This is a genomic window from Phenylobacterium ferrooxidans (assembly GCF_042714595.1).
GTDB classification, from domain to species: Bacteria; Pseudomonadota; Alphaproteobacteria; order Caulobacterales; family Caulobacteraceae; genus Phenylobacterium; species Phenylobacterium ferrooxidans.
The window spans coordinates 1-55,389 of sequence record NZ_JAOTJD010000017.1 but is presented as its reverse complement, the minus strand read 5'-3'; the positions used below and the strand labels follow the sequence as shown (position 1 = coordinate 55,389).

Here is a 55,389-nt window from a genome sequence, read left to right as displayed (position 1 = left end):
ATGGTTCCGGCCGGCCAGTTCACGCCTTCGATCGGCTCGTAGGCGATTGTCACCCGACCGCCCTGCAGATCGATCGACTGCACGACGCCGATCCCGTAGATTTCGCTCATCTTGATCCGGGCTGGGGTCGGCGGCGGCGCGGCGGGCCGCGACCGGGGGGCCGGTCCGCTCGGCGAGCGTGAGGCCGGGGGACGTCCTTGGCCAGGCCGACCTGATTGTCCCTGACCATATTGGGCTGTCGCCGGTGTGGCGACCACGAGGCCGACCAGGAGCGGCAGCATGAGTTTTGCGAGGGCGGGCTTGCCGGTGACACGTTGGATGAACATGGTCAGTGCCGACCGCCGCCGTGTTGGCCGCCTCCACCGTGGCCGCCGCCGCGATGACCGCCGCCGCCGTGCGAACCGCCATAGTAGCCGACGCCGAAGGAGCTGAAGACCGGCCGGGCATAGTAGGATCGCCCGTAATAGCCGGACGGATAGTAACGCGACGACGCATAGGCGGGCGGTCGTGACGCGGCGACAATACAGACGGGCGCGCTCGCGGCATCGGACCCCGGGGCCGTTGCCGGCCCATTGGTGGATGCCGGCGGCGCCGTTGCTGGCGCTGGCAAGTCAGTCGCGACGGCAGGCGAGGCGCCCGTCCGGATCGCGCCGGGCGTGTCACAAGGGACTACGTAGTAGGTAAATTGCTGTTGTGGCGGGGGATAGCTAGCGCAGGCGCTTAACAGCCCTGCGACGGTGACCAAGATTGCGCCGGACCGGATAACCAAAGCTGGCATTGCCCTTACTCCTGAGTACAGGCCAGACCATGCGCGCGTTAGATGAATTCTGCTAGAATTTTAGGCGAAGACACGGCGCAAGCTGGCCACGCCGCTCAATCCATTTGCCAAACGGCGCCGTGGTGAACGCCGTGAGCATCGGAGGCGGTTAAGCCGGCCCTATTGGGTAGCCCCCGACCCGGTGAAGCGAAGAAGTTCGCCGCCTGGCTGCTGGAGGAGAATTTCGACAGGTCGCCCAGTCGCACCGGCGGCCGTTGCGAACCGCAGCGCCGCCTCCTCGGCGTCAACGCGATAGGCATAGTCGCGGACCGAGCCACCGTCAGAGATCACTCGCCAGCCCCCCGGGCTGCGCAGGATGGCGATCGAGACAATGGGCTGATCCATGAGGCCTCCCAAGATCGCGAGCCGCGTGCGCCACGGTATCCCACGCAGGCGTCAACGGCCATACGGGCCGATGGAGCCGGAAATGAGGCCCGATCCATGCCCGCCGTCTCGCTAGCGCTTTGCCTCAGCGCCCTTCCTGGCGGACCGACGGCGAACCAGCGCGTAGGGCAACGCACCCGCCAGAATGGCGACCAAGAAAGTCAGATAGACCTTCCACTCATACTGCGCGGCGAGCAGTAGGGAGGACGCAACCCCGAGGCCAGCCGTTACCGGAAAACGACCGACCGAGGGGACCTTGAACGGGCGTTGCAGGTCCGGCTTGGTGTAGCGCAGGATGATCACGGCGGCATTTACGCTGGCGAACACCAAGGTGACGCCCAGCGACGAGAGGCTGGCGACGAACTTCACCTCGCCGAGAGCGGCGAAAACGCAGGCCACCGCCAGCATGACGAAGGCCCCGATCCACGGGCTCTTGTTCTTGCCGAGGGTGCGTTGCAGAGCCTTGGGCAGGTCCCCGGCGCGGGCCATGCCGAACAGCAGCCGGCTGCCGGAGATCGATGCATTGAGCACGGCGTTGGCCGTGGCCAGAAGGGCCGCCCCGGTGATGATCACCGCGGCCCAGCGCCCGAGCTGGCCCGCGGCCGCGACGAGGGGAAAGTCCGACGAGGCGACGCTCCGCGCATCGCCCAAGGCGAGAACGCCGAAGATCACCGCCATGTAGACGGCGGTCGTCAGGCAAAGCGCGACCATGAAGGCGCGCCAGATATCCCGGCCTGGGTCCTTCGCCTCTTCCGAGAGCGTCGCCATGTGCTCGTAGCCGGGATAGATAAAGAAGACGATCGCCGCACCCTGCAGGACCCCGCCCCAATCCTGGGGCGCCGCGATCTTCGACGGCAGGGCCGCTCCCTTCAGGCTGAAAGCGAACATCGCGAACGCGATCAGGCAGAGGACCTGCACTGTCGTCAGCACGGCGCTCACTGAGGACGCCTTGGTCACCCCGGCGATATTGATGAGCGTGGCGATGGCCATCAGGCCAAGCGCCGCCAGGACAGGGGGCATCGCCACAAAGGTCTGGAGGTAGTTGCCGAAAGTCAGGCCGACAGTCGCGAAGGTGGCCGCGCCGTGGACTGCGATGAACAGTCCCACCGCGAAGGCGGCGGCGGGAACCTTCGGCAGCGCTTGGCGCAGGAAGTGGTGTTCGGCCCCTGCGCTCGGCATGGCCGAGGCCAGTTCAGCGTAGGACAGACCCGAAAAGGCCGAGATCACCGCCGCGAGCAGAAAGCTCACCCAAATGGCCTCTCCGGCCGCGCCGGCGGCTGGGCCGATCACCGAATAGATACCCGCGCCGATAATCGTGCCGACGCCGTATAGGGACAGACGACCAAACCCGAGGGTCTTTGCCAGTCCGCCGCTCCGGTTTTTGGCTGTTGTCATGATCCGGCCCACGGCAAAGATTACGGTTCAAACGTCGCTTACACCTACTCGATCCCGAGAGGAGCGGGTTGACGGGGCGTGCCCCGACCCGGAGGTTGGACCTCACTCCCTTTGACCGGCTAACCCATGACCTACTGTCTAGGCATTCTCCTGCGCGGCGGCCTGGTGCTCGCGTCAGATTCCCGTTCGAACGCGGGGGTCGATCAGGTGACGCACGTGCGTAAGCTGGCCTTCCTGCCGACCGCGGCCGGCTGCACGGCCGCGATCCTCTCGTCGGGCAACCTGGCCACCACCCAGGCCGTCCTGAGCACGCTGCAGGAAAGGTCCGGTTCCGGGCTGCCCGGACTCGATGTCACTGCCGCCAAGTCCCTGTTCGAGGTGGCGGGCATCGTCGGCAGCATCCTGCGGACGATCGTCGAGCGGGATGGGCGCTACGTAGCGCCTTATGGCGACGCCGCGGCGGGCTTCTTGGTCGGCGGCCAGATGGCAGGCGAGGCGCCGCGGCTCTTCCAGGTCTACGCGGCCGGCAATTTCATCGAGGCGACCGACCGGACGCCCTTCCTGCAGACCGGAGAGACGAAGTACGGCAAGCCGATCCTGGTGCGCGCCCTGACGATCGAGACCAGCCTGGAGGAAGCGGCCAAGCTCGCCCTGCTGTCCTTCGACGCCACCCTGCGCAGCAACGTCTCGGTGGGCATGCCGATAGATTTGCTGACCTATGTCGCCGACAGTTTCAGTACCGAGAGTGTCAGGACTATTGAAGTCCACGACCCCTATTGGATGGCTTTGCGAGAGGCCTACGGGGCTGGCCTATCTGAACTGATAGACCGCCTTCCAACGCCTTGAGCCTTATCTTCTGAGGCGTCATCCTCAGTGAGCGAAATACCAAGACATCTGGTCATCGGAGTGAAGGTCTCGAGTCACCCCGCCAAGGATGCGTTCGCTATGGCGGTTGCGGCTGTAGGCGCCGCTAACGATCAAGCCACAGCCTTCGGTTTTGGCCTGGCGCAGGATCTGTGCACAGACCCCATCCTCAGATCGGGCGAGGTGAAGGGGCTGGGCCGCCACCTTGTGGCGAGCCAGGTGCTGGCTCAAGGCCCCAAGTCGATCGGTTGTGACCTCGTCTCCAACCCCGACAACCCAGACGCTCTTCGCAGCCTGCAGAATTGGCAGCGCGTCATGAACCGCCCGCCTTGCCTCCCGGCAGTCCTTCCAGGCGATGAGCACATGCTCAAATTGCGTGTCGCTCGGCTCTCGGCCGAGCCTCAGCACCGGGGCGCCAGATCTCAGCGCGAGGTTCGTTGGATCAGCGCTGCAAAATGGACCCCGGTCTCCGGGGCCGGTGATGGCTAGATCAGCGGTGAAGAGGTGGTCGCAAAGCACCCGGACGGGCTCGGCGACGCTGGAGCACCACGTGGACTGTAGTTGGCTGCCCTGCATGACCTGCTCGCCGAGATGGCGCGTCGTCTGAAGGGCTTCCTCCATGACCTGAGTTTGCCATTGCGCCGATGCGACGTTTCCGCTGCCAAGGGCCTGCGCCAGCAGGGACGTGTCCGGCCATGCGCAGGACACCACGTCGAGGGTGGCGCCAAAGGCTTCGGCGAACGCCTTGGCCGCCTCAAGTGTCTGACGGACGGACGGGGCGGGGCTCGCATCGACGACGATGGTGGTGTAGGTCATTCAACGCGTCCTCATTACCTAAACCGCCCCGGTGCAACTCTTAACTCGTGGAGCATCGTTCGTGCAGACAATCGTGCATTGATGTGGATCACGGCCCACTGGAGCGGAAACGGCGTTCGGCTTTATCGGTCGCCCAACATATGTGATAAGGACATTATCATATATATGAGAGGCGGGCGTGGGTCATGATGACGGCCGAGGATCTGAAAGCCCACGAGCGGGTGCTCGGCGCGGCGGCGGACATGGCGCTCGCCGACTTGGTCGAAGGCTACCGACAGGCGCGGCGACTCTATGAGACGCGCCACTGGGCCGGCGAAGACGCCGACGAACCCCAGGCCCGCAGCCGTCTCCTCGCCAACCTCCTGGCCGATCGGCTCGCCTCGGTCCCGAACCCATCGCTGGCGCCGCCGCTGACTACCAAATGAATAGGCCATGACCGCACTCGTTCCGAGATCCGGCCAGACCCTGGCCGGCGGAGCGCGCGCCGCCCCGCCGGCGCTGGTGGTGGCGGCCGGTCCGCAAGCGGAGACCCGCTTCCTCGAATTCTTCGCCGCCTCGATCCGCAACGCTCACACCCGCCGCGCCTATGCCGGCGCCGTGGCGGAATTCTTGGCCTGGTGCGAGGGCAGGGGAGTGGTGTCGATCGCCGCCGTCCAGCCGCTGCACGTCGCCGCCTACGTCGAGGGCCTGACCCGCTCGCGCGCGGCGCCCACGGCGAAACTGCGCCTGGCCGCGGTCCGGCGGCTGTTCGATTGGCTGGTGATCGGCCAGGTGATCCCGACCAATCCGGCCGCCTCGGTGCGCGGCCCCGCCCACAGCGTCAAGCGCGGCAAGACGCCTGTGCTGGCGCCGGAGGAGGCGAGGGCGCTGCTCGATAGTATCGACGTCTCAACGCCGATCGGGCTTCGCGATCGGGCGCTCTGATCGGGCTGATGGCGTTCAGCTTCGCGCGGATCGGCGCGGCACTCGGCATGAGGGTGGAGGACGCCTACGTTCAGCAGCGGCGGCTATGGGTGCGGCTGCACGAGAAGGGCGGCAAGGTCCATGAAATGCCCTGCCATCATTTTCTCGAGGACTATCTCCACGCTTACATCGATGGTTGTGGCCTCGCCGACGACCCGAAGGGGGCTTTGTTCCGGACGATCGGCCGCAGCCGTGCCGCGCGGGGCCGGGGAGGGCTAACCTCGAATCCGCTCCCCCAAGCCAACGCCTACGCCATGGTCCGCCGCCGCGCCGTCGGCGCTGGCATCGAGACCAAGATCGGCAATCACACCTTCCGCGCCACCGGCATTACCGCCTACCTCAAGAACGGCGGCCAACTCGAAACGGCCGCGGCGATGGCCAACCACAGCTCGACGCGCACAACCCAACTCTACGACCGGCGGGCCGACCAGGTCAGCCTGGATGAGATCGAACGGGTGCGGATTTAACAACCACCTCAGCGCGGCCGTTACGTGATCGACGAGCCCTAGGCCTTCGGAACCAAAATGTCCAAACGCTCAGCGTGCCCAATAAGCAAAGTGCCAGCCCCGAAGCGGTCATGACGATCCGGTAGGGCAGTCTCCCCACCTTCGCAGCGTGTAGCGGGTAGACAGCATTGAATATCCGGGCGCCCCTTGGCATCGATAGGGCGTCCCGGGCCTCCACCAGTCGCCCGTCGCTCGCGTCGTACCAGAGGATGGACCGGCCATTGGGCAGCCATTCCGGCGCTTGCCTCATGCGAATGGAGATCAGGCCACCAGGCTTCTCAGGCAGGCTGAGCACGCGGAATTCCGCATCTGGGAAGCGTCGGCGGGTCTCTCCGAAAATCCGCGTCCAGTTTAGCTGCTGAGTCGACGCGCCGCCTTTGGTTGGCGGTGCTGCGAGCGAGTTGCGAAGCTCCGCAGAGGATCCCCAAGGGGTAAGCAGCACGTCCGCCACCGGCCGCAGCGTCATCATGGCGCCGGTGAGCAGCGACAGCGTCAGCAGCGGTGCGACCACTACGCCAAAATCGCGGTGCTGACGAACAATCCCCGGGCGGTCCATCCGCGCCGGCCACAGCCGAAACTCGAAGGTTCTGCGCCTGGTCCACCAGAGGATTAGGCCGGTAGCGATGAAACCCAGCCCGATAAGGGCCACCCACCCCGCGACGAGCGCACCCGTCTTTCCTGCCAGCAAGTAGTGGTGAAGATCGAAGAGCCAGAGTTCCGGCCGCTCCCACTTGTCGCCCCACCGCGCCACGATCGCGCCGGACTGATCCGCGTATGCGCCAGCCTCGCCGGGGAATCGCACGCGATGCAGGCCGAAATCCCGTGAGGCGAAGGTGATCGCGTTCGGCGACGGCGACCCCGCCATTAGTCGCTCGACCGACCCCACCATGACCGCTAGGTCCTGCAGCTGAGCGTCACGCGCGTGCGGCAGGATGACCCAGGCGTCCCTGTGGACCAAAATAGCGCCCGAAAGCCCCAGCACTGCCAGGAGGAGTCCAAGCAGGCCACCCGTCCACCGGTGCAGCAGATCCACAAACTTCATCGCGCGCCCCTTTTGCCGGAGCCGGCTAGAACGTGCGTTGCCACCGGAGGGAAATCCCGCGACCGCGGCCCGCCACGTAGTCGGTGTCGCTCACGAACGTAGAGGTTTGGGAGAAATAGGTGAGATAGTCCTCATCGAAAAGATTCGAAACTGCCAAGGTAAACCTGCCTAGATTGTCGCGTTCGTAGCTGATCAGCGCGTCCACCAGCGTGTAGCCATTGAAGTTGTGCTGGGGCAGACCGCCATCGAATTTGCGGTCGAACAAATGGGAGAGCTGCACGCGCCCGGTGACCCCGCGGCCGAACGGTGTCTGGGCGTAGAGGTTCACCCGATCCGGCGAGATGTTTCGGCCATCGAGATCCTTATCGAGCCGGCCGTCCGCGTTGCTGTCGTAGCGCCCCTCAAGGGCGGCGTAAGCCCCCCCCACCTTTGCGCCACCCGGGAAGCGGTAGCTTGTGGACACTTCGAATCCTTTGATGCGGCTCTTTTCCCGCTGGACCACCCCGGCTCCCCCGATCACCTGAATCCGCGATCCGAGCTCGGACGCCGACCAGAAATAGCTCGCAGACAGTTCCAGGCCGTTCGCACGATAGCTGGCGCCGACTTCGATGTTGTCGGCGATCACCGGCTGTAGATCGACGAGACTATTCACCGTCTGCCCGGGAGTGCGCACCGCCCGTAGGATCAAGCCTGCATCGGGCATGGTGAAGCCCTGTGCATAAGAGGTGAATAGCGAAAGCCCCTCTACCGGCTCGACAACTAAGCCAGCATTGGTCAGCAGCTTCTTGAAGCTCGGCGATCCGCCGCGGACGGAGGTGCGGTTCGCACTGGCTATGGTCGTGAAATCCGGAACCTCAAGCTTGGCGTTTTCGTACCGCAGCCCGCCAGACACGCGCACGCGATCACCGAGCAATTTTTGCTCAAGCTGAGCGAAAGGAGCCCAACCCCGATAGATCATTTCAGGGACCCAAAGGCGCCCCGTCTGCGCCAGCTCTTGGAAGGTCTGGTCATTCAACAGGTCGGCGCCGGCGACCACCTGCAGACCTCGCCAGAGGGTGTCCTGGCGGGCGTAGGTGAGCTTGGCGCCGTACTTCTCTGAGCTTAGGGCCGATTGGTCGAATAGCGTGCCGACCGGCGCGATGGTAGAATCCTGGAACACGGCGTTCCGGTTTCCGCCGTAGAGCGCATAAAAGTCATAGTAGAAGCCCTGCAGCGTCAGTTCACCTCCGCCCAGATCTCTGTGGCGGTAGGTGAGGGCTAGATTCATGGCTTCGTTGCGCGTGGGATCGCCGTCTGGGACACCCTTCCTGGACGTGGCGGGAATGCCACCTCTCACGCTGCCCGGGATGCCGACGTAGTCGCCGTCGCCGCCCTGCTCGAAAAGGTTGGCGGTGAGCTCAAGGCGTTGGTCTTCATCGACATCGAAGCCGAGCTTAGAAAACATGTTCCAGGCCCGGGTGTCCATGATGTCGCCTTGGACCGTGTCGACGCCGACCGGTCGACCACGACCATCATAGTAGAGGTCGTTGATCTCATAGGCTCCACCCACCACGAAGTCGAAGCGGTTCACCTTTCGGGCTGTCAGCACCGACGCTTTCTGATGGAAGCCATTCGCCTCGAAATCGTCTGTCGTCAGATCAACGGCAGCACGGGTCAGCCATTCACCAGACTTGGGTGGGGCGACGGTGACGTAGTTGATCACCCCGCCGGTGGCGCCTACGCCCTGGATGGCGTTCGCACCATAGATCACCTCGACCCGATCAACGAAGGCCGGATCGACCGTGAAGCCGCTCCGCTTTCCGTCACGCAGGGGCGTCGATTGAGGAATGCCATCGACCATGTACAGCGGCGTTCGGCCTCGGAGGGATTCCCCCGTGCTGGTCATCTTCTGCCGGCCCGGCGCGAAGCTCGGGATTGAGAAGCTCAGGCTGTCCACCAGGCTGGTACTAACAGCGAGCTGAGTGTCGAGCGCCTCTCGGTCGAGAACCCGCACAGTATTTGGAATGGCCGTGATGGGAGTCGGCACCCGCGTGGCGGTGACGATCAGTTCCTCAACGTCGGCCTTCCGAGCGGCGGGGCCTGCCAGCGGCCTGTCGGGCAGTTCCGCGGCCTGGGCTGGAACGGCCGCCGTGGCAAAAAGCAACGCCAGCTGAAGCTTAGTTTTCGTGCGCACAACGCCCCCCGATTTGACGCAACCGCTATAGCAGGCCTGATTGCTATTGCAAGGCATTCGCACTTTATACCCGGGACTTGATCCTGGCGGTTGGAGGACAGCGACGTATCCCTCCGGTGGCGCTTTCAATTACGCGGCATCGCGCTCGGCCGGAAGTCGTGGCTGTTCTGCGGATCCGACCGAGGCGGTCAGCGCGCGGCGATCATGTACAGCCTGATCGTCACCGCCAAGATGAACGACGTCGATCCTCAGGCCTGGCTCGCTGATGTCCTCGCCCGCATCGCCGAGCATCCCGCACAGCAGCTCGACGAGCTCCTGCCCTGGAATTGGCGGCCGCTAGGAGCTCCTGCTCAGGCCGCCTGACGGAGGTCAGATCCCGCCGCCGTCGCGGTGCTCACCGGCTTTCAATTACCCACATTCTGAACCCCGGCGATCTCGGCGCCGAGTTTGATGTCGGTCAGGCGGGTGAGGCCGCGCCAGACGACCGTATTGCCCGGTGGAGGGTCCGCAGCGCTTGCAAGGTATCCGCCAAGGCGGGCGAGCTTTGTCAGATAGAAGATCAGCGTGCCGGGCGGGGTCTTGCGGTTGCCAGCGTCGCTGACGAGGCGGTCGAGAAGTACGATCTCCGTGTCGGTCAGCGCCACGGTGGGCGGGGCTTCAGGCGAAGTTCGGGCGAGCATCGTCAGCCACAACACCCGCCAGCTGATGATGCAGAAGACCGAGACCAGGTTTGCCAGGCGATCGGCGGTGCGCAGTTTTGCATCTTCCGCTCGGCAGCCGGATTTCAAGATCTTATGGAAGACCTCGATCTTCCAGCGCATCGCGTACCATCGGATCTTCTCGACGGCCTCAGCACAGCTTTCGACCGGAAGGTCGGTGAGCAACTTCCATTCGATGCGCTTTCGACCCTTGGGGGCGTTCGCCTCGACAGCGTGGATGACCGTGAGGTCCAACGACGGATAGCGCTTCTGCTTCCCGATCGGCGGCAAAACTCTGATCTGCTTGAACCGGACGTCCAAGGCGACTTTGACGACCTCGCCGGCGTCGTCGCGCACTTCGATGATGTGCTGGCCCGCGGCGTCGACGTCACTCATTTCGGCCGAAATCGTATGGCTCCCGTCGCCAGCCAGGCGGTCGACGCAGGTGCGGACCACGAAGTGCGTGCCCAATTCCTTGGCTAGACAGTAGAGCTCGAAGATATCGCTCTCGCGGTCGCCCACGTGAATACACCGGTCAGGCCGGCCCAGGCGGTCGATCGATTGGCGGAGATTTTCCAACCATCGAACGCTCTCCTTCTGCTCGATGGGAACACGCGTCGGGTTGATCTTGCGCTTGAGCGCGGCGGTTCCTCTGAACTTGTCGCGACCGCTGTTGACGCTCTTGGTGAACCCGATGTCGCGGGGATGGCGCCGTTGATAGGTGAACTCCGTCGTGTCCTGCAGCAGCAGAATGGGCCCCTCACAGGCATCGTACCGCGTGCGAGTCGCGGCGAAGTGACCACTCAGGATATCGCCTTCCTCCACTTTCGCGTTCGAGAAGAACCTGTAGGCCGCCTTCGTGTTCGCCCAATCCTGGCACGCGAAGGGGATGGTCCCTCCCATTCCGTCGCCGAGCTGCTTCAAGATATCCGCGAACCGGCGGCCAAGCCGGGCGTCCTTGAACGCCCCCTGGTCGACCTCTCGGTCGCTCCAATGCGCCGATCGATCGACCGCATCTCCGTCTCGAACCGCCATCTTGCACCGCTTCAAACGGATCAGGTGCCCGATACAGAATCACAACCGATTCAATCGATTCAAGAATTTCCAGCGCCATTATCCAAAAGAGTCAGCGACTTATGGGTAATTGAAAGGCTCACCGGATGGGTACGGCAACATGGTCGTCTGGCGAGGCCTTACCCGCCTGACCGACATCAAACTCGGCGCCGAGATCGCGGGGGATCAGAATGTGGGTAATTGAAAGCTACGCCGGATGGCTACACAGCGACACCCGTTACGATATTCCGCTTCGGAAGCCGGGCAACCCAGGGGCGACGGCGTTCCGTCCATTTTCCGCCGGCAACCGACGAGCGCACTTGCCACCGCTGCGGCGACAGTCGTCATTGACCGCCTAATGCAGCGGTCGAAGCGGAAAGGTAGACCTTGTGTCTATCAGCGTCCTAAGATGGTCCTAATCGTCCGCGTACCGTGCGATGTAAACTTGGATGAGCTTGAGCGAGGGCGGTTTTTGGAGGCCAAAACCACACCGAAAGTCATTTTCGCCTTGCGTCACTCAAATTGCTATCGCTTGCGTTGGATCGCGCCCGCCGGTGCTCCAACCCGATCCAAGGTTTGGGCTACAGCATCGACAGGCACCCACAAACCTTGTCGTCTTACGCCCTCGAAGGACCGCTCAGGGCTATAGAGGGCAACTTCGGGCGCCAAGCGCCTTGCTTCTAGCCGCCCAATGGCGTTGAGCAACGCCACACCGGCCACATAGGCGTCCCGACGAGACGTGACCAGGGCCAGTTCGGCGTTCCGCAACTCCAGTTCGGCGTTCAAAATATCAAGCGTCGTCCGAAGTCCAACATCGAACTCCAAGCGGGTACCCTCAACTGCGATTTTGGCGGCCTGGACAACACCCTCGTTCGCGTCGGCGGCGACGTTGGCCGTCCTCAGTTGGCTCCACGCTTGCGCAATTACTTGGCGGACCTGGCGCTCCACGCCCTCCAACCGGATGCGATCGGTGTTGTTGCGCTCAACAGCCTGGCGCACTTGCGAAGCGATTACTCCGCCCGAATAAATTGGCACTGTGGTCACAACCGACGCTGAGAGGTTTCGAGCAAAGCGGTCGGTGATGAAGGGATCGACCTGGCCGGAGTAGCCATAACCGCCCCGCAAAGAAATGCTCGGGCGCCTCTGCGCTCGCGCCACCGCCACCCTAGCGCGGCTGGCCCGTTCAGCGAGCTCGGCGGCTTGGATTCTCGGACTTTCGGCACGAGCAACGTCCAGCGCTTCAAGCACGTCTTTTGGTAGGAGTTCGTCCAGCAGAGGCTGGGGCGCAAGATCGCCCGGTGGCCTTCCCACCACGGCTTCGTAATTGGCGCGGCTGATCTCCAGTTGACCTTCTGCGGCGGCGAGTTGGGCCCGCGAGGAGCCGAGGCGGGCCTTGGCTTGCGCCACGTCCGTACCCGTGAGCTCTCCGACGTCGAAACGTGCCTGCGTCTCCTCCAGTCGCTTATCCAGGGTATCCACATCTTGACGCCGGATCGCCACGATCCGCTGATCACGTAGAACGTCAGAATATGCCTGGGTCACATTGAGAAGCACGCTTGCCTCGACATCGCGAAGGGTTGCGCGGCCTGCGAATATGTCGGCCTCCGCCGCCGACATCGCAGCGATGGTTCGGCCGCCAGTATAGAGCGGCTGATTGAGCGAAAGGGACGCATTGCCAAAATTGCGCTCAGTCACGCCGCCGGTCGTAATTGCCGTATCGGGTATGCCGTCGCCATTGGTGTCGACGAGCCCGCCACGCCCGGCGTTGACCGAAGTGTTGCTGTAGGATGCCGTCGACGAGATACTGAGCTGCGGGCGCAGACCCGCACGCGCCTGGACGTATCCCTCGTCAAGAACCCGGACCTGAGACCTTTGCGCTTCCAGCGTCGGATTGGACTCATAAGCGAGCGCGATCGCTTCGGCTAACGTCTCGGCATGGGCGGAGACCGCGACTGCGCTGAAAGACGCGGCCATCGCGGCGATAACTCGCGACAATATGCGTTCCATGAAGCACCCCGAAATTTGCGAGCAACCTAGAGGCCGCCAGTCTGAGAAGGAAAGGTGTAACTACATAGAGGATGGGCCACATGGCAACGGAGGCGTCTAAGCTGCACCCAAGTCCTAGGAATACATCCGCCTCAGTGGCGTGCGAAGATGCGCCGGCGCCCCTCGCCAAGGAGTAGCAGGGTGAAATAGCCCTCAACCTCACCATTCGCTGGTTCCATACCAGGAGATCCTAGGGGCATACCCGGGACCGAAAGCCCCAACGCCTTTGGTCTTTGCCGCAGGAGCGTGGTCACGTCAGCCGCAGGCACATGTCCCTCGATGACATAGCCGCCGATGGTCGCCGTATGGCAGGCGGCGAGGTCCGCCGGAATCTTGTAGCGCCGCCTCACGTCCGTGAGATCGTCCATGAGCACCGTCTGGGCATGATAACCGGCCTTTGTCATATGGGAAATCCAGGCTTCGCAGCACTGGCAAGATGATGACCGATAGACGGTGAATGTTCTCGTCTCGTTCGCCCAACCCGTGCGCGGAATTCCCGTGAGCAAAGCGACTGCGCCTACTGCGGATCGGCGAGATAAGGTTTTCATCGATGCATCCTAAAACGGCCGCTTGGGGCGTCGGGCTAGCCGCCAACCGTAAGACCATGTGCCCGACACTTTCGCGCCACGCGGGGCACAATAGGGCTCTTTCTTGCAACCTAGCACAAGTTGGCGAAGACCGCCTTCTTCTACCCTGAAGGCCGGGAGTTAGGGTTTCCCGCAGCGGTGACGATTGCCCGCGCCAGGTCCGAGAGGCCTTTCTTCACGCTCGGCCGCCGGATCATCACAAACGCTTCGGCCAGCGCTTGGCCATTCGCCGGCAGTCCTTCCATGCGACGAGCACGTGTTCAAACCGCCAGTCGCTAGCCCCCTCGCTGAGTCTCAGCACCGCTGCGCCTGACCGCATGGCTAGATCCGTTGGGTCGGCGATACAGAACGGTCCCGCAGAACCGGCATTGGTGATCGCCGTGTCGGCGGTGAAGAGGTGGTCACGCAGCACCTGAACGGGCTCAGCGACACCAGAGCATGACGTGATGGTGTGGACGACCTCCACCCAACAGGGTTCTCTGATGTGTCGTCGATAGGGACGTCATGTGTGGACGACCTCCAAGACGCAAGGGTGAAGTTGACGTTCGGCGCTCGGTCGAGTGCAGTCATGTGTTCGGCCTGTTGCTGCAGCGGTCGAGGCTGCTGGCCTTGATGAAGTCCGCGGACAGGCTCCCTAATCACGTCAACGCGCTCGAAGCGCTCTGACCCCCTGGGTTTCACCCGTCCCCGGCTGCAGCCGGTTCGTCATCACGTCTCACCACTCTGGCGTCTACGGCTCCGATCCTGTGCGGGACCCTTGCCGATCTCTATGCAGCGGCTGGCGTGTAGGTCTCCTCGCGCGCCATCGGCGGCCAGGCTACCCGCGCCGATGATCGTACCGACGCCTTACAAGGACAGACGACCAAACCCGAGGGTCTTCGCCAGTTCGCCGCCCGGGCCTTTGACTGTTGTCATGATCCGTCTCGTCCGCTTCGTCATGGTCTCTCCTGAGCCGCGGCATTCTCGCCGCCGTCAGGCAGAAACTCCACTTATCACTCTGTCCAGATTCTCCAGGCCGGCTCTGAATACGCAGACTTTCGAGCCAGTTCAGGTGGTACCGACCCGCCCAAAAGTTGGTGATCAAGACCTCGGCAGCGTCAGACGCTCCAATAGTTCGCAAGCAAATTTTAGGTTTATGGATCCAAAATAGCCCTGGTCCGACATGGACACTGGCGGGCATGCATTCGCTAGGCAGCTACACAGGGTCGGAATTTATGATGCGGGCAGACACGCTGCATCCTTGCGATCTGACCATGGAGGATCGTGAGGCTTGGCGAACACTTTGCGCCTCGAGCCCGGCGTTCTCGAGTCCGCTCCTGGGACCCGACTTTGCCATCTATGTCGGTCGTTTTCGCGCCGACGCGCTGGTGACGATTTGGAGAACACCCACCTCGAATGGCGCCGAACGGCCAGTCGCCTTCCTGCCCCACCATAGGCGTTTGGGCGGGGCCGCCTATCCGCTTGGCGCTCCGCTCGGCGACTATCACGGACCAGTCGCCATAGAAGGGTTCGATTTAGGAAGTGCGTTGCAAGTCGCCGGCCTGGCTGCCTACCGCTTCACGAGCACTATCGGACTCCCGCCTGCCGCAGACCTGCGGGAGGGGTTCCTGATAGAAGTCGACGGCCCAGCCGAAGTCTTCCTCGAAACGCTGCGTCAACTGCGCCCGAAAAGTTTCAAAAATTACCGCCGGCTCGGTCATGGTCTCGAGCGGACTTTCGGCCCACTCCGAGTCGCTCCCGTGACCGACAAGGTGGTGTTCGACACCTTGCTGGACTGGAAACGCCAACAACTCGCGCGCACCGGAGCCTTCGACTTTTTGCGTCCAGCATGGGTCAACGGGCTGCTGCAAGGACTGTTCGATGACGGCGATCCGGCGTTTGGAGGCCTGCTGATAGGACTCTACGCTGGCGAGCGTCTGGTCGCTGGACATTTCGGGTTGCGCGCCGGGGACATCTACCATCCCTGGATTGCTTCCACCGACCCCGACCTAGCGGACTGGGCACCGGGCCACGTTTTCCTTATGCATGCCATTGAAGCCATGCCGCGGTTGGGGTTGCGGACCTACGATCTCGGCCCTGGGCACGAGCATTACAAGCGACTCTATTCACTCTCCTCACGATCCGTCACCTCCGGTGTGCACTTCGCCGCCGGCGAAGCTGGGACCGTTATGCGCACCGCCGAGCAGGCTTGGGTGATGGCCGGGGCGAAAGGCCGCGGGATGGTGGGGCGCCTTCATCGTAGGCTTGAGGTAATTTCAGCGAGCGAGCCGACCGTCCTGGGCCGGCTTCAAGGCTATGCTGACACTGTGGCCATTGCCGCAATGCGCACGCACTCCGCCCTCGGCAAAACAAGGTCCGAGCCAACCAGCGATCTCACCAGCATTGCGCGCCCAGACACACGAGCTGGATGAGTGGAGGCTGTGGACGGTTGAACTGGTCGGTCATGCTCAGTCTGCACGGTCCATTCCGCAGGCTTTGTGAGCCCAAACTGCAGAATGTCGCCCGACATCCCCGCCCAGGCGCTCGGTGAGACCTGGCGGATCATCCCCGAGGCCGTGAGCGTCATCCGCGAGCAATGCGCTCAGCGCCGGGCGACAAGCATGAGCCTCGTCGCCAACAGGTAGGCGAATAACCGCTACCCGGCCGCCGTGGGGTGCTCGCGCCGGTTACGCTTAACGTAGGCTGGCGGCATCAGCCGCACCTCGTGGCCGATCGCCATCAGCTGCCGGCCCCAGTGATGGGCCGAAGCACAAGCCTCGATCCCGACCAGACAGGGCGACAAGCCCTCGAAGAAGGGAAGAACCGGGCTGCGTCGCAGCTGCTTGCGCACCACCACGACACCTGCAGCGTCGATCCCATGCACCTGAAAGACGTTCATCGCCAGATCCAGCCCGACGACGGAGACCTCTTGCATGATCCGCTCCCTAGACGTGACGTCCCTATCGACGACACATCAGAGAACCCGGGTGGGTGGAGGTCGTCCACACCATCACGTCAGCGCGGTTCGGCCCTCGACACATCGACGAGATTAACTCGGCACGATGCGGTTTCGGCGAGTTGCAACATGATTGTATCGACCTGCCACAGCGCCTACGATCATTGAATGAACCTGACTACATTCCGCAACACGATTGTCGGCGCCGCCACATGGGGGCTTCTGGCTACCGCCGCATGCGCTCCGATCACTACGTACTCCGGCTACCAGGCGATTGACGCCGCTCCGAGCGATGTTAAAGCGGGCGTCGATACCAAGTCGATCGTGAGAGGAAGACTAGGGTCCCCTTCGGCAACTTCGACGTTCGATCCAAACGTGTGGTTTTACATCAACCAAGTCAAAGAAGTTACAGCCTTCCGAAAGGCGAAGGTTGCTAGCCGAAACGTGGTCGCGGTGACCTTCGACAAAGACAGCGAGCAGGTCACGCGCGTTGATAGATTCACGTTGAGGGACGGCAAGGTCATCGCCTTCAACGGGCGGGAAACCCCCACTCGAGGTCGCGAGCTCACGATTTTCGAACAGTTAATAGGAACGGTTGGCCGAGGAACAATGTTGCCGCAGCAGGATCAAGGAGTGCCCGGCAATCGACCAGGGGATCGACGGTGACAATAGGCCTTGCGTCGCTGGGCGAACCCTTGATTTCGACGGTGGCAATCGAAAATCTCTTCCTGGGGGACCTAGATCGCGCTGGACTACCGATTCTGATCGCCATCTGGCCGGTGTGATGTTCTCTAGAGCCATGCTTGGACGCGTTGTGCCTCTCCGAAACACCGGCTCGTCCCTCATCCCCCTTCGTTCCATCCGGGATTGCCTCCACGCCGTGTAGAGTGGCCCCGATGGGTCAGTGACATCTTTGGTGGTCACCTTCCCGCGGCGCGGTGATGGGAGTTGTGGAACCACTCGATGCAAAACAGCATGGGCGGCCATCACCTTGAGCGGTGGCACCCCAACTCGCGGCGCCCTGCGTGAAGGATCATTCGCCGCCCAGGGCCTAACCAAGGTCCCGGTGCAATTTCTGGGCTTTCAAGTATTCCGCCTACGCCGTCGGCGGCTGCGCCGATTTCCTGGGCCGGTTGGAGCGGGCCGCGACTTCCCCGCGAGCGCGTCACCGAGAGCCCGGCAGTAGGGCGCGAGCCGCTCAATCCTCAGCTGGTCGCGAAACGCCCAGCGGGCGACAAATCCTGCGAAGGCAATGCCGTGCCTAACTCTTACGCCTCTGACGGTCGGCTCAAGCACGAACCATCGCCGGGCGCTGAATCCTGCCCAACCAGATCGATACTCAAAGTTTACCTCGGGTTCGAGGCGGGTGATCCTCGCCGACGAAGTCACGGTTTTTCCGTCTATGCGCCACCGCGTATTGACGCGAATCTTTGCGCCCGTCCAGGCGGCGCCGGTGATCGTCTGATAAGGATTCCAGTCTGGATAGGATCCAAACGCAATCAGCCGGCACCACACGACTCCTACTGGCTCACCGATTTCGATCTCGGTAGAGTACTCGATCACTTTAGCATTAGACCCGTCATCTGTTCGGTGCCCGGATCGATCGGGACGATTGTCAAAGTTTTAGTCCATGTTGCCCTTCGATGCACCCCCAGCTACCACGCATACTCAGCGCACCGGCAGAGCGCATCCTCGTTTAGCGCGGGCATCCTGCGGCCTGCTTGCCCGACCCCGGCGTCCGAGGGACGGAAAGAGCCAGCCTGGAGAATCTGGACAGAGTGATAAGTGGAGTTTCTGCCTGGAGGCGGTCCAGGAAGCCATGGCCCGGCACGGCAAGCCCCAGATCTTCAACACTGACCAGGGCTCACAGTTCACCAGCGCGGCCTTCACCGGCCTGCTTGGCCGACAACGGCATTCGGATCAGCATGGATGGCAAGGACGCCTGGCGCGACAACGTCTTCGTCGAGCGGCTCTGGCGATCGGTCAAGTATGAGGAGGTCTATCTGAAGGCCTATGACAGCGTCGCCGAGGCCCGCGCCTCGATCGGCTGCTATCTGGATTTCTTCAATCGCAAGCGCCCGCATTCGAGCCTGGGCGCCCGCACCCCGGACCAGGCCTCTTTCGACCGTCAGCCCCAGGCCCTGGCGGCATGAAACTTTCGCCGCCGGGGTTGGTGTGTTACTATAGTCGGGCTACGCCCTCCCTGCGTGACGCGCTAACCCGGCGAAACACAATCGGCTGAGATTCCACCTAGCCAGCGGCGATCCCTGTCCAGACAATCCCGGCCACCTCACATCGAGCCGTGAGGCCGACCATCAATACTCGTAACGCACACATAGAGCTGAGGGGCACCGCATGAAAATCTTACGCATGCTGGCGGTCCTCATGCCGCTTGGCACGGCGGGTTGCGCTGCCTACGGCGGAGCGACCCTGCTAGCGGTCCCGATGGAGGTCAGTTCTCCAACCGGCTTTGCCCTCCGGATGCCGGACGCCATACAGACCCCAACCGGGACCCGGTTCCACGGCTCGGTGTGTCGAAGGTCCCCGATACTCTCCCCGACCCGCATCCGCGTGGAACGGCTTGGCGCGAGGGGGGATGTTCTGGCTGCAGCATCCCGGCCCCTAGGGAGCCTGGCGGGCCGCGGACGCCATTGCACCTACTATGACGTGCCCACCAATTGGACGATCGGAGGCGGTGAGAGCGTTCGGGTCTGCGCGCTGAGATCGGACTCCTCTTGTCTGCCGAACCCCTCATCGGGGCGGCCTGCCGCCTGATCTGACCAGAAAGACACCGTCATGATCATTCAGACCGAGATTGAAATCGCCGCGCCTCCCATGAAGGTCTGGCGCGCCCTCTGCGACTTCGGATCCTATCGCAAGTGGAACCCCTGTAGGGATGTGGTCGGCGCGGCCGGCCTTGGGGAAAAGGTCACGCTGATGATCGGTTTGAACCCGAAAAAGCGCCGGAAGATTGCGGCGATCATAACCGTTTTTGAACCTGGTCGATCATTATCGTTCAGGACGGGCAGGTTCTTCTCAACGGACACGGAGTCGTTCGTCATAGAACCGGGAAGACGAGGGACGGTGCTCCGCCACAGCGCCGAATTAAAGGGTCTAAGCGTCATATTCATGCGGGGAAAATGGTTCGAGTCGAACCTACTTTCAGTCTATCAGCGTGTGAATAGGGCGCTGAATAAGTATGTTACGGTCGGCAGTCAGTTGACGATGTCCGCACGCAACAGACGACGAACCAGTCGCTAGGGTTCAGGCCGTTTCCCGCTCGGCTTTGCCTTCGCTCTTGAAGGTCGACGCCACTGGTCTGTCGCATGCTGAGCGATTTTCGGCCTCACCTCTGATGGGGCCGTGAGCCTGGCCGTGGTTGGATCACCATCTCGCTTAGGCTGCGACAGCAGTCCGCTCAAGCGAGCCCTCAATTGGTGCTTGATCCTCTAGTGGCTAGAGGTGCTAGACCAAGAGCGATGACCGACGATACCGACAGCTGCACTTGCCACGGGGATACCGAACGCGCGCAGCATGACCCCGCTTACCGCCGCGCGCTCTGGATCGTGGTCGTGCTCAATGTGGCCTTCGGCCTCTTCGAAATCGTCGGCGGCTTCCTGGCCGGAAGCCAGGCGCTGAAAGCTGACGCCCTCGACTTCCTGGGCGACGGCTCGATCACCTTCGTGGGCTTGTTGGCGCTCGCCTGGACGGAGCGCGCCCGGGCCCGGGTGGCCCTGGTGCAGGGCCTCTTCCTGGCCTGCCTCGGGGTGTTCGTGATCGGCATGGCGGCCTGGCGTGCCCTGAATGCCGTCGCGCCGGAGGCCGAACTTATGGGCGGCATCGGAATCGCTGCGTTGGCGGTCAACGTCGTGGCCGCGTGGATACTGTCGCGCTTCAAGGAAGGCGATTCCAATGTTCGCGCTGTCTGGCTGTTCTCTCGCAACGATGCTCTCGCCAATGTCGCCGTGATCGTGGCGGCCGGTCTGGTCTATTGGACCGGCAGCGCCTGGCCTGACCTGGTCGTGGCCGCGGCCATTGCCCTGCTGTTCCTACACTCGGCCACCGAAATCATCCGAAACGCGCGCCGAGAGCTGAGTGAACCCGCAAATGCCACGTAATCGCGCCATCGCGTCGCCGCTTGAGTCCTTGTTCCGCAAGCTGCTCCTACTCGGCATGACTATCGTCAGCTCGGCGCTGCTGGCGAACGGCGCGCGCGCCGAGGCGACGCCCGCCGAGACGATCTGGAGGCTGCTCGACTATGTGGCCGTGGACTATGGCGGAGCTGTCGAGAACGGCCGCGTGTCCAACCCGGCGGAATACGCCGAGATGGTGGAGTTTTCGGCCTCGGTTCGGACCCGCCTGAAAAGTCTGCCGGGCATCGAATCAAAGCCCACTCTTGGGCAGGGGGCCGCCAAGCTCGAGAGAGCGATCGCGGGCAAAGCAGCGCCCGAGCTCGTCGCGACCCAGGCGCGGAGCCTAGCGACCGATCTTCTCGCGGCCTACCCCGTCGCGCTCGCCCCCCAGAGCGCCCCGGACCTCGCGCGCGGCGCGGCGCTCTTCGGCGAGCAATGCGCCTCTTGTCACGGCACGGGCGGAGATGGGAAGGGGCCCGACGCCAAGGGCATGGATCCGCCGCCGATCGCCTTCTCGGATCGCACGCGCGCCGATCACCGCAGCATCTTCGCCCTCTACCAGGTAATCGACCAGGGCCTGGACGGCACGGCGATGGCGAGCTTCGCGCACCTTCCGCCCGAGGACCGCTGGGCGCTGGCCTTCTATGTCGGCCGGTTCGCGTACGACGCGGAGGCCGCGCGACGTGGCGAGCGGCTGTGGCGCGGCGATCCGAGTATCCGCGCGGCGTTCCCGGACCTGGCCGCGGTCACCCGCATCACCCCGGCTAGCCTCGCCGCGACCCTGGGCGCGAAGAACGCGGCAGACTTGACCGCCTTCCTGCGTCGAAACCCCGCGATCGTGACCGCCCCACCGGACGGTCCCATGCTGCAGGTGGCGCGGGAAAAGCTCGCGGCGACCGTGAAAGCCTATGCGGCCGGAGACCGTCAGTCAGCGACGGATTTGGCGCTCTCGACCTATCTCGACGGCGTCGAGCCGGTGGAGCCGGCGATCGCCGCCCGCGACCGCGCCCTGCTAGCGCGCATCGAAACCGCCATGGGCGAGTTCCGGCAGCGCATCGGGCGCGGCGCCCCGATCGAGGCGGTTCGCGAACAGGCCCTCCTCATCGAAGACCTGTTTGGCGAGACCGAGGCGATCCTCGCCCCGGCCAAGGCCGATATGGCTTCCGCGTTCCTGGGCGCCTTCACCGTGCTCCTGCGCGAAGGCCTGGAAGCCCTGCTCATCGTGGTGGCCATGATCGCCTTCTTGCGGAAGGCCGAGCGGCAGGATGTCCTGCCGTTCGTACACGGCGGTTGGGCGAGCGCGCTCGCTGCCGGCGCCGCCACCTGGGTGGCCGCCACCTATCTGATCACCATCAGCGGGGCTAGCCGCGAATTGACGGAAGGTTTCGGCGCCCTGTTCGCCGCGGCGGTCCTGCTTAGCGTCGGAATCTGGATGCACGGCAAGAGCCAGGCCGACGCTTGGCAGCGCTACATTCGCGACAAGCTCTCCCGAGCGCTCTCGCGCCGCTCGGCTTGGTTCCTGTTTCTGCTGACCTTCGTCGTGGTCTACCGCGAGGTGTTCGAGACCATCCTCTTCTATGCCGCGCTATGGAATCCGGCGACGGCGACGGCGGTGCTCGCCGGCGCGGCAACGGCCGTCGCAGCGCTCGGGGCCATCGCCTGGGCGATGCTGCGTTACAGCCGCAAGCTTCCGATCGGGAAGTTCTTCGCGTTCAGCGCCGCCTTGGTCGCGGTTCTGGCCGTGGTGCTCGCGGGCAAGGGTGTCGCCGCGCTTCAAGAGGCCGGGATGATCAGCGTCTCCGCGGTGCGAGGTTGGCCGCGCATCGAGGTGCTGGGCATCTACGCCACCCTGCAGACCCTGGCCGCGCAGCTCGCCGTCTTGGGCGTGCTGATAGCCGGCTTCCTCTACAACCGTCGCACCGCCGCGGTCCACGCGGCGAACGCGCCCTAGGCCGCGCCGCGTTGAATCGGGTTCCCATAGCGCCGGACCTGCGCGTGCAGCCGGGCGAGGAGATCCTCCCCTGTGACGCCGTCTGGGAAGCCGGGATAGTTGTGGCTGCGCGGTATCAACGCCGCGCGGCCAGACCCTTTGTCCGCGATCAATACAGTCCGGCGAAACCGCACGAGGTACAGCGCCGCGACCAACCCAGCGGGACCTCCGCCGATGATGGCGCAGTCGACCGTCTCACCCATGGGACCCTCTTCGCTTTTCGTGGTTGGCGTGTCTCTGCCTATACGCGCCGGCCCCTGGTCTCCCCTTGGCGCGCCGGCCATCCACCAGCCTAGCTGGCGTTCAGGCCGGCTCCGAAGGTTCGGGCGCTAGGAGGATGGCTGACGGGCGGTCGTTGCGTTGGGTCCAGCCACATCAATCACCACCATCAGGCCGCCGCCGCCCATGGTCTCTGCGTTGTTGTTCTGGGTGTGATGGGGGATGTGACAGTGGATCATCCACTTGCCGGGCCGGCGCGCGCGCCAGACGACGTCATAGCGCTGACCTGGCCCGACATTGACCGTGTCGGCCAGGAAACGGGCGGATGGGGTACGGTCTCGCCATCGCGGGCGACGATTTCGAAGCGCCCGCCGTGGATGTGCATGGGGTGGATGAAGCCGGCATTGGTTCCGATGAACCTCACCTTGTACGTCGCCAGAACTTTTGAGACAGGTGGGGTCCGGATTTAGCGGAGAGCTGGCCTCATCTGGGGTTGATATTTAGGCGGCGATTTTGCGGTACTGCAAGCGCCGATGTTCGATGGTCTGGCGTTTGATGTGGGCCCGCTGGCGCATGATGTCGGTGGCTCGGCCGAAGTAGGCGTCCGCCGGCGTCACGTTGCCCAGGCTCTCGTGGTAACGGGCGTGGTTGTAGTGGTCGATGAAGGCGCCGATCTGGGCCTCCAGGTCGCCGGGCAGGAAGTAGTTTTCCAGTAGGATCCGGTTCTTGAGGGTCTGATGCCAGCGCTCGATCTTGCCCTGGGTCTGGGGGTGATAGGGTGCGCCGCGGACGTGTTTCATGTCCTGCTTGCCAACCATTCGGCCAGGTCGCTGGAGATGTAACTCGAGCCGTTGTCCGACAGGAGCCGCGGCTTGTGGCGGACATGGGCCTGGTCGCAGCCTGACGCCGTGAGCGCCAGTTCCAGGGTGTCTGTCACATCCCCGGCCTTCATCGTGGTGCAGAGCTTCCAGGCGATCACGTAGCGCGAGAAGTCGTCCAGGATGGTCGACAGATAGACCCAGCCCCACCCGATGATCTTGAAGTAGGTGAAGTCGGTCTGCCACACCTCGTTCGGCGCCGTGGTCTTGTCGGTGAACGCCTTGGCCGCCTTCATGACGATGAAGGCCGGGCTGGTGATCAGGTCATGGGCCTTCAAGAGCCTGGAAACACTGGCCTCCGAGACGAAGTAGCCGCGCTCATCGCTAAACCGCACGGCCAGCTCACGCGGGCTCAGTTCCGACTGTTCCAGGGCCAGCTCGATGATCGCGGCGCGGACATCGTCAGGTATGCGGTTCCACACCCGGCTGGGTCGCCCCGGGCGGTCTTCCAGCGCCTCGGGACCGCCGGTCTGATACTGGTCATACCAGCGATAGAAGGTGGCGCGGGAAACGCCGATCTGGTCCAGCGTCCTGCGGACAGGAAGGCTCGATTGCTCGACCAAGCGGATGATCTCGACCTTCTCAGGTGCGGGATATCTCATTCCCCGCCTCCCCCATCCGCGATCATGCTTTTTTTGAGCAGGCGCAACTCCAGCGCCTGCTCGGCGACGACCTCCTTCAGAGCGGTGGCTTCCCGGCGCAGATCCTTCACCTCGTCGGTCGTCGCAGCCCGGGCGGTATCGCCCGCCAGGCGGCGCTTGCCCGCCTCCAGAAACTCCTTCGACCACACGTAGTAGAGGCTCTGGGCGATCCCTTCCTTGCGGCAAAGCTCGGCAATGCTGTCCTCGCCGCGCAGGCCGTCCAGCACGATCCTGATCTTGTCTTCTGCGGAAAAATGGCGCCGCGTCGCACGCCGGATATCCTTCACCACCCGCTCACCGGGGGTCGTCTTCGAGGGCAAGGGTTTGGGTCTCATCTTCGTTCCTACGTCACTGCGATGAGACCAAAACCCTCCGCTAGCAGGAACCCTGAAACTGTCTCATCGGTGCTGACGGCGGACAGCGACGACTGGGCCTGCTTTGAGGGGCTCTGCGGCGACGCGCAAGCGCATCGCCACCTCTCCGCGCAGGTCGTGGTTGGCCTCTCAGGACCTGCCAGAGTGCGGGGCGCGGGCGGTGACGTGGTCGGTGAAGCCGTCCTGGTCGCGCCAGGGGTCCTGCACGCAATCGTTCCGTCAGGCCAGGTTGGCCGTATCGTCTACATCCAGAGCTTCGGCCGGCTCGCGCAACATTGGGGTGTCGCGGCATGGCCCTTGACGCCGCAGGCGGCGCAGACCCCATGGGCCTGCCGTCTGCGCGGCCCGAACCCGGGACTGACTTTAACAGCGGAGTCTTCCGCCTCCGAGACGAGAAGTCTGGATCCCCGGCTGGCTACGGCGCTGCAGACGATGAGGCAGGCCACCGCCTACCTGGATCTGGGCAGCGTCGCCCGCAGCGTAGGACTCTCGCGGGCCAGACTGCGCGCTCTGGCGCAGGCGGAGCTCGGTGCGCCACTTGCCCATTGGCGCGCGTGGCTCCAGCTCGAACGGGCGCTCGGGGCGCTACGTCGCGGCGAAAATCTCGCCGCGGCGGCAGCCCTCGGCGGCTTTAGCGATCAATCCCATTTCAGCCGGACGATGCGGCGATTCTTCGGCATCACGCCGCAGGCGGCGTCCCGCCTCCTGCGCGCGCCGCGAGCTGCTTAGGTCCGGAATGGAGTGTGTTTTCGAGATTTCCACAAGGTCGATGGCTAGCCTAGCCGCTACTCCATGAAATGCATGGCATCGCCGTCGTGCGCCGCCGATTGGAATCTCGCATCGTATAGAGACTTCGATCATCGCCAGCTTCTACTTGTCGGCTGTGTGGACGACTTTAGATTGGCCACTCAACTTTGAGCCGCGTGTCGCCCGGGCCTGGCTCCCGAACTATTTGGCTTAGACAAAGGCGGAGCGCCAGATCAGTTCAGTCGATGTGTCGGACGCTAAGGCTTAGCTCCTCGGCGCTAGACCGGTCGCCGCGTGCCTCGCGCGGCGGCGAGCCGGTTCCTGTGTGCGGCCTCTCTTCTTGGGCAACGCCTATGATCTGGTCGCCGCGCCGTGCAATCGGCTAGCGGGCCAGACGCATTTGCTCCCGCTCCTTTCACGATCTAGCCAGGTTGCTATTTGAACAGGGTCAGGATGATCTGCGGGGCCTGGTTGGCGATGGAGAGAGCTTGGGCCCCGAGCTGCTGCCGGACCTGCAACGCCTCGAGGCGCGCGCTTTCCTTGGCGACGTCGGCGTCCACCAGGTTGCCGATTCCGGCCTGCAGCACGTCGGTCAGTCGGGATACGAACTTGTTGTGGTTCTCGATTTGCTTGGCCTGAGCTCCAAGGCCGCCGAGCGCCTGGTTTACGTTGGCGATCGAGGCGTCGAGGTCGGCGAGCGCCGTCTGGGCGAGGGTCATCGTGGTGATCGAGGAGGTCGCCTGCAGGGTGATGATCAGCCCACCCAGGCTCATGTCCTGTCCCGACAGGGTGATATAGGCGTTGGCGTCAGCGTTTGCGAGGAAGCGGATCGAGGTGGTGGTGCCGTCCAGGATATCGGCGCCGTCAAAGGAGGCATTCTGGCCGACCTGGGCGATCTGGCGCAGGATCGACTTGTAGTCGGCGTCCAGGGCTCCGCGGGAGTTGGTGTCCAGCGAGGGATCCTGGGAAGCGACCACCTTCTCTTTGAGCTGCACCAACAGGTCGGAGATCGACTCGCCGCCGGCCATCGAGACCTCGGCGATCGACTGCGCGCGGTCGAGGCTCATCTTCACCGCCGAGAGGGCGCCGATGTCAGCGCGCTGTCCCTGGGCGATGGACCAGACCGAGGCGTTGTCCTTGGCGTTGGCGATCGACAGGCCGGTATTGATCCGGTTCTGGACGCCGCTCAACTCGTCGTTGGTCTTGTTCAGGTTCTGCAGCGCGACGAGCGCGGACTTGTTCGTGAGGACGCTAATCGTCATCGGACTTTCTCTCTCCTACAAGCCGCTCGTCGAGCTAAAGCATTGAGTTAAATATGGTTAATTATTCACTAATTGCTAAGAAATCATAAAACGTGACAGGAGATAGACGAGATCGAAAAGAATGGTGGCGCGAAACTTGAACATTCTAAGAGTGTTATGCTTTTCACTTGTTCCACGATCTCATGAGACGTGGATGCGACCTGTTCGGCGCGCTACCTTTTCGATGGGCCCGAGATTGGCGCGGCGCACGGCCGGCACTGTTGGTGATGTCGCAGCGGCACGTGGTCAAGGCGCCCACTCCACGGACATAAGCGTCTTGGCGGTAGAGCCGGCGCTGATGGGCGATCACTCCGTGGGTCAGCACGAGGGCGGCACCATCGGATGCCACCGCCGCGCCCCCGGGGCCAGCAAACCAAGCGGGGCGCCGGCGAGCGCTGTGAAAGACCTCAAACTCGTCGGTCAGCCCGCCGCGCCCCGCCCCACAACTGGCACTTTGCAGGTCCGCGCGCCGCGACCGAGGCCGCGATAACCCCTCACACTAATACGCCCCTCGCCGCCATTGAAGGCACTATGGCCGCGCCTGGGCCTGCGTTGCTGACAGTGTTGGTCACTTGCTGGGTTAAGCCGAGCGGTGAGAACGCCCGCAGATCAAAGCTTGACCACGTGTGCGGTTGCACGGCGACGTGGTGGCCTGGGCGACGGTGGCTCGCTTACCGCCCTCGGCAAGAGCCCGCTGAGACCGCCGCATTGGTCCAGGTGTTTCTGCTCTAAGGGGGTGTGTAACCTTACAGGTCGAGCCGGGCGACTGCTGGTCAAGGGGCGACGACAGCTCCTGCGGTCACCGTTCTTCCTCCAAGGAACATCACACCGTGGCGGCGCATGGCCTCCCGCGCGGGGCGCTCGACAAGATGATGAACGAGCATGGCTACCGGAACCACGCCAACGAAAAGGATGGCCCAGACGCCCAGTGGCAGGGTGTCGCTAGACAGGTTGAGGAGCTTCTTTGCCCCTCGGCCAAAAACCAGCAGCCAGGGAATGCACACCATGTAGATGGCGAAGCTGACCTCGCCGAGGTAAACCCACAGGGGGACTGATAGCAGCTTCGATCCTGTGCTTGAGAGGCTGGCAAGGCAAAGGATCAGTGCGCCGAACACGCAGATTGTAAGCCAGTCGGGCGCGCCCAAGGCAGCGCAGCCAACCACGGCCACCACAGAAGCCACGGCGCCAAGCACAGAGGCGCGCTGGGTGGAGACGACTTCCGTCCGCCAGAGCAACCAAGTCGCGCAGCCCAAGGCGAAGCTGGGGACGATCCGTAGAGCGCCCCATGCGATGGTCGCGCGAGTGAGCGAGGAGCCCGAGAGCTTTTCGAAAGTCAGGTTCAGTCCAATCACCAGGACTATGGCGATCAACACCGCCAACCACGGCTGCCGACGTAGGGGCCAAATCAGGCCGGCGAACAACGGGAACGACAAATAGGCGAACCATTCGGCAGAGATGGACCACGACGGATGGTTCCAGCCGCCGGCCATTCCCAGTCCCCAGGCTTGGGTGAGCGTCAGCTGGGCCGGCAGAGAAGCCCAGGCGACCACATGTCCGCCGTCGCCTTCGCCACCCCCAAGGCCAACAGCGGCAGCCGCCGCCGCCAGCAAGCCCAAGCCTGCGAGGGTAGCTAGATGGACAGGGTATACGCGCGCGAGCCGCGCCCATAGGAAGTCTAGGTATCGGAAACGTCGCTCACCAAACGCCTGCATATAGACGTGGCTGAGGATGAAGCCTGACAAGACGAAGAACAGCTCGACGCCGAGGTATCCCTTGGCGATGACAGCAGGCGTAGCAACACCAAGGCTCGGCGTAATCGAGCGCGACGACCCACATGGCCGCAAAGAAGCGCATGGCCGTCAGCGGTTTGAGATTGGTCGGCATGTCGGGCTCCCGAACTTCGCCGAACTTTAGGTCTGTTTTCCTAACATAGAGGAAATTGCAGCCAGAAACCGATCCAACCAAGGGCGAAATATTTAGATATAGACTTTCCGATCATTGGAAAGTCCGATGCTGTCCAAAATTATCTAAGCAGATACTCCATGCCACAGAGACGACGGGAAAGCGTATCAGCTTAGAGATGACTAAATATGATGATTCATTCTCAACAAGAGTTTATAGAGCCGAATCTTTACTCAATCATTCGCGCAATTCTGGCCTTAAGGTTGACCAGAATTACTAGAGAGTAAACAGGGGTGAGTCAGTTTCCTCCGCCGGAAGGCAGCCGGCCGGGTGTGGCCACCAAATTGATGCCGGCTTTAGTAGCAGCCTCTTAACTTATTCTCCGCACTATTTGAGGCAAGACCCCCCAGCCGGCACGCTGACGCTAGGAGCGATGACTTGAGAACGCTCGCAGAACTGCTCTTTACAGCCTCGTTTTTCTTGTGGGGCGGCTTGCTTTATGGCGCCGCGGGGGCGCTGCACGGCGTCTCATAGGCTGAGAGGGCGCCTCGTATACGCAATCCGATAGCTTCGGTGGGTCGGTTCTCCCTGGCCGGAGTTTAAGGATCGGCCACCTCGCTAGATTCATCATTGGCAGTCCCGGGCACGGTCCAATCCTAGCCAGGCGCCGCCGTATGTCACCTTGTCCGACCATGGCGTTTGATCTGTACGCCGGGCGCCACCCCCGATCGATTGTCAGCGGACTTCAGCCCGCCGGCTGGTGAACCAGAACCCTGCGGCGATCACCAAGAGGGTTAGCAGCTGGGCCAGGACGCCTTCGACGGTGGGGAACACGCCCAGAATTTCAATCCGCGGTACAGCGGCGAGCGGATGGAGGTCGAAGAGAGCTGCTTCCTGCAAGGCCGCCACACCCTTGCCTGTCAGGATCACAGCCAGCCCAGAGATGAGGATCGAGCTGTAGGAGAAGAACTGTGAAATTGGCAGGCGCCTGCTGTAGCTGAGCAAGGCCCAGGCGATCAGCGCCAGCGTCGCCACAGCGGCCCCGGCGCCGGCCAAGATCGCCGATTGCGCGCCTTGGCTCCACATGGCGGCATAGAAGAGGATTGTCTCGAATACCTCGCGGTAGACGACGACGAACGCCAGCAGGAACAGGAACCAGGCCGAGCGCTTGGAGAGCGCGGCCGCGAGTTTCTCCTTGATGTAGCTCTGCCAGGCATCGGCCTGGCCCTTGCCATGCATCCAGACGCCAACCGAAATCAGCACGACCGCTGAAAGCAGGGACCCGAAGCCTTCCGTAAGCTCGCGGCTCGCCCCGCTGATCGAGATCAGATAAGTCGCCGCAGCCCAGGTCAGGCCGCCAGCGGCAAGAGCCGATACCCAGCCGCCATGAACGTAGGGCAGCACATCTCGCCGGTCGGCTTTGCGCAAGAACGCGATCATGGCCACCACGATCAGCAGGGCCTCCAAGCCCTCGCGGAGCAGGATGGTGAAAGCCCAAGCTCAGCGCTCCAAAAAGTTTTCGACCCGTTGTCCCTAGTCCGCCGCGGCCGCGCCAAGTCGGCGTCTAAGCGGCATCGATGAAGTACCCGGCCGCGCGTTTGGCGGCGATTTCCACGTCAGCGTGGGCGGGGATCTTATCGTCTGGGATGGCGATCTGGCGGATGAGCTCGATCCCGGAGTCCAAAACCGCATCGGCCTTTATGTTGCTCATGGAGATCCAACGATCGATCCGCCTTAGGCCCAGCCAGTGCAGGACATCCGTAGACAGGGTCTGGAAGCGCATGTCGCAGACGCCAGCCACCCGTTCCGTACGGTCGAAATAGGCGTCGGCGCGGTCCCCACTGACGCTGCGGGCCCGCGCGTTGTAGACCAATAGCTTGACCACCTCGCCCAGGGCGCGGCCTTCCTTGCGATTGTAAACGACGACACCCAGGCCGCCGGTCTGGGCGGCGCGGACCGCCTCCTCGACCCCAAATGCCAGATAGGGGCGGCAGGTGCAGATGTCTGAGCCGAACACGTCTGAGCCACTACACTCATCATGGACACGGCAGGTGATCTTGGTCGTCGGTTCGCCCAGGCGCGAGACTGCGCCAAACAGATAGACACTTGTCCCGCCGATTGGTGGGAGAAAAACCTTGCGCGCCGGATCGTCGATCAGGGCCGGATACATCCCGTCGGTGCAGCGGAATAGGGCTTCGCGCAGATCACCCTCGGACAAGCCTAGGCGATCGGCGACCCCTGGGAGCCACCAGACGGGCTCGATCGCGATCTTGGTCACACGGATGTCGCCCGTCGTCGTGAGGAAGCGGCCGTCGGCGCGCAGACGGCCGCGCCGCATCGCCTCGTCGATCTCGCCCATGCGAAGTTGCCCGTCGGTGACGGCAATGCTGGGCCGGATGTCCACGCCCTGCTCGCGCTGCTTTGCGAAGTCGTCGGCGACCCGGTGGCCCCATGGGTCGAAGGTGACGATCTTGCCAGGATCGAACCAAGAGTCGAACGGACCGATCGTTGCGCTTGGCTGGGTGTTGGTCAGGTCGGGCCGATGGCTCTCGGCCAGGACGCCGGTGGCCACTGCCAGCGCGGAATAGATGCCGTAGGGTCCGCCATGCATACCGATCGCGTTGCGCGCTGAGCCGGCATCCAGGCCGGCCACGACCGGGCCGCGGGCCAGGGCGGTGGCTGCCCCCCAACGAATTTCGGGCGGGGCGGTGATCATGGCTGCAACTCCAGCGCACGGGGGATTGGGGCCAATCCATGCGGCGCGTTCAAGTCCAGGCCGCCGCGCAGGATGAAGACGATCTGTTCCAGACGGCTCAGGCCCACCAAGGCGGCTGCGGCGGGAAGCCAGGCCTCCGACCCCGTGATAGCCATCAGCGGCCACAGACAGAACAGCAGGACGGCGCCCGCCTTGGCGGACCAGAAGTGAAACATCAAGAAGCGCCGCTTCAACAGCCACGAGGCCGCCAGATAGGCGACCGGTCCAACGAACAGTACGATCAGGGCGATGGCATGCCGCTGCGCCACCCCGGGATAGGCCAGCAGCAGGAAGCCCAGGATGGCGACCGAGAACAGGTTGTCGACCGCCGCATCGAGCTGCGCCCCAAACGCCGACGAACGCCCGCTGCGCCGTGCAAGCCAGCCATCGAGCAGGTCCGTGGAAGCTGCGACGCCGTAAACGATCAGCGCGGCCATGGGGTGGCCGGCGATCAGCAAAGCGAAGGTCGGGACAATCAATACGCCGCGGGAGAGCGTGACGAGGTTGGCTAACTTCAGGCCTTCGCCCTCGGCCACGACGGCGCGCCATAGGGATCGGTTGACAGCGCTCATCTGAGGGCGGCCTCGCGCTCATCCAGCCGGATGGTTGAGGGCTGGGCGACTAGCCTGGTGATCGGGAAGACACCCTGATGCAGTGGGCAGACGATTTCGTCATCTGCGTTGATGAAGCCGAACTTCAGCGGCCCGCCACGATGAGGGCAGCGGTTGGCGACCAGGTAAAGGGCGTCGTCGTGGCTGAGCAGGAAGTATTCTGTACCGTCTCGCACGATCGGCGGAAGATCCTTGCCGATCCAACTAGGCGCGCTCACGACGCGGGGCCTTCGCCTGCAAGCACGCCATACGCCCCGCTTGGGAATTCGGCGAAAGCTGCGGCGCTGACGATGCCCAGGCCGCCGACCTGGATCTGTGTTGTCGGGTCAGATAGTTGCGCGGCGCCTGTGGGGGTGACGCCCTGAGCGCCGGGGGCCGGGACCTGTGGCGCGTTATACCAGGCCTCACCCGCCAGGACCGCGCTGGCGAACGCCTGGCTGACCGCGAGAAGATGTGCGCCGGCGCGGGCAAAGGTGGCGCGGGTTAATTCGGCCCCGGCGACAATCTCGGCCCCGGCCGCAGCGCCGTAGCTCGTCACAAACGGCGTGCAAACGTCGTCAATCACCATCCGCGTGTGGTGCAAGTCGATGTGGGCGTGCTCGCTGAAATAGCGGGCGTCTGCGTCCGGGTGGAATTCGCTCAGGTAGCGGAAATGGTCGGCGGTGGAGCGCTGGTAGGCTGTCTCAGCAAACAGCAGGAAACCCGCCTGCAGAAAGACGTTGCGGGGGTTTTGGAACAGCCAGTGGATTGTGTTGTGCAGGTCCAGGCTGACGGTGTCGAATAGCGGCGCATAGGCGCCGTAGTCGTCACACAGGCCGAAATCGCGCATCACGGCCTGGTAAAGGACGCTGTGCTTGCGGTCGTGGGCGCCATAGCCGAACTCGTCGATCAGGATCCGGAACAGGGCTGACTGCGGCGCACCGAACGCGCCGATCACGCCGAACGCTGAGGCCGACGCCTCCGCCAGCAGGTCCGCCGACGACTGCAGCAGAAAGTCGCGGTAGTGGTGTTCGCGACCCGGCGTGGTTCGCAGGAAGGCGGTAAACGGGTTTTCCGGCTCGGCCCGCATGCGCGGCAACAGCGCCTCGGCATAGGTGATGAGGTCCGTGCCGGCCGCGCTCTTAATCGCGGCGCCGGCGCGGGGGGTGATCAGTGTGTGTTCCAGGGCCGGACGGGACGCTTCCAGCCGAGCCAGCTCGCCCGGATCGTAGCGCCGGTTTAGCTCTGCGATGATTGAGCCGCCGACGGGGGCGGGCGGCAGGACGATGTAGCGAGCCTGATAGGCTCGCATCAGGGTCTGATGCTGAACGTGCAAGACCGCAGCGACGTCGCCCTGGTCCAGGGGCCGGATCGCTGCCGAGCTCCTCATGCCGCAGCGGCTAAAGGCTTGTAGATGGAGACACCGACGCCGCTCTTTACGAAGAGGTCCGTCAGCTGCCAGCGGGACAGGGCGAGGGTCGAGCCTGACCGGTCGGCACGAAGGTATGTTGGCGCCTCGAGGGCGCCAGAGATGACGGGGATGTGCTTGATCACAATTCGTGAAACCAAGCCGGCCTCGAACAGGCTGTGAAGCAGGCGCGAGCCGCCTTCGACCATCAGCGTCTTGATACCCCGGGCGTCGAGGACGCCCATCAATTCGTGCAGGTCAACCCGGTCGTCGCCACAGCGAACCACTGTGACGCCCGGCTTGGTGGCGAGAGCCGCGACGACATCCTCTTCGGCCTTGCGCGACACTGCCACCAGCGTCGGTAGGCCGTCGGTCAGCAGCCGGGCGTCCAATGGGAGCCGGCCTGTGGAGCAGGGCACGACCCGCAGGGGATTTGCGCCCGGCGCATGTCTGACGGTGAGTTCGGGGTCATCACATCGGACAGTCCCGGCGCCGACCATGATGGCGTCATGCAGGGCGCGCTGCGCATGAAACCAAGCCCGCAGGTCATCACCGTAGAAGTCGAACAGGTCCTTGCTCGATCCGCCGCTGCCCAGGGACAGCTTGCCGTCGATCGTCAGCTCGGAGAGGGTGGTGATCGTCGGCATTGGGACGTGTTCTCGGGCGAAGACACGCAGACCGGTCCTCCGTTTCCAGCAACGCTTCAGCTTAGATTTTGTTGCGCTCGGAGCCTGGCGTGGATGGCGAGCGGTGCATGGGCCGTCCGTCGCGGGGGCCGCAAAAGTTTGACGGCGAACAAGACGGCCGCAAGGATCAGCGGCGCCAGATTGAATATGAGCCTGAACCCCAGGAAGGCGGCGGCGAGACATGTCTTGTCGAGGGTAGGCAGCAGTTGACGAGGAGGCCCTCAAACGGACCCGCGCCACCCGGCACACCTGACCACGCTCCCCCGACATAGGCGACCGAATAGTCGACGATAAATCGCGGGAACACGACCGCACGCGGCGGCAGCAGCATCCAGAAGGCGCCAATCGCTAAGGCGTTGTCCGCGGCACCCAAGGCGACTTGGGCGATCGCATCCCGCAGGTGGGGCAGGGCGAAGGGGTGTCCCCAGAGCTCCAGTGCGCCGCGCGCGAACCCGCAGGCGGTCAAATAGAGCGCAACGCCGCCGAGCGTCAGAGCCCCGATGAACAGCCCGGGTCCGCCGCCATAGCCGAGCAGACACGCGACCCCCACCAGTGTTGCAACACCAGCCGTCGAAGTTGCGGTTTGATACGCCGTTATCGCCGCCGACATCGTCAGGCCAACCCCATGGCGGGCGTAAAGCCTCGCGCGGACCGCGCTGGCCACCAACGCGGACGCCCCCAGGCTGTGGGCGAAGCCGTTGGCGATAAAGGACACCGTGAAGGCTTCGCCTGGGGGTATGCGCGTCCCCGCCCATCGGAGCGCGCGCCATTCAATCAGCCCCACGGCCGCGAAGCTCAGCCCGCAAAGCAACACCGCCAACTGAAACCGTTGTCGCCACTGATGGACCGCCGTAGCGACCGCTGACCAATTTAGGGCGCGAAACTCGTGAACCAGCACCCGCGCCGCGATCAGGAAAACAACAACCGAAAAGGCCGCGAACACCACGCGCCGCCAACGGCGTAGGGGGGAAGGCGGGCCGGGCGACTTTGTCATGTCGATGTCGCCCCTACCCGATACTGCGGCCCGCGAATGGGGAGCGCTATTGCCGACCATAGGTTCCTGGCCACTTGCCGCAGCGGTTCAGCAGTGAACGGCGGGGACGGATGGCGGAACAATCGGTGACCGCCAGCATTTCGGGATCGGACACATTGGAGGTGAGGTGTGCGCTTTAAGAGCATGGAAGGCGTTGGCCGCAACGCCCGTTCCGCCCTCATCGTAGGCCTTTGTCTGGCGGGCTTCGCCCATTCGGCAGTGGCCCAGAGCTATGTGAAGCCGCCCTGTCCATCGGGCGTCGCGCCAAGGTTCGAGGATCACCTGCAGTCGCTTTGGTATCGTCGGTTCTGGACCGGCGATTGCAAGGGCTTGCCGGCCATGGGCTGCCGTAAGGGTCAGCCCTACTGGAACAGTGTGGTCAACAAACTCAAGGCACGTGCCCCTGAAAACCAGCGCGCAGCTGTTTCGACGCGCGCCTGTAAGCTCGGACGCCAGATCGGCTTTGAGTGGACCCGGCCTAAGAAGGTACGCCGGATAGACACGCAGGAACTGCAGAAACTCAACGCCGCGCTCGAACAGGCGCCAGATGTCAGCGCGGGTCTAGCGGCGGTCGAAACCAGGGTTCGCGTAAGGCTCGGATCCTGAGGCGTGCGCCGCTGTTTGATTGCTCTGGGTGATCGTCGATATGTCCGGAGAGCCGGCTGATTAGGCGGTAGCGTATGCAGGCGTCAGCCGCTGAACAGCCGCTACGTCAGTCCTGAGAGGGACCGCGACATGACGTAGGTCGCTGTCGCCAACACCATCAAGGCCCACAGTCGGCGGCCGAACGTCGCGTTCGTTGTGAGCGCTCGAACCACAGGTGGCGCTGTCAGCGCGCCAGCCGCGCTTCCGGCGACCAGGGCGGCGAACACGGGCCAGTCGACGACACCTGACGCAACGCAGGTTGTCCCGCCCGCGCCCGCCATCCCTCTTCGACACTCTGAATATTCAATGTAGAACGAAGGTCGTCTCCCAGCGTTCTATTGCAACGGTGAGCGACTGATGACGTTCCGCGCCCTTCTACGAAGGACCAATAATGCGTTGGCTCGCCAATTGCTCAATCTTACAGACGATAGTGGCCACTAGCTGCTTGGCCGCTAGATTGGGTTTCGTCGCATTTGAGATGTGGTACGCCCTGCAAGCCAGTTCACTCTTGCTGGCCGTTGATGCCCTGACCCATCTCAGCGCGGGCGTCAGCCTCATCTTGACGGTTGTCCAGGCGGCCCGGCCCCAGAACGAGGGAATAGGTGACGAACTCGACGAGAGGCACGGCGAAGCACTTATCATTCTGCTCGGGCTCCTCGCCCTCGAGGCCGTGCGGCGGCTTTTCCAGCCTGTGTCTATCGACCCACGGCCAATTGTTGCGATCTCACTGTTCAGCTTGATCGTTCATGCCGCTCTGACCGCGATCTTGGCTCGTGCGTCTTACCGGGCCTGGTTAGAGGGGCTCGCACAAAGCCTACTGCCAGCCCTTATGGTTCCCGCGCTGACGCTCGGGTCCGGTGTGCTGGCCCTGGCAACAGGATGGCGATGGCCCGATCCGGTTGTCAGCCTAGTCCTGCTCGGCGCGATGGGCGCTGGCGTCGTGGGCCTGACGATTGAACGCCGTCGAATAAGGGGGGGTGGGACCCACTAGTAACCTTGGCCGGTGCCCCACCGCCGCTACGTCGATCCCATCGGCCACCTCAATCTGCCACCAAATCAAACCCACGAGGACGAAGAGGAAGATCGCGGTGCCGGCCAGATAGTCGAGATCCATGGTCATGCTGGACCGGGTCACCGGCCGTTTCGCCAAGCGTGACGGCTGGAACCTTGCTTACAATCTCTCGCTGGGCGTCCGTCATCTTGGTCCAATTCCACTGGCCCGACCTGCTGCTGGGGCGGATCGAGGCGGTCGAAAGTCGATGCTAAAGTTTAGGCGCCCATATGGCGATCTCGGCCAGGATGTCGTCAAAGGCCGGCTGGCCGCGGAAATAGAGCGCGCTTGAGGCGGCATAGGCCTTCTGCAGCGTGGCGCGGGTCTCGGCGTCACTGAGCACGAAAGCCTCGTTTTCGGCGATGACCGCATTATCGACCTTCGGAAACCGCTTGGCCTTGTGGTCGAGATAGCCCTGCGTGCCGACAAACGCCTGCACGGTCAGATCCTGGAGCAGGGAATAGACGTCGTAGTAGTGGCGCATGAAGTTGGGCGGGAACGCGCCGGTCTCCTGCTGCTGGCGGAATTTGGTGGAGATCGCCTGCAGCTTTTCGACCAGCGTATGGCCGGGGTGGTAGCAGGCGACGCCCAGGGCGCGGTTGTCGAGGATCTCGACCTGGCTAGCGGCGAAGTCATAGGCCCACGAGCTGATATCGCGGGCTTCGTTGGGCGCGACATCGTCGAAGCCGACTTCCAGCAGCACGCCGTCTTTCAGGCCTTCGACCGATCCATTGATGCTGGCGTAGGTCAGGCGAATGCCGGCGCTGCGATACTGGCGAGCGTCGTCAAACGCCGAGTCGCGCTCGACTGAGGTGATGCCGTCGATGACGATTGTCTGCGCCAGCCGATCGTAGAAATCCTTGCGGCTTTGGACATGGGCCGGCTTGTCGTGGTTGCGACCAATCATCACCGGCGGATCGGACGGTGGCTCGATGCGGATGTCGATGTCTTCTGAGAAACGACTGATCAGTCCGTAGCCCTTGGATAGCGATGTGCCGCCCTTCAGCTCGAAGGTCAGGCCCAGCTGCTGCAGGCCGTAAAGGCTCTGCATGATCCAATAGTCCTTCTCGACCAGCGCCGGCGCGATGCCTTGGGCCTCGGCGACGATCCGGATCAGATCGGCAAACTGACGATGGTTGTGCAGGAAATCACGCGGCATCCTTAAGTTCCGACCTCGGCCAGAGCGCGAGCGAAGAACTTCTTGGCACGTTCGGAGCCGTAGGACTGGGCGGCCTTTTTTATGCGCGCCCGGTCACTGGCAGCCAGGCGAGCCTTGACGCGCTCAAGCACGTCTTCGGCGCTCTCGCCCAGCTGATCGACGTTGTTGACCAGGTCGACCATCAGAAACTCAGGCGTGAGCTTCTTCGGGAAGGCCGGCTTCATCCGAAAATCGTACGTGCGGCCGCCGAGCGCGAATTTGCCGTGGCGCTTGTGGTTATAGACCACGGTCTTGTTGTGCAGCTGGGTCGTGCCGACCCCAAGCGCATTGTACGCGTTGGGGGAGGCCAGCAGGAACGGACCGCCCTTAAGGAAGGTCGACACCAGCGTGTCGTCCTCAGGCGGCGCCATCCCAAACACGGTCTGTTTGGGCGCGTAGTAGAGGCCGCCGGCCAGCTTCGTCAGCACGCCGGCCTGCACCGCTTCCTTGAGGTGGCGATCGACCGCCGTCGACCATTGGGCCAAATCTGCCCGGCGATAGGTCTGCCCCGGGCGGAGCTTGGCCTTGAACTGGTCGAACTTGCTCATGGGTTCTATCTAGGCCTCCGCAGTCATTTTGCAAGGAATGTCATTAAGAATCCATGCAAAATGCGGTCGTCAAGCAGTTGGCAGCAAGGGGAGGGGGCGACTTGGCGCCTTGGGGCGTATGGCGTCTAATGTCCACATGATCCAATCGACCACTCGTCTTAGCCGGGGCGCGCTCCTGCGGCGCCCTCGGCCCCTATGGATCTACGGCGTGGTTGTCCTGACCGGCGTCGTCCTGTTGGGTTTGGGCCTGCTGATCCTCAAGACCTAGGACGCGCTGGGGAAAGCCTTCCCCTGCGGCCGAGCCTTAGGTCTCGGCCGACCCCTTCTGCGGGGACACCCCGCAACGCCCCGGATAAGGAGAGCGACCGGCGGGCGTGCTCGGTCCCGCCCCGTTCCGCGGCTCCTACGGGTCCGCCCCTGGCGGGCGCCTTCGGGCGCCGCCGGCCGCTCGACGGCGCGTCCCGCCGTGGCCTGCGGCCAGGCTCCTTGCAGCCTTCTTTCGAGTGGCGCCGGTGTGCCGGCGCAGGGCCTATCAGCAAGCCTTAGCCGTCGCCCCAATTTTTCAGCACGCCCTTCAGCACGGGTTCGCCCAGCAGATTGACCCATGCCGATCGCTCAAGGTCCCAGCTGACCGCGATCAGCTGCGCGCCGCCCTCGAACTTGAACCAGCCGCGGATGACGCGGCCGTCCTTGGGCGCGGTCTCAGCAGGATAGGGCGCGATCATCGTTCAGCGCGCCGGATTTCCGCAACTAGACCTCTTCACCTTCGGCCTCCACGGCGACCGATGCGGCGCCGCCGAGGGCTTCGTAGCGTCGCGCGGAGAGCCACTGCAGCCGCTTGGCCTGCGTCAGCAGGACCCGGCGCAACCCGCCCTGAACTTTGCGCTCGGAAATCACCTGGGCGAGCCGGGAGAGGATCAGTGCGCGGCGGGCGATGCGGAAGTCGGGGTGGGATCGCAGCTCGAAGACGCGGTCGGAGACGATGCGGGCCCGAAAGGACGGCGGCGCCTCGACGGCCAAGTCGCCGGGCGGAGGGTCCTTTTCGTTGAGGATCGCCTTGAATTGCGAGCCCTGGACCGCGCGTTCGGTGATTAGCCGCTCGAGCGCGTCCAGATGCTGGCGGGCGGCCAGGTCGGCGCGGTTGGAGTCCTGGAACTGGGGCAGGGGCCAGACCTCGATCTCGAACACCTCGAAAGGATCGAGGACCGACATGGCCACGGCGTCGGTGCGCTGGTTGGTCAGGTGGCGGCGGATGCGCGTGCGCAGCCGCTCATTGGTCTGGCCGACATAGATCGGCTCGCCGTCGTAGTCGAAGAAGGCGTAGACGCCCCATTTGTAGTTGCCCACGAAGGGGCGGGTTCCGGCGGGATCGTCGAAGGGGCAATCGAGGAAGCGGCTGAGGTTCTGGCGCAGATCCTCGGTCTCGAACGGTGGAATGTTGACCGCGTCGGGGTGGCGCCTGAAGAGCTCGGTCACGCGACCGCTCGCGCCTCGGCCGCCTCCGCCAGAAGTGGTTCGAACACGTGCTTGGCCAGGTGGCGCACGACATCGACCACCACGCCGTCGCCGGTCAGGTGGTAGGCCTCGTTGTAGTTCTTCGGCAGTTTGTAATCGTCGGGCAGGCCCATCAGCCGAGCGGTCTCGCGGGCCGAGACCAGGCGAGAACGGATCTTCTTGCCGTCGACGACCAGGATCACCTGCCGGCTTGAGCCGCCGCCGGGGGTCCGGAGGCAGCCGGAGACGTCGTCGAACCTCACCTCAGCCCGCTGCACCTTTACGCCACGCTCATTGAGCCGGGTGCGGTTGTAGACGCCGCCAACCATGCGGCGGCCGGCGCGCACGGCCGCGGCGACCTTGGCCTTGTTGACGGGGGACATCTTGGCCAGCAGGCGCTCGGTCTCGGCGGGCGTATGCCAGGAGACGCTCGTGGGGTGCTCCTCGATCTCGTCGGCCAAGGTGCGCACCCGGTGCCCGGGCGTGGGCACGTTCCACCAGAGCATGTTGGCGCGCACGGCCTTGGGCAGGGCGTCGACCGCACGGCGGATAGCCCGGGTGTGGAAGGGTTCGAGGGGCTCGGGCGACAGGAGGGCCGGGTCGATCGCCACGTCCTCGCGCACGCCTATGACGAAGAGGCGCGGGCGGGATTGGGGCACGAAGAGGTCGGCGTTGATCACCAGAGCGCCGCAGCGGTAACCGACGTCGGCGAAGGTCCGGCAGATTGCCTCGAAATCCTGGCCGCCGTGGGAGGTGAGGGTCCCGCAGACATTCTCCAAGGCGATCAGCCTTGGCGCTCGGCCTTCGGCCTTGAGCGCGCGGACCACGTCCCAGAAGGGATAGAATGTGCCGGACCGCTCACCCTTCAGTCCGGCGCCGACGCCGGCGAGCGACAGGTCCTGGCACGGGAACGAGCCCCACATGAGGTCGGCGATGCCTGGCAGATCGGCCGGCGTCACCGCGCGAATGTCAGCCACCTTCAACTCGGCCGCGCCGAAGTTGGCCTGGTAGATGAGGCCCTTTTTGAAGTCGAAATCGTTGGCGAACAGGCAGGTCCAGTCGGGGCCGAGGCCTGTTCGGGCCATGCCGCCGCCGGCGAAGAACTCGTAGAACTCAGCCATGGGCGCGACGCTCGGGGCTTTGCACAGCGGCCTGGGGTCCGCGGGCCAGCTTCTCCTGCACGGCCTCGGCGATCCACGTGTTGCGCGAGACGTTGCCCGGCCGCGCGGCGCAGGCGGCGTCAATCTCAGCGAAGGTCTCGGCGGCCAGCCGCAGATTGATGCGGTCGAGGCTGCGGACGGTGGCGTTTTTCGAATCGAAATCCATGGAGCCACGTTGGAGCCTGCGTGGCGCCACGTCGAGCGTTGTTTCTTGTTTTGTTCACGAGGGGCAGGCAGGCTTGGCGGCGGTCCAGGTTTCCTCAAGTAAGATGGACCGTCCGACGGAGATCACCCGCTTCTTGCGGGCCTCCTCGACTAGAGTTCGCCGATCGCGACTGACCTTCTTCCGTGTGCCGGCGGCGTCCAGGTCTTCGCCGTCATCGCCGGTCGCGCTGATTCCGAACCGGTTGATGCATTCCGAGCCGATTTGAAGATGGGCGTCGGTGAAACGGTTCCTGATTTCGAACTGGTAACGGATATCAGGATGATCGCAGAGTTCGCAGTCGGCGTCGGGCGCTTCGAGATCGTGGAAGCCGCCTTCATAGCGCCATTCCTTCAGCGCCACCGCGAGATCGGACTTCTCCGGCTCAGAGGGAGGATGTTCCGTGCCGCTCGCTGGGCCCAGGACATGCTCTAGGGCCTGCGTTTCGACTTGCCAGGCCAGGGCAGGTTTCCGTCGAGTTCGCGCAAGCCTTGAGTCTCTTCTTCCCACTGGCGCCGATCAACCGTTTGGGGCCGAAGATCTTCTTCATCAAACCAGAGCAGCGTGAGCGTTTGATCCCATTGGCTGAAGTGTCGGGCGTCCTCGTAGAGCGAGCCGTCCCTGTCCCAGTCCTCGAACCACTGGTCGGGCTCAGCTTCCTCGGGCCCCGTCGGCACGGCCCCCTCCCGAAGGCGCGCGCTCAGTGAGTCCGTCGGCAACGCGGTCCCAGCCTTGACCCAGGCTCTGGCGTCACGAAGGGATGTCGAGCGTGCGCAGTACCGGACTCTACCGCCTTCCGAGAGAACGAACCCGCACAGTTCGCGGGAGAAGGTGGCGAAGCGCGATGCGGTCGAAATCAGAGAGGCGTCAAACTCGTCGGCGAGCTCGCCGATCGCTTTGAGCCCCATGTCGGAGGCGTCCACCCGCGGCTTGAACAGCTTGTAGGGCAGCAGCAACTCGGCGGCGAACACATCACACGCGATCTCGCCGGGCGGCCGGCGCGCGAAGCTCCAGCTCGGCGCCGAGTGGTCGGCGGTGATTTCCAGCACGACGTGGGCCACTTCGTGGCAGACGCTGAACCGTTGGCGTCGACCGTTCTGCGCGCAGTTCACGCAGATGCGGTACTTGCCCGTAGGCAGTTTCACCGACCACGCGTCCTCATTCTCTCCCAGCACCTCGGCCTTCACGACGCCGCCTATCTTGGCGGCGTAGGAGTCTACCGAGACCGGGAGCGCGGACGGTCCGCATTGCGCGATGAAGTCTCGCGCCTTCATGGCGACGGCTAGCTCATCCATCGTCTTCCTCTTGCATGAAGCGGCGGATGCGGGCGAGCGACGTCGCGTAGTCGGGGCGCGCGCCTCGGTTCACCACCGTCGTGAGCATGTGGAATTCTTCTGGCGTGACGCTTTCGTCCTCGCGCGCGAAGTCGGCTAGGCCAACATCAACGCTCGGGTGGCTGGCCAGAAAACGAAGTATTTCGACGTTGCGGCTCGAGGGTGTCAGCGCCTCAATCAGCTTGGTGATCACGTCCACTGACGGCGACTCTTTTGCGCCGGTCTCCAGGCGGTAGACATAGGCGTGATCAACTTCGCCACGCTGCGAAACATCCCTCAGGCTGAGGCTGCGATCATCGCGCAGCCCCTTCAACCATCGCCCTAGCGCGGACTCCGGCATCCGCCCTCCTTGACAAGCATCATCTTCATCCTCATATGTTGTCTGGACGGACAACACGCCCTGTTCTGCACCTAGGTCAGCAGGGCGTTTTTCAGGCCCTCGTTGTTGTCTGTCCGGACACCAAGTTGGCACCCGGCGGGCCGAAACGCAAGCGCCGCGAAAGCGGGGAAGGAAGTACAATGTCTGTCAATGTCGCGGCGCACCTGGTGCGAATCCATATCGATCGGGAGGCCCTCGAGTCCCCGAACCCCACCACCGGCGAAGCCTTCTACGCACTGGCCAATATCCCAGGCCACCGGGAGCTGTTCAAGGAAGTCGGCGGCGACAAGGAGGACGAACTGGTCCCCCGCGACGCCAAGAAGCTGCACCTGAAGGAGGACGAGCACTTCTACAGCCAGAAGGCGGTGACCATCCTGGTGAACGGCGAACCCAACGAAGTCGTCGAGACCCGCATCTCGTTCGACCAGGTGGTGAAGCTGGCCTACCCGGTCCCGCCCAGCGGCACGCTGATCGAGTTCACGGTCACCTACCGCAACGGCCCCCCGGCGAACCCGAAGGGCACGCTCACCGACGGCCACTCGGTCAAGATCAAAAACAAGATGATCTTCGATGTCACGCCGACCGATCGCTCGTAGTCCGGCGCTCCGGCAACTGCGCGACGAGGGCTTCGATATCGAAGTCCTCGTCGGCTATCTCGTCGTCCACAACGTGCCGTACGTGAACGAGCAGCGCGAGGTGAAGCGCGGCGTCCTATTTGCCGCGCTTCGTCTCAACAATGACGTCGCGCTCGAACCCGAGGACCATCAGTGCAAATGGGCCGGCGATATGCCCTGCCAGGTGAACGGCGCGACGATGCAATCGCTCGGGCCAAGCTCGACACCGATGACAATCGCCGGGCACGAAGTGAAGTGGAACTTCTCTCACAAGCCAGCCCTGACCGGCCGCTACACGGACTTCTACGACAAGATGACGAAGTACGTGGAGAAGATCTCGGGGCCGGCGCAGGCCGCTCAGCCGGGCATCACGGCGATCAACCACAAACCTCGGGCACCCGACCCGGAAGATAGCGTGTTCCTCTACGAGGACACGGCCAGCAGCAGGGCGGACATCGTGGCGATCAACGACAAGCTGAAGCCGCTCAAGGTCGGCATCGTAGGTCTGGGCGGAACCGGGTCCTACGTGCTGGACTACATCGCTAAGAGCCCTGCGCAGGAAATCCATCTGTTCGACGGCGACGGCCTCGAACAGCACAACGTGTTCCGCGCACCCGGCGCGGTGTCCGGCGAGGAGCTCGATGAGGAACTGACCAAGGTGGTGTTCCACGCTCGGACCTATGGCAAGATGCGGCGCGGAATCTTCACGCACCCCTACGCCATGACGCCCGACAAGCTGCACGATCTGGAAGGCCTGGACTTCGTGTTCCTCTGCATGGAGGGGAAGGGGAAGCGGCCCATCGTCGAAAAACTGGAAGCTCTCGGAATCCCGTTCATCGATGTCGGGATGGGCATCACGATCCACGGTGAGAGTCTCCGCGGCCAATTGCGGACGACCACCAGCACACCGGCAAAGCGTAACCACGTCTACGAGAAGAACCGCATCGCGTTCACGACGACGGACGAGATCAACGAGTACGACAAGAACATCCAGGTCGTGGAGCTGAACGCGCTGAACGCAGCGCTTGCGGTGATCAAGTTCAAGAAGCTGTTCGGCTTCTACGACGACGATGCCCACGAGCACTTCAGCGTCTTCGTGGTCGCCGGCGCCGAGACAATCAACGAGGACGGCGACGAATGAAGCGGCCCTTCAAAATCCGCCATGAGTTCGTCGAGTTCATCCCGAAGGAACGGGAGGACGGTGTTCTCTACGTCTCGATCGCTTACGCGACCGCGGTTCACAACTGCTTCTGCGGCTGTCGAACGAAAGTGGTGACGCCTATCAGTCCCGTTGGTTGGCAACTCACTTATGACGGTGAGGCCGTCACCCTATGGCCCTCGGTCGGTAACTGGGCTTTCCCATGCCGATCCCACTATTTGATCAAGCGAGACACCGTCGTTTGGGCCGGCGACATGTCGGAGGACGAGATCGCCTGGGGCCGCGCGCGCGACAAGGCTGCGCGCGCAACGCATTTCCATGGCCGGCCCGGCGCAGTGCCCGAATTGGAAGTGCAGACCGGCACGCCGCAACGGAAGAAGGGACTGTGGACTTGAGCTTAGCGGTGGGCGCTAACAAGCGCGGCCGCGATCCCCATCTAAAAATTCAGGCAGAGGCGGTTTGCGAGTAGCCTTGGCATGGCGCCCCTCCACCGGGACCTCTTATCGGAAGCGGTGCCGATTTTGGATGATGTCAAAGTCTGGATTGCGCCGCGCTCCGAATGACCGCAACTGGCGCATCTCAGCCGTGGCGAGTGAACCCCAGGAAGGGGCCTGCCCCGCCGAACTTTGGTTCAGGCGCTGGCGCCGCGGGGCAGGGAGCGCGCGGCGCTAGCTGTCGGAACGGCAGTGCCTTCGGCCTAAGTCACTCTGGCCGCTCGCAACGTGCGATGGCGTATACTGGCTAAATAAAGAGCGGCTTGGTCGAAGATGCTATTGTTGTGGCCGCTGGCTGCGCAGTGGTCTCCAGGGTGTAAGCTAGGCATCAAGGAGGGCGGTGGTGCCGCACTGAGCCCTTTTTATGTCGACGTCGAATGTATCAAAGTTGCATAAAGGCGATATAAATCAATTAGTTAGTTTTTGCGCATAATAAGCATTATCGGAAATACCAAGTGGCCTTGCGCCCGCAAGGAACACTCCGCCACTTTCCCCTATAGCGTACCTCCTAGCGACGGCGGAGCCCGTGGTGTGGGCCTGGGTGCTAATGCAGTTGCAACGCATTTGCGAAAAGGCCAGTGTTTGAACACCGCTACTGTGAAGCCCTATGCCAAGGAAATCGTCGATATGCTGGTCCGATATGCAGTGCTGGCGGCCACCGCCGCCCTCATGGCCACCCAACCCGCGCTCTCCCAACCGCAGCGCGCCGCCTCGCCCGCACCGGCGCGTGCGCCGGCCCGGCTCAATCCAAATACCGCTACCGACGCGCAACTCCGGGCGGTGCCGGGCGTGCCTGCGGCGATGGTCGCGACTATCGCTAGGAGCCGCCCCTTCGCCACCATGCGCGAGTTCCATGCGAGGGTTGGTACGGGCTTGAACGATACCCAGCGTCAGGCGCTCTATTCGGCGGTTTTCGTCCCGATCAACCTCAACGCAACCACGCGTGAAGAGATCATGCTGATCCCGGGCATGACGACGCGCATGGCCCATGAATTCGAAGAGTATCGGCCCTACGCTGACATGAACCAGTTCAACAAGGAGATCGGCAAGTACGTCCCTCCGGCCGAGGTCGCGCGCCTGGCGAGCTACGTCACGGTTCGCTGACCACCCGCTCCAGTCCCGCCGCGTCGCGGCGGGACGCTCTCCGCCGCGAGAGCCAGACGCGCACGGCGATGACCACGGCCAGTACTGCAGCGTGGACCAGTGCGGCCGTCGGGTTGAACGCCGTGAGCACCCAGTGCGCGAACGTGAGCAATGCGCCCAGGTAGACAGTTCGGTGCAGGCGACCCCACGCGGCTCCGAGCCGGCGGACGGAGGCGTCATTGCTCGTGAGCGCCAAGGCGCCGAAGATCGCGAGCGTTACCCATCCAGCTCCCAGCTCGGGCTGTGCGGCTTCTGAGAGCACGGAGCCCCATTCGCCCTTGCGAGCGACGTAGGCCACCGTATGCAACACTGCATATACGAAAGTGGCGACGCCGAAGTCTCGCCTCCGCTGCATCAGCCAAGACGTCCAGCGCGCCCGCTGAAACAGAAGCCGGATCGGTGTCACAGCCAAAGTCGCGATCAGTAGGCGCGCCGAGGTGTCTCCCGTCGCGTGGATGTACTCGCCGTAGCTGGCGTGGCCCTTCAGGTAGGCGTAGGTCGCCCACGCGCCCGGCGCGGACAGAAGCAGCCAAAGCGCCAGCCTGAACATGAACGGGTTCCCGGAAATCCGGCTGTTGCGACTATCTCTCATTGCCAAGTTCTCGCCACCCTCCTAGGAATGCCTCGCAATCGCATTCTATAGACTAGAGGCTTACCGTGAACGTGCGTCTTAACGCCACCGCTATCGCTCTCGCGCCGCTGATCTTGGCCGCCTGCGCGTCAGCCGCGTCCGCCAGCGAAACTGCCACCGCCCAAGAGCTGAGCGGCGTCACGGTGACCGGGCCGAAGGACGAAACCTATCGTGCGGAACGCATCTCCACCGCCACCCGCACCGATACACCGCTCCTCAATGTCCCCCAGGCCGTGACAGTGGTGACCGATGAGTTGATACGTGACCAGTCCATGCGGAGTATGGCCGATGTCATGCGCTACGTTCCGGGGGTGAGCATGGGGCAGGGCGAGGGTCACCGCGACGCGCCGACTCTTCGCGGCAACTCCACCACGGCGGACTTCTTCGTCGACGGCGTGCGCGACGACGTCCAGTACTTCCGCGACCTCTACAACGTCGAGCGGATCGAGGTCCTGAAGGGGCCAAACGCCATGATCTTCGGGCGCGGCGGCGGCGGTGGTGTGATCAACCGAGTGATCAAGAAAGCCGACTGGTCCGATACCAGTGGGCTGACGGCCGAGGTCGGATCCTGGAATCACCGCCGCCTCACCGTGGACGCCGCGCGCCCCGTCAGCGACGCCTTCGCTGTCCGCCTCGTCGGCGCGTACGAGCGCTCGGACAGCTACCGCGACTTCGCCAACGTGCAGCGCTGGGGCGTGACCCCCTCTATAGCGTGGCGCAATGGCGACGACCTGACGGTTTCGCTCTCGTATGAGCACTTCGAGGACGACCGGACCACCGACCGCGGCGTCCCCTCCTTCGCAGGCGGCCCCTCTCCGGCGCGGCGCAGCGCCTTCTTCGGCGATCCGGAGCGGAGCTACGCCACGACCAAAGTCGACCTCCTAAACCTCGCCGGGGAGTACAAGCTGTCCGACAGCCTGATGATCCGCAACCGAACCGTCTTCGGTGAGTACGACAAGTTCTACGCCAACATCTTCCCCAGCGGCGCCGCCGTCGTCGGCGCGACCGGCGCCCCCGCAACCTACCCGCTACAGGCCTACCTGAACTTCAGCCCGCGGGAGAACCTGTTCAACCAGACCGATATTGTCTGGACAACGCAGGTCGGTGGGATGCGCCACACAATCCTGGCGGGCGCGGAGTTCGGCCGGCAGAAGTCCGAGAACCTGCGCCGCACGGGTCGCTTCAACACCGTGACGGGCCCAATGACTCTGAGCGGCGTTTCGTTCACCTCTCCAACGGTGCGGGGCCTACCGATCTCTTTCTCCACGACAGGCAGCGACGCGGATAACCGGATCGAGGCCACGGTCGCTGCGGGCTATGTCCAGGACCAGATCGACCTGACGCAGCAGTTGCAGCTCGTTGCCGGTCTCCGCTTCGATAGTTTCGACGTCGACTTCTTCGACGAGCGTGCGAGCACCATCGGCCGCCGCGATTTTACCCGCCAGGACGGCCTATGGTCCCCGCGTCTCGGCCTGGTCTTCAAGCCGGTCGAGCCAGTGTCGCTCTACGCCAGTTACAGCGTCTCGTCCCTGCCAAGCTCAGGCGACCAGTTCTCGTCGCTGAGCGCCACCACTGAGACGCTGAAGCCGGAGAAGTTCGAGAACTTGGAGGTGGGCATAAAATGGCAGGCGACCCCTGGACTGGTCTTCACTGCCGCGCTTTATCGTCTCGATCGCGAGAACACGACGGCGCCGGATCCTTCCCGCCCTGGCCAGGTGGTGCTCACGGGCGCGCAGAGGAGCAAGGGCTTCGAAGCGGGCCTTGCGGGTCGCGTAATCCGCCGCTGGGAAATCTCAAGCGGCTACGCCTGGCAGGACGCCAAGATCACCAGTACCACCTCCGCCGCACCGGCCGGGCGCGAGGTCCCGCTGGTCCCTGAACACACCTTCTCGCTGTGGAACAAGTACGAGCTGACGCCGATGTTCAGCGTTGGCCTCGGCGTCGTGCACCAAACCAAAATGTACGCCTCCATCTCGAACACGGTGACTCTGCCGGGGTTCACCCGTGTGGACGCTGCCGTGTATGCGCAGCTCACTGACAAGGTGCGCGCGCAGGTGAACCTCGAGAACGCCTTCGACAAGCGCTATTTCCCGACGAGCCACGGGGACAACAATATCCTGCCGGGATCGTCTCGAGCGGTCAGGGTGTCTCTCAGCACGACCTTCTGAGTTTTAGATGTTGGCCTCTCGGCCCTAGACGCCCGCTAGTCGCACTCATCGCAAAGGACTCTCTCGAATCGGGCCGACAAGCGGAGCGGTCGCGGCAGCGCGTCAACGTCAGTGGCTAACCACCACGAAACGGCGGTGCGGCGAAACAGAGGGCTGCGCCCAAAACGGTCAGGCGGTGTAGATCAACGCCTGATGTGGACTCGTTACGGCCAGTAGGGTGCGCGCTCGCCAACTCAACCTTCCAGACCGTAGAAATCCGGAAGTTCTGACTACGTCCTCATGGGCTGGATTGTAGTAGATCAGGTAGATTTTCCGCCCACCCTCTCCATACCAACCTTGCAGGTTCTCAAGAACCTTCTCCAGCACCGGCTCCCCGAAGGGGTTGTCCAGGAATAGCACTAGGTCTGACGGCGGGAACTCAAACTGGGTAGCGTCTGCGCATAGCGACGTGACCTTAGGGCACTGCGGCAGGTTCGTCGCCGTTACCGACGCGACGTTTTGAACGGACTGCTCATGGAGCGTGCGCGAGAACTCCACACCGATCACTTCCTTGAATAGGAAGAGCGACGCCAAGCAAACTACGCGTCCTTTTCCCGATCCAAGGTCGATGAACACGAACTCTGAAGGATCGATGGGAAGGGCGCGTAGGAGAAGGCGCAGCGACTCCCCTGGAGTGGGTGCGTACTCGACACCGAACTGAGCATTAGCTCCACTTGCCGCGAGTTGCTCGGCTGAAACACTTCTCCGAAGTGTTCGAACCGAGCAGTCGATCGAATGCGGCATCGCGTGGTGCGACCACGGTCCGGTAAACAATGGCGCGAACAACTCGACGGCCCAAAGCGAGCGGTCGCTGTACGGAGTAGCTGGCTCCACGCGCCCAGGGTCGACTCCGTGTGCATGGCGGCTCCGCACTGCTGTCTTGGGGTCTACGCGCGGCGAGCGGTCGTCCCCTCGCCTGCCGCCTAACCGTCGGCCTCCGATCGGCATGGGAGGTGCTCATGAACGGCCTCTCGCTTGACGCTGCGCAGGCCGCCCCAACGTTGCAATGCGAAGGCATCACCTGCAGGAACATGAGCGGTTATCCGATCTGTGGACCGCGCAGCTTTGTGGCTGGCTGGCTCGCCTGCGCCTCGAGCTCAAGGCAAACAATGTCGGGACACGATGCATCAGCCAGGCGGACAGCGCCGTGAAATCGTTCGCTATCCCGACCGACGAGCAGATTGTGATCGCCCCGGGGCGAGCGTTCCGCTGGCCGGCCAGCGAGCTTGACCTGCGCGGGGTCGAGGCCTTCACACGATGAAGACCGGGGCAAAGCCCCCGCCCGGGGTTCGGAAGTTGGTGGTTTGACCTTGGTATACCCGCGCGGCGCAGAGAAGCAGTGAGCCCTTGTAGGTGTAGAGACGAACGTCCAGCTTCAGCGCCTGCACCTCCCCATCCACCTTGATCCGTCGCTCAGTCGGCATGGCAAGCTCTTGAGCGATATACTCGCCCTGCTTCACCTCCGCCCACACCCGATGGGTGATCTTGTCGCCGCGATACACCGCCTTGCCGCCATGACCGCCCGCCGGTTTGAAGAAGAGACCTTTGCGTTCTCCCCATAAGGCGCCGGCGTTTTCCGCGGTGAGCAATTGAGTGCGTGGGACCGCGGCCAAGTGCCCGGCGGTGCGGGCGCCCAGAATTTCCGCGGCGGCCGGATCCGACAACAGGCTCAAGTTTCGCTTGTCTGCGAAGAGCGCGTGATTGCGGGGGTTGGGCGTCAGCACAACCGCGTCGGCAAGATAGGCTTGGCGCAGCTCTTCATGCCCCTCTGCCCCAAGGGAGAAATCGACCAAGCGATTGTAAACCAGATCAACCGTCTCGCCACGGCATCGCAGGCGCCCGTCGGCCAAGCTGAGTTCGCCGGGATCGGCGATCAACGCACGCAAGCCTTGTCGCTCAAAAAACCGCTGCGCGAGAAGAAACTCAGGAAAAAGGTACTGGTCCTCGGGACGGTCGTCGACGATGGCAGACAGTCTGCAGCGGCGTGGCCGGGCGCTGGCTCTCCCATTCGCCAATGAACATGCGCCAGACTGCAGGTTCGAACTCATCCAGTTGCGCCGAACGCTTCGCCACCCGGGCTTCCTCGCAGCAAGCCATCTGGGCTCGGGCCAAGAAGACGTTGAGGAAAGCGCCGCCCGCGTTGGTGTTGACTTCGATGAGCTTGGGTCCGCCGGCGCCCAGGTGGAAATCATAGCCCATGAAGGCGCCACGGGGTCCGAAGTCCCGATGCGCGATCTCGGGCGCCCAAGCCAGGACGGCGGCCTGATACGCGGGCGTCGCTGCGGCAGACTCGATCGCCCCGGCAACATCGAGCATGGCCTCAAGGTCACCCCGCGCCAGGAAAACTGGCGACCGAGCGAAGAGATGTGGGTGCGTCGTTATAAGCCTTGAGGCCAGGTCCTCATCCGGCGTCTCCGCGCGGATCGCGGCGCGCAGGCCATCGCTGTCCAGGGTGATGCAAAAGCACTCCCTGTTCAGGACCCGGTCGCGACGCTCATGGGCTTCGTTTCGCTGCATCAATGCTCATACCATGGACCAGGTCGGCGACCGGCCGTTCATCCCTGGTGCAGGCGAACCCGGCTAGTTTGAGGGTTAAGCAGTCTGCGGTGCGTAGACTTCAACGACACCTCGTCGGGAGACCCACATGAAAAACCGCCTGTTCAACCTTGCTGCCCTCGCCGGCGTGAGCGCCCTCCTCGCCACCAGCCCGGCCTGGGCTCACGCCCATCTGGCGAGCTCGAACCCCGCGGCCAACGCCACCGTCGCGGCGGCCCCGAAGGCCATCACCCTGACCTTCAGCGAAAAGCTGGTGCCGGCCTTCTCGAAATTCGAGATCACCATGCCCGAGCATGGCGGCATGAAGGTCGCGGTGAAGACCACCCTCTCGACCGATGGCAAGAGCATCATCGGCACACCCGAGGCGGCCCTGGCCAAAGGCGCCTACAAGATCGTCTGGTCCGCGGCCTCGGCCGACGGCCACAAGATGAACGGCGAAGTGGCCTTCAAGGTCGGCTGAAATGCTTGAGACTGCGCTCGTCGCTCTCAGGCTGTTGCAGTATGCGGGAGCGATGGTCCTCATGGGATCGTCGCTCTTCTTCGTTTACGCCCTCCCGCCCTCCGGCGATGGGTCGGCGGTGCAGGCCCGGTGGGCGCGCCCGCTTTTGCTCGGCGCCGGATTGCTGTTGGCCGTTGCGGCGGTCCTCGGGATCGGCGCTCAGTCCAGCCTCTTGGCCGGTTCTGTCAGCGAAGGCCTGAAGGCCGAGACGCTGACGGCGGTGGTGTCCAGCATGAACCTCGGCAAGGCGGCCGTTGTGCGGGCGGCGGCGGCGCTCCTGGCAGTGATTGGTCTACTGGCTTTGAAGCCCGGCCGCTTGACCTGGATCGTTGTCGTCGTCCTGGGCGCAATCGCCACGGCGAGCCTCGCCTGGATGGGGCACGGCGCGGCCACCGAAGGCCCGCTGGGGCGGCTGCACCTGGCGAGCGACGTGCTGCACGCGCTCGCCGCAGCCGTCTGGATCGGCGCCCTGGCGGGCTTCTTCGGACTGCTGGCGGCCCCGTCGTCGGACCCTACCGCACGCCAGGCCTTACACCGCGCTCTGCACGGATTTTCTGGGATCGGCTCGGCGCTAGTCGCCGTGCTGGTCCTCACGGGCCTGATCAACAGCTGGGTCCTGGTGGGCCCCGCGCATCTGGCAGGTCTTTGGACTACGCCCTATGGGGGGCTGCTCAGTCTGAAGCTGATCCTGTTCGTCGCCATGCTGGGCTTGGCCGCCGCCAACCGCTTTCGGCACACCCCTGCACTCGGACGCATGCTGGCCGCCGATGCGTCCCCGGAACTGGCGTTGTGCACGCTGCGGCGGAGCGTGGTCCTGGAGACGGTGCTGAGCCTTGCGGTGCTCGCCCTGGTCGCCGGGTTTGGGACCTTGCCGCCCCCTGCCGCTATGTGAACGTTCCTAGATGTGGCGGGCGCGAACGCCAGGCCATTTTCTACGAAGGCTTAAGGGGTAGGCTCTAGGATGCAGTGGTTGGTGGCCTATAGCTCAATGGCAGAGCAAACCGCAGATTACGGTTAGACGCAGGTTCGACTCCTAGCTAGGCCTACCACCCGCCTTGGGCTCCCTCGTAAGGGCTAGGCTTGTCGCCGTGCTAGCGAACGTCTGGTGCATTCAGCCGAGCGCGCATCCAGTCGATTTCGGTCTGCTGACCTTTGATGATCTCGCCGCAGAGCCGCCGAATCTCGGGATCCCTCAGGTCGGCCTTGCGGCACATGAGGATCGCGCCGGAGTGGTGCGGGATCATCGAACGAAGAAATTCCTGATCGCCGATGCCGGCCTGCTGGCGGATGAAGAGGAACGAGCCCGCCAGGACCACCGCTGCGGTCGCCAGCAGAACGGCATTCCAGCGCTTTTGCGGGTACATCGAGCCCATCAACAGGAGTTCGATGATGAGCATCGGCGAGGTCATCAAGGCCGCCATGTAGGCCTGGTTGAGGTTCGGCAGGGCGTAGGCGAACCGATCGACCATGGCGTACATCAGCCCGTACATGGCGGCGAAATGAAGCGCTGCCATCAGCAGCAGCCGTCCGTAGGGTTGTCCGCCCCCCCGCGGCGTGATGTTCGGTCATTTTCCGAATTCGTCCCTTCAGCGCAGCGAAGCTATCTCCATCTGCGGTCAGCCGATGGATCACGGGCTGTAGTCCGTGTCACCGGCCGCCAGGCCCGGCGGCTATTCCACCAGTTTGGTGACGGGCGCAGGCCGCCTTGAGCCGGGCTCCTCCATCCAATCGGCATGGGTCCCGTCCGCAAACATTTGGCGGACCTTCCATTGCACCCGCTCGCCTGACAAAGGGCTCCTTGCAACTAGCGCGAGTTGGCGTGCCAGCCCCGGCGCGATGTTCAGAGACAATCGGACGGACACGATGCGGCCTTGTGAACGCGCCACCGCGTGTTCTGCTGCTGGAGCCTCGATCGATAGGACATCGACCCCAGCCGGAAGCTCAAGCTCGACTGCTGTGGTCGCACTCGCACCTTCAGCCGGGACGTTGAAGGAATACGTGTCCTGCGACGCCCTGCGGACCTCCTTGGGCGATACGGTGACGTGTGCGTGAGCGAAAGATGTAACGGCCGACAAGCCCGCCGCCGCCAGTATTGACACAATTTTCACCCGAACCTCCACTGATGCGGGGAGCGCCCGCGTGGACATGCTTGCTAGAACCATGTGCGCAAGCCCACGAGGAAGGTGGCGCTCTCTACGTCTTCTCCAGACGCGCGCAGGAGTGTCGCCGTTCCTCCCAAACCTCGCTCGTAAGACACACCAATGTAGGGAGCAAATTCCCGACGAATTTCGTAGCGGAGGCGAAGCCCGAGTTCGGCGTGTGTGATGCCGGAGCCGGTGTTGAGGTCTGGAATATTTTGCGCCGAAAACCTGAGTTCTGCCTGAGGCTGAAGCACCAACCTCTGCGTTAGCCGCAGATCGTAAGTTCCCTCAACTCGCGCAATCAGTTCGCCTCGATCTGACATAAAGGCCGCAGCCTCGAGGTCGAACCAATATGGCAGTTGGCTCTCAAGGCCCACCGTTGCGTACGTTCGGGCTCTCTTCGGTGCAAAGTCGTGCCGTACTCCGACCTGGAAGTCTGTATAGCGGGCTACAGCCCGCGAGTAGAGACCCTGAACCTCAGCAAGCTCGACTCCATCTAGTCCAGAACCCTCACCTTCAGACTTGAAGACGAACCTGTTGATGTCGCCCCCGTACCAACCTTCGACATCCCATCGATAGCCGCCGCCGGGGGGTTTAGACTGGTACTCCGCCAGGTTGAACATCAGCTTCGAGATCCGCACCGCCCCATGCTCGTCTCTTAAAGTGGAACGAGCCCGCGACATGGATGCCGTCCCGAACACCTGGTCCGCCAAATTGTCGCCAATTACGGCGGGCGCCGGCGCATTGCCGATCGGCAGGTCGGCGCCGGTCCGGCCGCCTGCCGCTGTCCCCATCACATGCCCGGCGTGGGGGTCGGCGGGCGCGGCGGGCGCGGCGGGCATGCCGGGCATGACATGTCCCGCATGAGGATCCGCCGGAGCGTGGGGGGACGGCATCTGATGGCCCGCATGTGGATCGGCGGGGGCAGCAGGCTGCGCCGGCATCACGCGGCCCGCATACGGGGGCCCGGCCGGGGGGGCCGGGAGAGCGTGCGGGTG

57 protein-coding genes and 4 pseudogenes (1 of these 61 only partly in view) are annotated in these 55,389 nt (G+C 63.6%); 21 read left to right on the top strand and 40 right to left on the bottom strand.

Features of this window, described 5'->3' with window-relative positions; all coding sequences use genetic code 11:
- The 3 genes from OCL97_RS10550 to OCL97_RS10540 form a co-directional block, all read right to left on the bottom strand.
- Positions 1-110, bottom strand: the 5' end (the start) of a protein-coding gene (locus tag OCL97_RS10550) for a copper-binding protein (protein ID WP_377369975.1). 202 nt of this gene lie to the left of the window's left edge; only the first 110 of its 312 coding nucleotides appear in the window; the start codon lies at positions 108-110; its stop codon lies off the left edge, out of view.
- An 827-nt stretch (positions 111-937) separates the two neighbouring features.
- A complete protein-coding gene (locus OCL97_RS10545) occupies positions 938-1,162 on the bottom strand; it encodes a hypothetical protein (RefSeq protein WP_377369973.1) in 225 nt (74 codons plus the stop codon).
- A gap of 111 nt (positions 1,163-1,273) precedes the next feature.
- Entirely contained in the window at positions 1,274-2,608 is a 1,335-nt protein-coding gene (locus tag OCL97_RS10540) for an APC family permease (protein ID WP_377369971.1), read from the bottom strand.
- A 114-nt stretch (positions 2,609-2,722) separates the two neighbouring features.
- On the opposite strand from OCL97_RS10540, the gene OCL97_RS10535 reads away from it, so the two are divergent.
- On the top strand, positions 2,723-3,442 hold the full coding sequence (locus tag OCL97_RS10535; protein WP_377369969.1) for a peptidase: 720 nt from the start codon (positions 2,723-2,725) through the stop codon (positions 3,440-3,442).
- Between the two features lie 24 nt (positions 3,443-3,466).
- On the opposite strand, the gene OCL97_RS10530 is transcribed toward OCL97_RS10535, so the two are convergent.
- Positions 3,467-4,276 carry a universal stress protein gene (locus tag OCL97_RS10530; RefSeq protein WP_377369967.1) on the bottom strand — a complete coding sequence of 270 codons (810 nt, stop codon included), beginning with the start codon at positions 4,274-4,276 and terminating at the stop codon, positions 3,467-3,469.
- Positions 4,277-4,461: 185 nt separating this feature from the next.
- On the opposite strand from OCL97_RS10530, the gene OCL97_RS10525 reads away from it, so the two are divergent.
- The 3 genes from OCL97_RS10525 to OCL97_RS10515 are packed head-to-tail and all read left to right on the top strand — an operon-like array spanning position 4,462 to position 5,706.
- Positions 4,462-4,701: a hypothetical protein gene (locus OCL97_RS10525; RefSeq protein ID WP_377369965.1), complete on the top strand. Its 240-nt coding sequence runs from the start codon at positions 4,462-4,464 to the stop codon at positions 4,699-4,701.
- A 7-nt stretch (positions 4,702-4,708) separates the two neighbouring features.
- Complete coding sequence (locus OCL97_RS10520; protein WP_377369963.1) at positions 4,709-5,200, top strand: tyrosine-type recombinase/integrase; 492 nt, start codon at positions 4,709-4,711, stop codon at positions 5,198-5,200.
- An 8-nt stretch (positions 5,201-5,208) separates the two neighbouring features.
- On the top strand, positions 5,209-5,706 hold the full coding sequence (locus OCL97_RS10515) for a tyrosine-type recombinase/integrase (RefSeq protein ID WP_377369961.1): 498 nt from the start codon (positions 5,209-5,211) through the stop codon (positions 5,704-5,706).
- Here OCL97_RS10515 and OCL97_RS10510 read toward each other — a convergent pair.
- Positions 5,672-6,787: a PepSY-associated TM helix domain-containing protein gene (locus OCL97_RS10510; RefSeq protein WP_377369959.1), complete on the bottom strand. Its 1,116-nt coding sequence runs from the start codon at positions 6,785-6,787 to the stop codon at positions 5,672-5,674. The two genes, OCL97_RS10515 and OCL97_RS10510, sit on opposite strands and share 35 nt — an antisense overlap.
- A 25-nt stretch (positions 6,788-6,812) precedes the next feature.
- Positions 6,813-8,960 carry a TonB-dependent receptor gene (locus tag OCL97_RS10505; protein ID WP_377369957.1) on the bottom strand — a complete coding sequence of 716 codons (2,148 nt, stop codon included), beginning with the start codon at positions 8,958-8,960 and terminating at the stop codon, positions 6,813-6,815.
- Between the two features lie 129 nt (positions 8,961-9,089).
- On the opposite strand from OCL97_RS10505, the pseudogene OCL97_RS10500 reads away from it, so the two are divergent.
- Positions 9,090-9,323: pseudogene (locus tag OCL97_RS10500) on the top strand (transposase domain-containing protein); the annotation flags it as partial.
- 41 nt (positions 9,324-9,364) lie between these two features.
- Here OCL97_RS10500 and OCL97_RS10495 read toward each other — a convergent pair.
- The 4 genes from OCL97_RS10495 to OCL97_RS10480 all read right to left on the bottom strand — a co-directional run bounded on the left by OCL97_RS10495 (position 9,365) and on the right by OCL97_RS10480 (position 13,810).
- The gene (locus OCL97_RS10495; RefSeq protein ID WP_377369955.1) at positions 9,365-10,693 is read right to left on the bottom strand and encodes an IS4 family transposase; all 1,329 of its coding nucleotides are present in this window, start codon (positions 10,691-10,693) and stop codon (positions 9,365-9,367) included.
- Positions 10,694-11,236: 543 nt separating this feature from the next.
- Positions 11,237-12,718 carry a TolC family outer membrane protein gene (locus OCL97_RS10490; RefSeq protein WP_377369953.1) on the bottom strand — a complete coding sequence of 494 codons (1,482 nt, stop codon included), beginning with the start codon at positions 12,716-12,718 and terminating at the stop codon, positions 11,237-11,239.
- Positions 12,719-12,849: 131 nt separating this feature from the next.
- Positions 12,850-13,161, bottom strand: coding sequence for a DUF411 domain-containing protein (locus OCL97_RS10485; protein WP_377369951.1), 312 nt, complete (start codon positions 13,159-13,161; stop codon positions 12,850-12,852).
- 379 nt (positions 13,162-13,540) lie between these two features.
- Entirely contained in the window at positions 13,541-13,810 is a 270-nt protein-coding gene (locus OCL97_RS10480; RefSeq protein WP_377369949.1) for a hypothetical protein, read from the bottom strand.
- A gap of 748 nt (positions 13,811-14,558) precedes the next feature.
- Here OCL97_RS10480 and OCL97_RS10475 point away from each other — a divergent pair.
- A complete protein-coding gene (locus OCL97_RS10475) occupies positions 14,559-15,755 on the top strand; it encodes a GNAT family N-acetyltransferase (RefSeq protein ID WP_377369947.1) in 1,197 nt (398 codons plus the stop codon).
- Between the two features lie 84 nt (positions 15,756-15,839).
- On the top strand, positions 15,840-15,968 hold the full coding sequence (locus tag OCL97_RS10470; RefSeq protein ID WP_377369945.1) for a hypothetical protein: 129 nt from the start codon (positions 15,840-15,842) through the stop codon (positions 15,966-15,968).
- 47 nt (positions 15,969-16,015) lie between these two features.
- On the opposite strand, the pseudogene OCL97_RS10465 reads toward OCL97_RS10470, so the two are convergent.
- Positions 16,016-16,258, bottom strand: a pseudogene (locus tag OCL97_RS10465) (IS110 family transposase); the annotation flags it as partial.
- Positions 16,259-16,447: 189 nt separating this feature from the next.
- On the opposite strand from OCL97_RS10465, the gene OCL97_RS10460 reads away from it, so the two are divergent.
- The 5 genes and pseudogenes from OCL97_RS10460 to OCL97_RS10440 all read left to right on the top strand — a co-directional run bounded on the left by OCL97_RS10460 (position 16,448) and on the right by OCL97_RS10440 (position 22,363).
- Positions 16,448-16,945, top strand: coding sequence for an outer membrane protein assembly factor BamE (locus tag OCL97_RS10460; RefSeq protein WP_377369943.1), 498 nt, complete (start codon positions 16,448-16,450; stop codon positions 16,943-16,945).
- 1,126 nt (positions 16,946-18,071) lie between these two features.
- A pseudogene (locus tag OCL97_RS10455) lies at positions 18,072-18,432 on the top strand (transposase); the annotation flags it as partial.
- A 643-nt stretch (positions 18,433-19,075) separates the two neighbouring features.
- Entirely contained in the window at positions 19,076-19,540 is a 465-nt protein-coding gene (locus OCL97_RS10450; protein ID WP_377369941.1) for an SRPBCC domain-containing protein, read from the top strand.
- Positions 19,541-19,758: 218 nt separating this feature from the next.
- The gene (locus OCL97_RS10445) at positions 19,759-20,397 is read left to right on the top strand and encodes a cation diffusion facilitator family transporter (protein ID WP_377369939.1); all 639 of its coding nucleotides are present in this window, start codon (positions 19,759-19,761) and stop codon (positions 20,395-20,397) included.
- 28 nt (positions 20,398-20,425) lie between these two features.
- Positions 20,426-22,363 carry an FTR1 family protein gene (locus OCL97_RS10440; RefSeq protein ID WP_457852595.1) on the top strand — a complete coding sequence of 646 codons (1,938 nt, stop codon included), beginning with the start codon at positions 20,426-20,428 and terminating at the stop codon, positions 22,361-22,363.
- On the opposite strand, the gene OCL97_RS10435 is transcribed toward OCL97_RS10440, so the two are convergent.
- The 3 genes and pseudogenes from OCL97_RS10435 to OCL97_RS10425 form a co-directional block, all read right to left on the bottom strand.
- Positions 22,360-22,605, bottom strand: a complete 246-nt coding sequence (locus OCL97_RS10435; protein WP_377369937.1) for an NAD(P)/FAD-dependent oxidoreductase — start codon at positions 22,603-22,605, stop codon at positions 22,360-22,362. The genes OCL97_RS10440 and OCL97_RS10435 overlap by 4 nt on opposite strands.
- 126 nt (positions 22,606-22,731) lie before the next feature.
- The gene (locus tag OCL97_RS10430; RefSeq protein ID WP_377370027.1) at positions 22,732-23,121 is read right to left on the bottom strand and encodes a multicopper oxidase domain-containing protein; all 390 of its coding nucleotides are present in this window, start codon (positions 23,119-23,121) and stop codon (positions 22,732-22,734) included.
- Positions 23,122-24,475: pseudogene (locus OCL97_RS10425) on the bottom strand (IS3 family transposase).
- Positions 24,476-24,544: 69 nt separating this feature from the next.
- On the opposite strand from OCL97_RS10425, the gene OCL97_RS10420 reads away from it, so the two are divergent.
- On the top strand, positions 24,545-25,243 hold the full coding sequence (locus OCL97_RS10420; RefSeq protein ID WP_377369935.1) for a helix-turn-helix transcriptional regulator: 699 nt from the start codon (positions 24,545-24,547) through the stop codon (positions 25,241-25,243).
- Between the two features lie 452 nt (positions 25,244-25,695).
- Here the strand turns inward: OCL97_RS10420 and OCL97_RS10415 are convergent, their stop codons facing one another.
- From OCL97_RS10415 to OCL97_RS10375, 9 genes are all read right to left on the bottom strand, one after another.
- The gene (locus tag OCL97_RS10415; RefSeq protein ID WP_377369933.1) at positions 25,696-26,523 is read right to left on the bottom strand and encodes a flagellin; all 828 of its coding nucleotides are present in this window, start codon (positions 26,521-26,523) and stop codon (positions 25,696-25,698) included.
- Positions 26,524-27,335: 812 nt separating this feature from the next.
- Positions 27,336-28,304, bottom strand: a complete 969-nt coding sequence (locus OCL97_RS10410) for an acyltransferase family protein (RefSeq protein WP_377369931.1) — start codon at positions 28,302-28,304, stop codon at positions 27,336-27,338.
- 895 nt (positions 28,305-29,199) lie between these two features.
- The gene (locus OCL97_RS10405) at positions 29,200-29,946 is read right to left on the bottom strand and encodes an FTR1 family iron permease (RefSeq protein ID WP_457852596.1); all 747 of its coding nucleotides are present in this window, start codon (positions 29,944-29,946) and stop codon (positions 29,200-29,202) included.
- 82 nt (positions 29,947-30,028) lie between these two features.
- Complete coding sequence (locus OCL97_RS10400) at positions 30,029-31,180, bottom strand: GTP cyclohydrolase II (protein WP_377369930.1); 1,152 nt, start codon at positions 31,178-31,180, stop codon at positions 30,029-30,031.
- Entirely contained in the window at positions 31,177-31,791 is a 615-nt protein-coding gene (locus tag OCL97_RS10395) for a CDP-alcohol phosphatidyltransferase family protein (protein ID WP_377369928.1), read from the bottom strand. The genes OCL97_RS10400 and OCL97_RS10395 overlap by 4 nt, the downstream gene beginning before the upstream one ends.
- Entirely contained in the window at positions 31,788-32,048 is a 261-nt protein-coding gene (locus OCL97_RS10390; protein WP_377369926.1) for a Rieske (2Fe-2S) protein, read from the bottom strand. Before OCL97_RS10390 ends, OCL97_RS10395 begins: the two co-directional genes overlap by 4 nt.
- Positions 32,045-33,121, bottom strand: coding sequence for an iron-containing redox enzyme family protein (locus OCL97_RS10385; RefSeq protein WP_377369924.1), 1,077 nt, complete (start codon positions 33,119-33,121; stop codon positions 32,045-32,047). The genes OCL97_RS10390 and OCL97_RS10385 overlap by 4 nt, the downstream gene beginning before the upstream one ends.
- Before the next feature lie 74 nt (positions 33,122-33,195).
- Positions 33,196-33,864: a RibD family protein gene (locus tag OCL97_RS10380; RefSeq protein WP_377369922.1), complete on the bottom strand. Its 669-nt coding sequence runs from the start codon at positions 33,862-33,864 to the stop codon at positions 33,196-33,198.
- Positions 33,865-34,030: 166 nt separating this feature from the next.
- Positions 34,031-34,897: a lysylphosphatidylglycerol synthase transmembrane domain-containing protein gene (locus tag OCL97_RS10375; RefSeq protein WP_377369920.1), complete on the bottom strand. Its 867-nt coding sequence runs from the start codon at positions 34,895-34,897 to the stop codon at positions 34,031-34,033.
- A 168-nt stretch (positions 34,898-35,065) separates the two neighbouring features.
- Between OCL97_RS10375 and OCL97_RS10370 the strand changes: the two genes are divergently transcribed.
- Complete coding sequence (locus tag OCL97_RS10370) at positions 35,066-35,542, top strand: hypothetical protein (RefSeq protein WP_377369918.1); 477 nt, start codon at positions 35,066-35,068, stop codon at positions 35,540-35,542.
- 541 nt (positions 35,543-36,083) lie between these two features.
- Here the strand turns inward: OCL97_RS10370 and OCL97_RS10365 are convergent.
- The 11 genes from OCL97_RS10365 to OCL97_RS10315 all read right to left on the bottom strand — a co-directional run bounded on the left by OCL97_RS10365 (position 36,084) and on the right by OCL97_RS10315 (position 42,908).
- Positions 36,084-36,206, bottom strand: a complete 123-nt coding sequence (locus OCL97_RS10365) for a hypothetical protein (RefSeq protein WP_377369916.1) — start codon at positions 36,204-36,206, stop codon at positions 36,084-36,086.
- A gap of 282 nt (positions 36,207-36,488) precedes the next feature.
- Entirely contained in the window at positions 36,489-36,701 is a 213-nt protein-coding gene (locus tag OCL97_RS10360) for a hypothetical protein (RefSeq protein ID WP_377369915.1), read from the bottom strand.
- A 142-nt stretch (positions 36,702-36,843) separates the two neighbouring features.
- Complete coding sequence (locus OCL97_RS10355; protein ID WP_377369913.1) at positions 36,844-37,791, bottom strand: nucleotidyl transferase AbiEii/AbiGii toxin family protein; 948 nt, start codon at positions 37,789-37,791, stop codon at positions 36,844-36,846.
- A gap of 2 nt (positions 37,792-37,793) precedes the next feature.
- Positions 37,794-38,378 carry a hypothetical protein gene (locus tag OCL97_RS10350; RefSeq protein ID WP_377369911.1) on the bottom strand — a complete coding sequence of 195 codons (585 nt, stop codon included), beginning with the start codon at positions 38,376-38,378 and terminating at the stop codon, positions 37,794-37,796.
- A gap of 542 nt (positions 38,379-38,920) precedes the next feature.
- Positions 38,921-39,103 (bottom strand): hypothetical protein, encoded by a 183-nt coding sequence (locus tag OCL97_RS10345; RefSeq protein WP_377369909.1) that lies wholly within the window; start codon positions 39,101-39,103, stop codon positions 38,921-38,923.
- A 25-nt stretch (positions 39,104-39,128) separates the two neighbouring features.
- Positions 39,129-39,854, bottom strand: coding sequence for a GIY-YIG nuclease family protein (locus tag OCL97_RS10340; RefSeq protein ID WP_377369907.1), 726 nt, complete (start codon positions 39,852-39,854; stop codon positions 39,129-39,131).
- Positions 39,851-40,993 carry a DNA cytosine methyltransferase gene (locus OCL97_RS10335; protein WP_377369905.1) on the bottom strand — a complete coding sequence of 381 codons (1,143 nt, stop codon included), beginning with the start codon at positions 40,991-40,993 and terminating at the stop codon, positions 39,851-39,853. The genes OCL97_RS10340 and OCL97_RS10335 overlap by 4 nt, the downstream gene beginning before the upstream one ends.
- Positions 40,986-41,198 carry a hypothetical protein gene (locus OCL97_RS10330; protein ID WP_377369903.1) on the bottom strand — a complete coding sequence of 71 codons (213 nt, stop codon included), beginning with the start codon at positions 41,196-41,198 and terminating at the stop codon, positions 40,986-40,988. The genes OCL97_RS10335 and OCL97_RS10330 overlap by 8 nt, the downstream gene beginning before the upstream one ends.
- Positions 41,199-41,252: 54 nt before the next feature.
- Positions 41,253-41,597, bottom strand: a complete 345-nt coding sequence (locus OCL97_RS10325) for a hypothetical protein (protein ID WP_377369901.1) — start codon at positions 41,595-41,597, stop codon at positions 41,253-41,255.
- 68 nt (positions 41,598-41,665) lie between these two features.
- Entirely contained in the window at positions 41,666-42,529 is an 864-nt protein-coding gene (locus tag OCL97_RS10320; protein WP_377369899.1) for an ImmA/IrrE family metallo-endopeptidase, read from the bottom strand.
- Positions 42,522-42,908, bottom strand: coding sequence for a helix-turn-helix domain-containing protein (locus OCL97_RS10315; protein ID WP_377369897.1), 387 nt, complete (start codon positions 42,906-42,908; stop codon positions 42,522-42,524). Before OCL97_RS10315 ends, OCL97_RS10320 begins: the two co-directional genes overlap by 8 nt.
- Positions 42,909-43,087: 179 nt before the next feature.
- Here OCL97_RS10315 and OCL97_RS10310 point away from each other — a divergent pair, with 179 nt between their 5' ends.
- From OCL97_RS10310 to OCL97_RS10295, 4 genes are all read left to right on the top strand, one after another.
- On the top strand, positions 43,088-43,543 hold the full coding sequence (locus tag OCL97_RS10310) for a multiubiquitin domain-containing protein (RefSeq protein ID WP_377369895.1): 456 nt from the start codon (positions 43,088-43,090) through the stop codon (positions 43,541-43,543).
- Positions 43,518-44,702 carry a ThiF family adenylyltransferase gene (locus OCL97_RS10305; protein ID WP_377369893.1) on the top strand — a complete coding sequence of 395 codons (1,185 nt, stop codon included), beginning with the start codon at positions 43,518-43,520 and terminating at the stop codon, positions 44,700-44,702. Before OCL97_RS10310 ends, OCL97_RS10305 begins: the two co-directional genes overlap by 26 nt.
- Positions 44,699-45,115, top strand: a complete 417-nt coding sequence (locus OCL97_RS10300; protein WP_377369891.1) for a DUF6527 family protein — start codon at positions 44,699-44,701, stop codon at positions 45,113-45,115. Before OCL97_RS10305 ends, OCL97_RS10300 begins: the two co-directional genes overlap by 4 nt.
- Before the next feature lie 696 nt (positions 45,116-45,811).
- Positions 45,812-46,318: a hypothetical protein gene (locus tag OCL97_RS10295; RefSeq protein WP_377369889.1), complete on the top strand. Its 507-nt coding sequence runs from the start codon at positions 45,812-45,814 to the stop codon at positions 46,316-46,318.
- On the opposite strand, the gene OCL97_RS10290 is transcribed toward OCL97_RS10295, so the two are convergent.
- On the bottom strand, positions 46,305-46,907 hold the full coding sequence (locus tag OCL97_RS10290) for a ferric reductase-like transmembrane domain-containing protein (protein ID WP_377369887.1): 603 nt from the start codon (positions 46,905-46,907) through the stop codon (positions 46,305-46,307). The two genes, OCL97_RS10295 and OCL97_RS10290, sit on opposite strands and share 14 nt — an antisense overlap.
- 107 nt (positions 46,908-47,014) lie before the next feature.
- Between OCL97_RS10290 and OCL97_RS10285 the strand changes: the two genes are divergently transcribed.
- Positions 47,015-49,156 (top strand): TonB-dependent receptor, encoded by a 2,142-nt coding sequence (locus OCL97_RS10285; protein WP_377369885.1) that lies wholly within the window; start codon positions 47,015-47,017, stop codon positions 49,154-49,156.
- A gap of 1,289 nt (positions 49,157-50,445) precedes the next feature.
- On the opposite strand, the gene OCL97_RS10280 is transcribed toward OCL97_RS10285, so the two are convergent.
- Positions 50,446-51,081: a hypothetical protein gene (locus tag OCL97_RS10280; RefSeq protein ID WP_377369884.1), complete on the bottom strand. Its 636-nt coding sequence runs from the start codon at positions 51,079-51,081 to the stop codon at positions 50,446-50,448.
- Between the two features lie 37 nt (positions 51,082-51,118).
- A complete protein-coding gene (locus OCL97_RS10275; RefSeq protein ID WP_377369882.1) occupies positions 51,119-51,712 on the bottom strand; it encodes a hypothetical protein in 594 nt (197 codons plus the stop codon).
- 127 nt (positions 51,713-51,839) lie between these two features.
- Between OCL97_RS10275 and copC the strand changes: the two genes are divergently transcribed.
- Positions 51,840-52,211 (top strand): copper homeostasis periplasmic binding protein CopC, encoded by a 372-nt coding sequence (gene copC, locus OCL97_RS10270; RefSeq protein ID WP_377369880.1) that lies wholly within the window; start codon positions 51,840-51,842, stop codon positions 52,209-52,211.
- Position 52,212: 1 nt separating this feature from the next.
- Entirely contained in the window at positions 52,213-53,142 is a 930-nt protein-coding gene (copD, locus tag OCL97_RS10265) for a copper homeostasis membrane protein CopD (protein WP_377369878.1), read from the top strand.
- Positions 53,143-53,341: 199 nt separating this feature from the next.
- Here the strand turns inward: copD and OCL97_RS10260 are convergent, their stop codons facing one another.
- The 3 genes from OCL97_RS10260 to OCL97_RS10250 form a co-directional block, all read right to left on the bottom strand.
- Positions 53,342-53,728 carry a DUF305 domain-containing protein gene (locus OCL97_RS10260; RefSeq protein ID WP_377369876.1) on the bottom strand — a complete coding sequence of 129 codons (387 nt, stop codon included), beginning with the start codon at positions 53,726-53,728 and terminating at the stop codon, positions 53,342-53,344.
- Between the two features lie 192 nt (positions 53,729-53,920).
- On the bottom strand, positions 53,921-54,397 hold the full coding sequence (locus OCL97_RS10255) for a DUF1775 domain-containing protein (protein WP_377370025.1): 477 nt from the start codon (positions 54,395-54,397) through the stop codon (positions 53,921-53,923).
- A gap of 5 nt (positions 54,398-54,402) precedes the next feature.
- Positions 54,403-55,242, bottom strand: a complete 840-nt coding sequence (locus OCL97_RS10250) for a copper resistance protein B (protein WP_377369874.1) — start codon at positions 55,240-55,242, stop codon at positions 54,403-54,405.
- Positions 55,243-55,389: the final 147 nt, after the last annotated feature.

What these genes read in the sequence shown, in the direction of transcription:
- OCL97_RS10345 (WP_377369909.1), bottom strand. Translation starts at nt 39,103, where the DNA reads ATGATCGCGCCCTATCCTGCTGAGACCGCGCCCAAGGACGGCCGCGTC.
- OCL97_RS10310 (WP_377369895.1), top strand. Translation starts at nt 43,088, where the DNA reads ATGTCTGTCAATGTCGCGGCGCACCTGGTGCGAATCCATATCGATCGG.
- OCL97_RS10380 (WP_377369922.1), bottom strand. Translation starts at nt 33,864, where the DNA reads ATGCCGACGATCACCACCCTCTCCGAGCTGACGATCGACGGCAAGCTG.
- OCL97_RS10350 (WP_377369911.1), bottom strand. Translation starts at nt 38,378, where the DNA reads ATGAGCAAGTTCGACCAGTTCAAGGCCAAGCTCCGCCCGGGGCAGACC.
- OCL97_RS10515 (WP_377369961.1), top strand. Translation starts at nt 5,209, where the DNA reads ATGGCGTTCAGCTTCGCGCGGATCGGCGCGGCACTCGGCATGAGGGTG.
- OCL97_RS10495 (WP_377369955.1), bottom strand. Translation starts at nt 10,693, where the DNA reads ATGGCGGTTCGAGACGGAGATGCGGTCGATCGATCGGCGCATTGGAGC.
- OCL97_RS10510 (WP_377369959.1), bottom strand. Translation starts at nt 6,787, where the DNA reads ATGAAGTTTGTGGATCTGCTGCACCGGTGGACGGGTGGCCTGCTTGGA.
- OCL97_RS10525 (WP_377369965.1), top strand. Translation starts at nt 4,462, where the DNA reads ATGATGACGGCCGAGGATCTGAAAGCCCACGAGCGGGTGCTCGGCGCG.
- OCL97_RS10470 (WP_377369945.1), top strand. Translation starts at nt 15,840, where the DNA reads ATGTCGCCCGACATCCCCGCCCAGGCGCTCGGTGAGACCTGGCGGATC.
- OCL97_RS10250 (WP_377369874.1), bottom strand. Translation starts at nt 55,242, where the DNA reads ATGCCCGGCATGCCCGCCGCGCCCGCCGCGCCCGCCGACCCCCACGCC.
- OCL97_RS10375 (WP_377369920.1), bottom strand. Translation starts at nt 34,897, where the DNA reads ATGACAAAGTCGCCCGGCCCGCCTTCCCCCCTACGCCGTTGGCGGCGC.
- OCL97_RS10450 (WP_377369941.1), top strand. Translation starts at nt 19,076, where the DNA reads ATGATCATTCAGACCGAGATTGAAATCGCCGCGCCTCCCATGAAGGTC.
- OCL97_RS10255 (WP_377370025.1), bottom strand. Translation starts at nt 54,397, where the DNA reads ATGTCCACGCGGGCGCTCCCCGCATCAGTGGAGGTTCGGGTGAAAATT.
- OCL97_RS10485 (WP_377369951.1), bottom strand. Translation starts at nt 13,161, where the DNA reads ATGACAAAGGCCGGTTATCATGCCCAGACGGTGCTCATGGACGATCTC.
- OCL97_RS10535 (WP_377369969.1), top strand. Translation starts at nt 2,723, where the DNA reads ATGACCTACTGTCTAGGCATTCTCCTGCGCGGCGGCCTGGTGCTCGCG.
- OCL97_RS10460 (WP_377369943.1), top strand. Translation starts at nt 16,448, where the DNA reads ATGAACCTGACTACATTCCGCAACACGATTGTCGGCGCCGCCACATGG.
- OCL97_RS10520 (WP_377369963.1), top strand. Translation starts at nt 4,709, where the DNA reads ATGACCGCACTCGTTCCGAGATCCGGCCAGACCCTGGCCGGCGGAGCG.
- OCL97_RS10315 (WP_377369897.1), bottom strand. Translation starts at nt 42,908, where the DNA reads ATGCCGGAGTCCGCGCTAGGGCGATGGTTGAAGGGGCTGCGCGATGAT.
- OCL97_RS10335 (WP_377369905.1), bottom strand. Translation starts at nt 40,993, where the DNA reads ATGGCTGAGTTCTACGAGTTCTTCGCCGGCGGCGGCATGGCCCGAACA.
- OCL97_RS10475 (WP_377369947.1), top strand. Translation starts at nt 14,559, where the DNA reads ATGATGCGGGCAGACACGCTGCATCCTTGCGATCTGACCATGGAGGAT.
- OCL97_RS10260 (WP_377369876.1), bottom strand. Translation starts at nt 53,728, where the DNA reads ATGTACGCCATGGTCGATCGGTTCGCCTACGCCCTGCCGAACCTCAAC.
- OCL97_RS10330 (WP_377369903.1), bottom strand. Translation starts at nt 41,198, where the DNA reads ATGGATTTCGATTCGAAAAACGCCACCGTCCGCAGCCTCGACCGCATC.
- OCL97_RS10385 (WP_377369924.1), bottom strand. Translation starts at nt 33,121, where the DNA reads ATGCGAGCCTATCAGGCTCGCTACATCGTCCTGCCGCCCGCCCCCGTC.
- OCL97_RS10395 (WP_377369928.1), bottom strand. Translation starts at nt 31,791, where the DNA reads ATGAGCGCTGTCAACCGATCCCTATGGCGCGCCGTCGTGGCCGAGGGC.
- copD (WP_377369878.1), top strand. Translation starts at nt 52,213, where the DNA reads ATGCTTGAGACTGCGCTCGTCGCTCTCAGGCTGTTGCAGTATGCGGGA.
- OCL97_RS10355 (WP_377369913.1), bottom strand. Translation starts at nt 37,791, where the DNA reads ATGCCGCGTGATTTCCTGCACAACCATCGTCAGTTTGCCGATCTGATC.
- OCL97_RS10490 (WP_377369953.1), bottom strand. Translation starts at nt 12,718, where the DNA reads ATGGAACGCATATTGTCGCGAGTTATCGCCGCGATGGCCGCGTCTTTC.
- OCL97_RS10445 (WP_377369939.1), top strand. Translation starts at nt 19,759, where the DNA reads ATGACCGACGATACCGACAGCTGCACTTGCCACGGGGATACCGAACGC.
- OCL97_RS10290 (WP_377369887.1), bottom strand. Translation starts at nt 46,907, where the DNA reads ATGTTCAGGCTGGCGCTTTGGCTGCTTCTGTCCGCGCCGGGCGCGTGG.
- copC (WP_377369880.1), top strand. Translation starts at nt 51,840, where the DNA reads ATGAAAAACCGCCTGTTCAACCTTGCTGCCCTCGCCGGCGTGAGCGCC.
- OCL97_RS10435 (WP_377369937.1), bottom strand. Translation starts at nt 22,605, where the DNA reads ATGGGTGAGACGGTCGACTGCGCCATCATCGGCGGAGGTCCCGCTGGG.
- OCL97_RS10305 (WP_377369893.1), top strand. Translation starts at nt 43,518, where the DNA reads ATGTCACGCCGACCGATCGCTCGTAGTCCGGCGCTCCGGCAACTGCGC.
- OCL97_RS10320 (WP_377369899.1), bottom strand. Translation starts at nt 42,529, where the DNA reads ATGGATGAGCTAGCCGTCGCCATGAAGGCGCGAGACTTCATCGCGCAA.
- OCL97_RS10545 (WP_377369973.1), bottom strand. Translation starts at nt 1,162, where the DNA reads ATGGATCAGCCCATTGTCTCGATCGCCATCCTGCGCAGCCCGGGGGGC.
- OCL97_RS10530 (WP_377369967.1), bottom strand. Translation starts at nt 4,276, where the DNA reads ATGACCTACACCACCATCGTCGTCGATGCGAGCCCCGCCCCGTCCGTC.
- OCL97_RS10400 (WP_377369930.1), bottom strand. Translation starts at nt 31,180, where the DNA reads ATGATCACCGCCCCGCCCGAAATTCGTTGGGGGGCAGCCACCGCCCTG.
- OCL97_RS10275 (WP_377369882.1), bottom strand. Translation starts at nt 51,712, where the DNA reads ATGCAGCGAAACGAAGCCCATGAGCGTCGCGACCGGGTCCTGAACAGG.
- OCL97_RS10300 (WP_377369891.1), top strand. Translation starts at nt 44,699, where the DNA reads ATGAAGCGGCCCTTCAAAATCCGCCATGAGTTCGTCGAGTTCATCCCG.
- OCL97_RS10360 (WP_377369915.1), bottom strand. Translation starts at nt 36,701, where the DNA reads ATGACCATGGATCTCGACTATCTGGCCGGCACCGCGATCTTCCTCTTC.
- OCL97_RS10415 (WP_377369933.1), bottom strand. Translation starts at nt 26,523, where the DNA reads ATGACGATTAGCGTCCTCACGAACAAGTCCGCGCTCGTCGCGCTGCAG.